Origin of the sequence: Entomobacter blattae (assembly GCF_014672835.1) — a bacterium.
Lineage (GTDB): Bacteria > Pseudomonadota > Alphaproteobacteria > Acetobacterales > Acetobacteraceae > Entomobacter > Entomobacter blattae.
Genome location: NZ_CP060244.1, coordinates 673,358 through 731,028, shown reverse-complemented (window position 1 = coordinate 731,028; position 57,671 = coordinate 673,358). Strand labels below are relative to the sequence as shown.

At 46.9% G+C, this 57,671-nt stretch carries 53 protein-coding genes and 1 pseudogene (1 of these 54 cut by a window edge); 26 read left to right on the top strand and 28 right to left on the bottom strand.

Going from position 1 to position 57,671, the window contains the following annotated elements:
• Positions 1 to 207: 207 nt before the first annotated feature.
• Complete coding sequence (locus JGUZn3_RS03330) at positions 208 to 966, top strand: DsbA family protein (protein WP_203414312.1); 759 nt, start codon at positions 208 to 210, stop codon at positions 964 to 966.
• Positions 967 to 2,557: 1,591 nt separating this feature from the next.
• Here JGUZn3_RS03330 and hemA read toward each other — a convergent pair.
• Complete coding sequence (gene hemA / locus JGUZn3_RS03325) at positions 2,558 to 3,823, bottom strand: 5-aminolevulinate synthase (RefSeq protein WP_203414311.1); 1,266 nt, start codon at positions 3,821 to 3,823, stop codon at positions 2,558 to 2,560.
• 507 nt (positions 3,824 to 4,330) lie between these two features.
• Entirely contained in the window at positions 4,331 to 4,837 is a 507-nt protein-coding gene (locus JGUZn3_RS03320) for a hypothetical protein (protein ID WP_203414310.1), read from the bottom strand.
• A gap of 565 nt (positions 4,838 to 5,402) precedes the next feature.
• On the opposite strand from JGUZn3_RS03320, the gene gap reads away from it, so the two are divergent.
• Complete coding sequence (gene gap, locus JGUZn3_RS03315; RefSeq protein ID WP_203414309.1) at positions 5,403 to 6,428, top strand: type I glyceraldehyde-3-phosphate dehydrogenase; 1,026 nt, start codon at positions 5,403 to 5,405, stop codon at positions 6,426 to 6,428.
• On the top strand, positions 6,428 to 7,633 hold the full coding sequence (locus tag JGUZn3_RS03310; protein WP_203414308.1) for a phosphoglycerate kinase: 1,206 nt from the start codon (positions 6,428 to 6,430) through the stop codon (positions 7,631 to 7,633). The genes gap and JGUZn3_RS03310 overlap by 1 nt, the downstream gene beginning before the upstream one ends.
• An 856-nt stretch (positions 7,634 to 8,489) precedes the next feature.
• On the opposite strand, the gene JGUZn3_RS03305 is transcribed toward JGUZn3_RS03310, so the two are convergent.
• The 6 genes and pseudogenes from JGUZn3_RS03305 to dapF all read right to left on the bottom strand — a co-directional run bounded on the left by JGUZn3_RS03305 (position 8,490) and on the right by dapF (position 12,746).
• Complete coding sequence (locus JGUZn3_RS03305; RefSeq protein WP_203414307.1) at positions 8,490 to 8,786, bottom strand: hypothetical protein; 297 nt, start codon at positions 8,784 to 8,786, stop codon at positions 8,490 to 8,492.
• 66 nt (positions 8,787 to 8,852) lie between these two features.
• Positions 8,853 to 9,037 (bottom strand): annotated as a pseudogene (locus JGUZn3_RS12260) (DUF933 domain-containing protein); the annotation flags it as partial.
• A 187-nt stretch (positions 9,038 to 9,224) separates the two neighbouring features.
• Positions 9,225 to 9,515 (bottom strand): efflux RND transporter permease subunit, encoded by a 291-nt coding sequence (locus tag JGUZn3_RS03295; RefSeq protein WP_238996882.1) that lies wholly within the window; start codon positions 9,513 to 9,515, stop codon positions 9,225 to 9,227.
• Positions 9,516 to 9,628: 113 nt separating this feature from the next.
• Positions 9,629 to 10,618 carry a signal recognition particle-docking protein FtsY gene (gene ftsY / locus JGUZn3_RS03290; protein WP_203414306.1) on the bottom strand — a complete coding sequence of 330 codons (990 nt, stop codon included), beginning with the start codon at positions 10,616 to 10,618 and terminating at the stop codon, positions 9,629 to 9,631.
• Between the two features lie 8 nt (positions 10,619 to 10,626).
• Positions 10,627 to 11,925, bottom strand: coding sequence for a tRNA (N(6)-L-threonylcarbamoyladenosine(37)-C(2))-methylthiotransferase MtaB (gene mtaB, locus JGUZn3_RS03285; protein WP_203414305.1), 1,299 nt, complete (start codon positions 11,923 to 11,925; stop codon positions 10,627 to 10,629).
• Positions 11,922 to 12,746, bottom strand: coding sequence for a diaminopimelate epimerase (gene dapF, locus JGUZn3_RS03280; protein ID WP_408871752.1), 825 nt, complete (start codon positions 12,744 to 12,746; stop codon positions 11,922 to 11,924). Before dapF ends, mtaB begins: the two co-directional genes overlap by 4 nt.
• A gap of 785 nt (positions 12,747 to 13,531) precedes the next feature.
• Here dapF and JGUZn3_RS03275 point away from each other — a divergent pair.
• Both JGUZn3_RS03275 and JGUZn3_RS03270 read left to right on the top strand, forming a co-directional pair.
• Positions 13,532 to 14,164: a class I SAM-dependent methyltransferase gene (locus JGUZn3_RS03275; protein WP_203414304.1), complete on the top strand. Its 633-nt coding sequence runs from the start codon at positions 13,532 to 13,534 to the stop codon at positions 14,162 to 14,164.
• A gap of 355 nt (positions 14,165 to 14,519) precedes the next feature.
• Positions 14,520 to 16,361 carry a DEAD/DEAH box helicase gene (locus tag JGUZn3_RS03270; protein WP_203414303.1) on the top strand — a complete coding sequence of 614 codons (1,842 nt, stop codon included), beginning with the start codon at positions 14,520 to 14,522 and terminating at the stop codon, positions 16,359 to 16,361.
• Positions 16,362 to 16,912: 551 nt separating this feature from the next.
• Here the strand turns inward: JGUZn3_RS03270 and JGUZn3_RS03265 are convergent.
• From JGUZn3_RS03265 to JGUZn3_RS03255, 3 genes are all read right to left on the bottom strand, one after another.
• Positions 16,913 to 17,059, bottom strand: coding sequence for a hypothetical protein (locus JGUZn3_RS03265; protein WP_203414302.1), 147 nt, complete (start codon positions 17,057 to 17,059; stop codon positions 16,913 to 16,915).
• A 372-nt stretch (positions 17,060 to 17,431) separates the two neighbouring features.
• A complete protein-coding gene (locus tag JGUZn3_RS03260; RefSeq protein WP_203414301.1) occupies positions 17,432 to 17,923 on the bottom strand; it encodes a hypothetical protein in 492 nt (163 codons plus the stop codon).
• Between the two features lie 153 nt (positions 17,924 to 18,076).
• Positions 18,077 to 19,144: a threonine-phosphate decarboxylase gene (locus JGUZn3_RS03255; protein ID WP_203414300.1), complete on the bottom strand. Its 1,068-nt coding sequence runs from the start codon at positions 19,142 to 19,144 to the stop codon at positions 18,077 to 18,079.
• A 3-nt stretch (positions 19,145 to 19,147) separates the two neighbouring features.
• Between JGUZn3_RS03255 and cbiB the strand changes: the two genes are divergently transcribed.
• The 3 genes from cbiB (at position 19,148) to JGUZn3_RS03240 (ending at position 22,492) form a co-directional block, all read left to right on the top strand.
• The gene (cbiB, locus tag JGUZn3_RS03250; protein ID WP_203414299.1) at positions 19,148 to 20,152 is read left to right on the top strand and encodes an adenosylcobinamide-phosphate synthase CbiB; all 1,005 of its coding nucleotides are present in this window, start codon (positions 19,148 to 19,150) and stop codon (positions 20,150 to 20,152) included.
• Between the two features lie 55 nt (positions 20,153 to 20,207).
• A complete protein-coding gene (gene bluB, locus JGUZn3_RS03245; protein ID WP_203414298.1) occupies positions 20,208 to 20,846 on the top strand; it encodes a 5,6-dimethylbenzimidazole synthase in 639 nt (212 codons plus the stop codon).
• Between the two features lie 146 nt (positions 20,847 to 20,992).
• Positions 20,993 to 22,492 carry a DUF6056 family protein gene (locus JGUZn3_RS03240; RefSeq protein WP_203414297.1) on the top strand — a complete coding sequence of 500 codons (1,500 nt, stop codon included), beginning with the start codon at positions 20,993 to 20,995 and terminating at the stop codon, positions 22,490 to 22,492.
• Positions 22,493 to 22,722: 230 nt separating this feature from the next.
• Here the strand turns inward: JGUZn3_RS03240 and JGUZn3_RS03235 are convergent, their stop codons facing one another.
• From JGUZn3_RS03235 to JGUZn3_RS03225, 3 genes are all read right to left on the bottom strand, one after another.
• The gene (locus tag JGUZn3_RS03235) at positions 22,723 to 25,122 is read right to left on the bottom strand and encodes a TonB-dependent receptor (RefSeq protein WP_203414296.1); all 2,400 of its coding nucleotides are present in this window, start codon (positions 25,120 to 25,122) and stop codon (positions 22,723 to 22,725) included.
• A 333-nt stretch (positions 25,123 to 25,455) separates the two neighbouring features.
• Positions 25,456 to 26,187, bottom strand: coding sequence for an ABC transporter ATP-binding protein (locus JGUZn3_RS03230; RefSeq protein WP_238996881.1), 732 nt, complete (start codon positions 26,185 to 26,187; stop codon positions 25,456 to 25,458).
• Position 26,188: 1 nt separating this feature from the next.
• Positions 26,189 to 27,199, bottom strand: a complete 1,011-nt coding sequence (locus tag JGUZn3_RS03225) for a FecCD family ABC transporter permease (RefSeq protein WP_203414295.1) — start codon at positions 27,197 to 27,199, stop codon at positions 26,189 to 26,191.
• 332 nt (positions 27,200 to 27,531) lie between these two features.
• On the opposite strand from JGUZn3_RS03225, the gene JGUZn3_RS03220 reads away from it, so the two are divergent.
• Positions 27,532 to 27,693 (top strand): hypothetical protein, encoded by a 162-nt coding sequence (locus tag JGUZn3_RS03220; protein WP_203414294.1) that lies wholly within the window; start codon positions 27,532 to 27,534, stop codon positions 27,691 to 27,693.
• Between the two features lie 58 nt (positions 27,694 to 27,751).
• Here JGUZn3_RS03220 and JGUZn3_RS03215 read toward each other — a convergent pair whose 3' ends face one another.
• The 4 genes from JGUZn3_RS03215 to cobU all read right to left on the bottom strand — a co-directional run bounded on the left by JGUZn3_RS03215 (position 27,752) and on the right by cobU (position 31,621).
• Positions 27,752 to 28,852 carry an ABC transporter substrate-binding protein gene (locus tag JGUZn3_RS03215; protein WP_203414293.1) on the bottom strand — a complete coding sequence of 367 codons (1,101 nt, stop codon included), beginning with the start codon at positions 28,850 to 28,852 and terminating at the stop codon, positions 27,752 to 27,754.
• Between the two features lie 104 nt (positions 28,853 to 28,956).
• Positions 28,957 to 30,447 carry a cobyric acid synthase gene (locus JGUZn3_RS03210; protein WP_203414777.1) on the bottom strand — a complete coding sequence of 497 codons (1,491 nt, stop codon included), beginning with the start codon at positions 30,445 to 30,447 and terminating at the stop codon, positions 28,957 to 28,959.
• A 14-nt stretch (positions 30,448 to 30,461) separates the two neighbouring features.
• Positions 30,462 to 31,055 carry a cob(I)yrinic acid a,c-diamide adenosyltransferase gene (cobO, locus tag JGUZn3_RS03205; protein ID WP_238996880.1) on the bottom strand — a complete coding sequence of 198 codons (594 nt, stop codon included), beginning with the start codon at positions 31,053 to 31,055 and terminating at the stop codon, positions 30,462 to 30,464.
• Between the two features lie 62 nt (positions 31,056 to 31,117).
• Entirely contained in the window at positions 31,118 to 31,621 is a 504-nt protein-coding gene (gene cobU / locus JGUZn3_RS03200; RefSeq protein ID WP_203414291.1) for a bifunctional adenosylcobinamide kinase/adenosylcobinamide-phosphate guanylyltransferase, read from the bottom strand.
• Between the two features lie 205 nt (positions 31,622 to 31,826).
• Here cobU and JGUZn3_RS03195 point away from each other — a divergent pair, with 205 nt between their 5' ends.
• The 7 genes from JGUZn3_RS03195 to cobJ all read left to right on the top strand — a co-directional run bounded on the left by JGUZn3_RS03195 (position 31,827) and on the right by cobJ (position 40,507).
• Complete coding sequence (locus JGUZn3_RS03195) at positions 31,827 to 32,240, top strand: DUF1636 domain-containing protein (protein WP_203414290.1); 414 nt, start codon at positions 31,827 to 31,829, stop codon at positions 32,238 to 32,240.
• A 67-nt stretch (positions 32,241 to 32,307) separates the two neighbouring features.
• Positions 32,308 to 33,339: a cobalamin biosynthesis protein CobW gene (gene cobW / locus JGUZn3_RS03190; RefSeq protein WP_203414289.1), complete on the top strand. Its 1,032-nt coding sequence runs from the start codon at positions 32,308 to 32,310 to the stop codon at positions 33,337 to 33,339.
• A gap of 63 nt (positions 33,340 to 33,402) precedes the next feature.
• Positions 33,403 to 36,828 carry a cobaltochelatase subunit CobN gene (gene cobN, locus JGUZn3_RS03185; RefSeq protein ID WP_203414288.1) on the top strand — a complete coding sequence of 1,142 codons (3,426 nt, stop codon included), beginning with the start codon at positions 33,403 to 33,405 and terminating at the stop codon, positions 36,826 to 36,828.
• A 96-nt stretch (positions 36,829 to 36,924) separates the two neighbouring features.
• On the top strand, positions 36,925 to 38,130 hold the full coding sequence (locus tag JGUZn3_RS03180; protein ID WP_203414287.1) for a hypothetical protein: 1,206 nt from the start codon (positions 36,925 to 36,927) through the stop codon (positions 38,128 to 38,130).
• 37 nt (positions 38,131 to 38,167) lie between these two features.
• Positions 38,168 to 38,797, top strand: a complete 630-nt coding sequence (locus JGUZn3_RS03175) for a precorrin-8X methylmutase (protein ID WP_203414286.1) — start codon at positions 38,168 to 38,170, stop codon at positions 38,795 to 38,797.
• On the top strand, positions 38,794 to 39,540 hold the full coding sequence (locus tag JGUZn3_RS03170) for a precorrin-2 C(20)-methyltransferase (RefSeq protein WP_203414285.1): 747 nt from the start codon (positions 38,794 to 38,796) through the stop codon (positions 39,538 to 39,540). Before JGUZn3_RS03175 ends, JGUZn3_RS03170 begins: the two co-directional genes overlap by 4 nt.
• A gap of 196 nt (positions 39,541 to 39,736) precedes the next feature.
• Complete coding sequence (gene cobJ / locus JGUZn3_RS03165; RefSeq protein WP_203414284.1) at positions 39,737 to 40,507, top strand: precorrin-3B C(17)-methyltransferase; 771 nt, start codon at positions 39,737 to 39,739, stop codon at positions 40,505 to 40,507.
• Here the strand turns inward: cobJ and JGUZn3_RS03160 are convergent.
• On the bottom strand, positions 40,494 to 41,297 hold the full coding sequence (locus JGUZn3_RS03160; RefSeq protein ID WP_203414283.1) for a cobalt-precorrin-6A reductase: 804 nt from the start codon (positions 41,295 to 41,297) through the stop codon (positions 40,494 to 40,496). The two genes, cobJ and JGUZn3_RS03160, sit on opposite strands and share 14 nt — an antisense overlap.
• Positions 41,298 to 41,351: 54 nt before the next feature.
• Here JGUZn3_RS03160 and cbiE point away from each other — a divergent pair, with 54 nt between their 5' ends.
• Genes cbiE through cobM form a run of 3 tightly spaced genes read left to right on the top strand, consistent with a single transcriptional unit; the run spans position 41,352 to position 43,801 of the window.
• Positions 41,352 to 42,569, top strand: coding sequence for a precorrin-6y C5,15-methyltransferase (decarboxylating) subunit CbiE (cbiE, locus tag JGUZn3_RS03155; RefSeq protein ID WP_203414282.1), 1,218 nt, complete (start codon positions 41,352 to 41,354; stop codon positions 42,567 to 42,569).
• An 18-nt stretch (positions 42,570 to 42,587) separates the two neighbouring features.
• The gene (locus JGUZn3_RS03150; RefSeq protein WP_203414281.1) at positions 42,588 to 43,049 is read left to right on the top strand and encodes a cobalamin biosynthesis protein; all 462 of its coding nucleotides are present in this window, start codon (positions 42,588 to 42,590) and stop codon (positions 43,047 to 43,049) included.
• Entirely contained in the window at positions 43,046 to 43,801 is a 756-nt protein-coding gene (gene cobM / locus JGUZn3_RS03145; protein ID WP_203414280.1) for a precorrin-4 C(11)-methyltransferase, read from the top strand. Before JGUZn3_RS03150 ends, cobM begins: the two co-directional genes overlap by 4 nt.
• A 17-nt stretch (positions 43,802 to 43,818) precedes the next feature.
• Here the strand turns inward: cobM and JGUZn3_RS03140 are convergent, their stop codons facing one another.
• On the bottom strand, positions 43,819 to 44,916 hold the full coding sequence (locus JGUZn3_RS03140) for a cobalt-precorrin-5B (C(1))-methyltransferase (protein WP_203414279.1): 1,098 nt from the start codon (positions 44,914 to 44,916) through the stop codon (positions 43,819 to 43,821).
• A 52-nt stretch (positions 44,917 to 44,968) separates the two neighbouring features.
• Between JGUZn3_RS03140 and JGUZn3_RS03135 the strand changes: the two genes are divergently transcribed.
• The 3 genes from JGUZn3_RS03135 to JGUZn3_RS03125 are packed head-to-tail and all read left to right on the top strand — an operon-like array spanning position 44,969 to position 48,339.
• A complete protein-coding gene (locus tag JGUZn3_RS03135; RefSeq protein ID WP_238996879.1) occupies positions 44,969 to 46,297 on the top strand; it encodes a cobyrinate a,c-diamide synthase in 1,329 nt (442 codons plus the stop codon).
• 49 nt (positions 46,298 to 46,346) lie between these two features.
• The gene (locus tag JGUZn3_RS03130) at positions 46,347 to 47,516 is read left to right on the top strand and encodes a nicotinate-nucleotide--dimethylbenzimidazole phosphoribosyltransferase (protein ID WP_203414278.1); all 1,170 of its coding nucleotides are present in this window, start codon (positions 46,347 to 46,349) and stop codon (positions 47,514 to 47,516) included.
• 10 nt (positions 47,517 to 47,526) lie between these two features.
• On the top strand, positions 47,527 to 48,339 hold the full coding sequence (locus tag JGUZn3_RS03125; protein ID WP_203414277.1) for an adenosylcobinamide-GDP ribazoletransferase: 813 nt from the start codon (positions 47,527 to 47,529) through the stop codon (positions 48,337 to 48,339).
• Positions 48,340 to 48,823: 484 nt separating this feature from the next.
• On the opposite strand, the gene JGUZn3_RS03120 is transcribed toward JGUZn3_RS03125, so the two are convergent.
• Positions 48,824 to 49,402, bottom strand: a complete 579-nt coding sequence (locus tag JGUZn3_RS03120) for a histidine phosphatase family protein (protein WP_203414276.1) — start codon at positions 49,400 to 49,402, stop codon at positions 48,824 to 48,826.
• 104 nt (positions 49,403 to 49,506) lie between these two features.
• On the opposite strand from JGUZn3_RS03120, the gene JGUZn3_RS03115 reads away from it, so the two are divergent.
• Together JGUZn3_RS03115 and JGUZn3_RS03110 are read left to right on the top strand one after the other, a co-directional pair.
• Positions 49,507 to 50,268, top strand: a complete 762-nt coding sequence (locus JGUZn3_RS03115) for an AbiTii domain-containing protein (protein ID WP_203414275.1) — start codon at positions 49,507 to 49,509, stop codon at positions 50,266 to 50,268.
• 99 nt (positions 50,269 to 50,367) lie between these two features.
• Positions 50,368 to 51,333, top strand: a complete 966-nt coding sequence (locus JGUZn3_RS03110) for an aldose 1-epimerase family protein (protein WP_203414274.1) — start codon at positions 50,368 to 50,370, stop codon at positions 51,331 to 51,333.
• Between the two features lie 232 nt (positions 51,334 to 51,565).
• Here the strand turns inward: JGUZn3_RS03110 and JGUZn3_RS03105 are convergent, their stop codons facing one another.
• The 3 genes from JGUZn3_RS03105 to speD form a co-directional block, all read right to left on the bottom strand.
• A complete protein-coding gene (locus tag JGUZn3_RS03105; protein ID WP_238996878.1) occupies positions 51,566 to 51,943 on the bottom strand; it encodes a helix-turn-helix domain-containing protein in 378 nt (125 codons plus the stop codon).
• 151 nt (positions 51,944 to 52,094) lie between these two features.
• On the bottom strand, positions 52,095 to 52,955 hold the full coding sequence (gene speE, locus JGUZn3_RS03100; RefSeq protein WP_203414774.1) for a polyamine aminopropyltransferase: 861 nt from the start codon (positions 52,953 to 52,955) through the stop codon (positions 52,095 to 52,097).
• 102 nt (positions 52,956 to 53,057) lie between these two features.
• Positions 53,058 to 53,528 carry an adenosylmethionine decarboxylase gene (speD, locus tag JGUZn3_RS03095; protein WP_203414773.1) on the bottom strand — a complete coding sequence of 157 codons (471 nt, stop codon included), beginning with the start codon at positions 53,526 to 53,528 and terminating at the stop codon, positions 53,058 to 53,060.
• 506 nt (positions 53,529 to 54,034) lie between these two features.
• Here speD and dksA point away from each other — a divergent pair.
• Positions 54,035 to 54,400 carry an RNA polymerase-binding protein DksA gene (gene dksA, locus JGUZn3_RS03090; protein ID WP_203414772.1) on the top strand — a complete coding sequence of 122 codons (366 nt, stop codon included), beginning with the start codon at positions 54,035 to 54,037 and terminating at the stop codon, positions 54,398 to 54,400.
• A gap of 52 nt (positions 54,401 to 54,452) precedes the next feature.
• Here dksA and panC read toward each other — a convergent pair whose 3' ends face one another.
• Together panC and JGUZn3_RS03080 are read right to left on the bottom strand one after the other, a co-directional pair.
• A complete protein-coding gene (panC, locus tag JGUZn3_RS03085; RefSeq protein ID WP_203414273.1) occupies positions 54,453 to 55,310 on the bottom strand; it encodes a pantoate--beta-alanine ligase in 858 nt (285 codons plus the stop codon).
• A gap of 138 nt (positions 55,311 to 55,448) precedes the next feature.
• On the bottom strand, positions 55,449 to 55,610 hold the full coding sequence (locus JGUZn3_RS03080; protein WP_203414272.1) for a hypothetical protein: 162 nt from the start codon (positions 55,608 to 55,610) through the stop codon (positions 55,449 to 55,451).
• An 83-nt stretch (positions 55,611 to 55,693) separates the two neighbouring features.
• Between JGUZn3_RS03080 and JGUZn3_RS03075 the strand changes: the two genes are divergently transcribed.
• Positions 55,694 to 56,611, top strand: coding sequence for a DUF2272 domain-containing protein (locus JGUZn3_RS03075; protein ID WP_203414271.1), 918 nt, complete (start codon positions 55,694 to 55,696; stop codon positions 56,609 to 56,611).
• A 110-nt stretch (positions 56,612 to 56,721) separates the two neighbouring features.
• Here the strand turns inward: JGUZn3_RS03075 and JGUZn3_RS03070 are convergent, their stop codons facing one another.
• Both JGUZn3_RS03070 and JGUZn3_RS03065 read right to left on the bottom strand, forming a co-directional pair.
• The gene (locus JGUZn3_RS03070) at positions 56,722 to 57,114 is read right to left on the bottom strand and encodes a rhodanese-like domain-containing protein (protein WP_203414270.1); all 393 of its coding nucleotides are present in this window, start codon (positions 57,112 to 57,114) and stop codon (positions 56,722 to 56,724) included.
• A 164-nt stretch (positions 57,115 to 57,278) separates the two neighbouring features.
• Positions 57,279 to 57,671, bottom strand: partial view of an OFA family MFS transporter gene (locus JGUZn3_RS03065; RefSeq protein ID WP_203414269.1) — the end only. Its footprint extends 954 nt past the window's final position; the window shows 393 of its 1,347 coding nt (coding positions 955–1,347); its start codon lies beyond the right edge, outside the window — the gene reads right to left on this strand; its stop codon occupies positions 57,279 to 57,281.

Here is a 57,671-nt window from a genome sequence, read left to right as displayed (position 1 = left end):
CGAATAGAGCATTTTTATAAAATAGCCCGCTAATATAAAAAATACTATTTTTTCAAAACTCTCTGTTTTTTTTAAATTACTGCTTTTATTATACATTTAAAACACACATCATTTAATATACCATAGTTTATAATTAAATAATTTGCAGTCTCTGCAAAAACCACAACGGCGTTCAAAGCTTTGTTATGTCATATTGGAATCAACACCGTGCTAAATAAAAACTCTCCTCAAACTTCTCTTCTTGCTGCCGCTTTGGGAATAGCCATAACTGGATTCCCCTTTTTAGGGCACGCCCAAGACAGCTTTACCCCTGCCCAGAGGAAAGAAATTATCTCTATCGTTAAGGAAGCCCTGAAAAATGATCCTTCCATTCTTTCCGAGGCGTTGAGTTCCTTACAAAAACGAGTAGAAAATGAGGAAAAAGCCTCTACAACCCTTGCCCTACAAACCCACCAGGCCGACCTTGCTGGCCTACCAACAGATGGAATTATGGGAAATATTAACGGAAAAACGGTTGTGGTAGAGTTTTACGACCCACGATGCCCTTATTGCCGGCGCATCTTACCTGATCTCGCCCAATTCATTAAAGAGGATAACGATGTTAAACTTATTACAAAAGTTATTCCCATATTGGGGCCGGCAAGCACTCTTGAAGCGCGCGCCATTGTAGGAGCAGCCAAACAGAATGCTTCGGTCAAACTTCAACAAGCCCTCATGAAAGATAATGCACCTTCTAATCTGGACCGTATCAAACGGCTTGCCCAGCAGCAAGGGCTAGATGTTCACCAGTTGCTCACAGACATGGAAGCTCCTGAAACCACCCAAGCTATTAGCAACAATCTCCAACTGGCCCGTGATCTTAACCTTCATGGCACACCGGCTTTTATTTTCGGAAAGACGATTGTTCCGGGAGCCATCAGCCTGGCTGATCTGAAAAAATACTCTAGTGAAGCCAAAGCCAATTAATTCATATTTCTGCCTGCACAAGCAAGGAGTTGATCTCTTCCATACAGCGTGAATAAAAAACTCACATGGAAGAGAAATACAGACTTCAAACCCACTTTACGAGCCCGCCTTTCCCCTTGAAAGCGGACAATAAACCTGCAGACACTTTTTACAACATATACCTCTTCTTGCTGAAAAAAAGCGGCTTTTTGAAAAAAAATCCCCTTAAGAGATTAAATTCCATTCTTTGTTTCTATCTGCTCCTTTCCCTTCAGTCGTTCACCACCAGCGACATAAAGAAGTGGAAAGAAAGAGCACTCTATTAAAAACCCTTCTTTTTTCTTACGGCTTATTTCTTACGACTTAAAGCTCCTTATCGCCTTATAAAAATTGAATAATGCATGAAGCCTTATCCCAAAGTTTTGATGCCTCTTCCAAGGGGGTAAAGTTATTTACGCTTCAATAAAAAGAGCCTTATGAACCTAGACTTCCGGCAATCGCCTTTCGCCTCATACTCATACTCATACTCATACTCATACTCATACTCATACTCATAGAATATGGTGCAAACTCCTTTTCTATTGTCATCAAGAGCAAACAGTAAAATCACCCCCTTTCGAGAGGATTCCACTCCGAAAAGGAGCCTCCATGCAAGAATAACAAATATTCCCTAGTTTAATAACCTGAACGGGAGATAATAAAACAGAGGCACGCTTAGAAGTCTTCTTGACGAAAAGAAGCGCCCTTCACCCAAAGGGCCCCAGCAAGTAGCGTATCCGCATAAGGGGGGGACAGTTTTCTCAAAAAATGAAGAGCTAAGAGACATTACTCTGCATCTCATGGAGAAATAATCCCAATAAAAATTAGATTTTTATTTTATTGTCATGATAGTGCAAAAAAGATAAATAAGTGCCTATTTTGGAATGGATCCCATTCAGAATTACTGACTTTGGTCATATTATGAACCCCGCCTCGAGGATACATAACAATATCCTTTCTTTTTTCTCCCTTTTTTCTCCATTGGAAAATAGGGAAAAACAGTCTTGGATTTTTAAGTCTCTCAGTGTGTCTAAGCTCTTCATGTGTTTAAGCTTTTTATCCCAACTGGGCAGGCTTAAGTTATGTATCCAACGTGTTCCCCATGATGGCTGACCTTTTTTTTGCGTAGCTTCCCTTTAAGAACCAACCCTGCTGAGAAGAATACTCTTGTTACAGCCCCCTTCTGCCCTTACTCGATTTTGCCCAACGAACTGGCCGCTTCAATACAGACGCTATAACGCACGGCACAAGCGGGGCTTTATTCTTAGGGAAGAGCCAGTGGAAAAATAGCGATGGTGAATTCCCACTTTGGGCTTTGGGCTTTGAGCTTTGAACTTTGAACTTTGAACTTTGAACTTTGAACTTTGAACTTTGAACTTTGAACTTTGAACTTTGAATAACCTCAGGAAACGCTAGGAAAAACGCAAGACCCTTATTATAGCAACCTCGGATGGCGCATCGGTTAATGATGCCACAGTTACCGTAAATCCCCCAAGATGACCACGAACCACAACGGCTAAAACTGTTATTTCGAACGGATCACACTTAAGATAACAGCTGCCTCGAACCACCCTTAGACGTTTTCTATAACCTTCTCAGAGTTTGACTGAATTTTTACGTCTGAAAAAAGAGTTTTCAAAGCCTTAACCATATCATCCATCATTTCATCGGTATGAAAAGGATTAGGTGTTAAGCGCAAGCGCTCTGACCCGCGAGGAACTGTAGGGTAATTGATAGGCGTAGCGTAAAGCCCAAATTCACTAAGTAATCTTCGGCTAATTTCTTTACAGCGTTCTGCATCCCCTATCATAATCGGCACAATATGGCTTTCCGTTTTCATATAGGGAACACCGGCCTGCTCAAGCTTTTCACGGAAGGTTTCAACGCGTTCAAAAAGCTTCTCCCGCCGCCAGTGGTCCTTTTTAACCATGCGAACACTCTGTAAAGCCGCAGCAACAATAGCAGGTGGCAAAGAAGTGGTAAAAATAAATCCCGAAGCAGCAGAGCGCAAATAGTCAATAATCTCACGGCTTGCAGTCACATACCCACCATGGGCCCCAAACCCTTTTGCCAGGGTTCCTTCGATAATATCGACCTCATCGGCGACCCCTTCTCGTTCTGAAACCCCTCCGCCATGTTGGCCATAGAGCCCCACGGCATGCACTTCATCCAGATAGGTTAACGCCCCATATTTGCGGGCAAGGGCACAGATTGCCTTGATATCAGAAATATCCCCATCCATTGAATAAACGCTTTCAAAGGCGATCAATTTTGGAGCTTCTGGCGAGGCAGCTGCAAGTTTAGCCTCCAGGTCGTTAAGGTCATTATGCTCAAAAACAACACAATTGGCTTTTTTTGCCCCTTTAAGGCCAGCAATCATGGAGGCATGGTTTTGCCGGTCAGAAAACGAAATCCACCCTGGCATACTGTTCAATATCGTCATCAGACTCGCCTGATTAGAGACATAGCCCGAAACAAAGAGCAATCCTGCTTCTTTATGATGCAGGCTAGCCAGTTCGGCTTCCAACTGACCATGCAGGGGGTTAGTGCCTGCAATATTTCGGGTTCCACCCGCACCGGCACCATACTGCTTTAGCGCCTGGGTTGCGGCCTCTATCACAGCTGGCTCTATCCCCATTCCCAAATAATCGTTGGCAGACCAAACCACAATCTCCTCAGGAGAAGGCTGAAGGCCCTCTTTCGAAAGTTGATAAATTGGGTATTGGCTGGCATTCCGAGCTAAGGGGGTGAACTGCCTATAACGCCCCTGGCTGCGGATCTCCTCCAGAGTTTTATTGCAAAATGAATAAAAAGGGTGTTTCTCCCTGGTAACGGTCACGAGACCTTACTCCTTCTCTGGCGGTTAAGATAAATAGTTATCGCAGGCGTGATGGCCATTTTTTAACTTTTTCTAATCTAGTAAAAAATATACATTAATTAAAGCTTTATTTCCTTATAGATTTTTTCTACCTCTCTAGTAACTAAAAATTCTTATTTCTAACTTGTATAAAGGTCATACCTATTGACAGGAGAAGAAAATGTTTACAGAGGAAGAAAATGCCGGATCAAAAGCCCCAGCCCTCCTGTATCTCCCCCTCCTTTCTCTACAATGAGATCCTATACCAAATAAATATGAACAAAATGGGTATGGCTTTTCCTACGAAGGGCTTTATACGTCTTGATCTTCCAAGCTTTTAAGGTCCTTAGGCTCTCTTCCCTCAGAATCAAACCTGATCGCTCATGGCCTCTTTTTTCTGACAGTTTACAGTACTGTAAGCTTTACTACTCGTAAATATTATTCCTATAAAGTAAGGGCCTAAAGAAGCTCCAAGAAGGCTCAAGAAAGCTAGTGTACAAAAACCTGGACCATATCCTTCTCTTTGCTTAAGGCACCATCAGAATGTGCTTGAAGCTCAATCTGTGAAGAAGGAACCCCTGCACCGACTAAAACATCTGCAACATTATGGGCCTGGTTCTTGGCCATATCCTCTAGATGTTTTTGTTGCTCCTCTCCTGAAAGCTGGGCAGAGACGGATAAAATAACGACGAACAAAACATTGGGTTTACGGGCTAGCGCCTGTTGGGCCCCTTTTTCAAGCGGCTTCTGCCACTGATCTTGCGGGGTAGAGGAGGTAAACTCCACCAGAGGCGGCACAGCCGTAGAGGATGATTGGGGGACAACTGGCAAAGGTGGGGGTGAAGGTCTGCGGCTGGCTTGATCATTAAAGGTACGCTGATCGATCAGATCGCATCCTGTCAATAGCCCTCCCCCTAGCAGGCCTATCATAATGAGACCCCAATGTTTTAGGGCAAAGCCAGAATGTATGGCCGAAAAAAAATTACCTTTTCTCATCTTCTCACCCTATCATAATGGGTTTGTACAATAACCCACCAGCTCTCCGCCCCTCAAAAGGGCACACTTCAACCCTTCTGCCATGATCCTTAGAACCATACCAGATGGCAGCCGGAAACAGAAGCCTAAAGCATACTCTACCAAAAAATATTGCCAAAACCCCACCCCCCACTAAGCCACCCTTAAAACCCACAGGGCTCATTTATAAACCTAACGACTACCCTGCTCAAATCATGAGGCTAACATCATAAGACTGATTAAGCATGGGGTTAAACATAGGGTTAAGCGTGGGTTTTTTCTTTCTACGCCTCTTGTAATGAAGGATTTCAACCTATCTATAAAAGAGAAAAACTCAAGGATGACAAGGACAATGGCTCTTCCTTCTTGGAGGGCAGACAGACCCTTTCAGAAGATAAAAATTGTCCGCCTTATCCGTTTTACAAACGGGCTCATATACTATAAATATTAACAATACCAATATTAAGAAAGGCTATTTTACCCATAGCCCTTCGTACAAGATATATTGTATCTTTTTTCATTATTTTAGAATTAGGAGTATACCATCGTGGCCGTAAAAATAGCTATTAACGGTTTTGGGCGTATTGGCCGTCTGGTGCTTCGCAGCATTATAGAATCCAACAGGACAGATGTCGTTCCTGTTACTATTAACGACCTGTCCGATATTAAAGAATCGGCTTACCTTCTTAAATACGATACTATGCATGGTCGCTTTCCAGGGGAAGTAACAATTCAGGGAGATTCCATTCTTATTAAAGCGAATGGTCGTACCTATGACCCCATTAAGGTGACAACTGAACAAGACCCCACAAAACTGCCTTACAAGGGCATTGACGTTGCTATGGAATGTACAGGGCACTTTAAAAAACGGGAAAAAGCTGCTCTGCTTCTTGAAGCAGGCGCGCGTAAGGTTCTCATTTCTGCCCCTGCGTCAGACTCCGATGCCACCATTGTCTATGGGGTGAACCATCAAACCATTACCAAAGACATGACCATTGTCTCCAATGCCTCTTGTACCACCAACTGCCTGGCTCCCATTGCCATGGTGTTGGAAGAAAATTATGGTATTGAAGCCGGCTATATGCTCACAGCGCACTCTTATACGGGCGATCAGCGCACAGTAGATACCGTGCATAAAGATGCTCGCCGTGGTCGCGCTGCTGCCCAAAACATTATTCCCACCTCCACTGGAGCAGCACGTGCTGTGGGGCTGGTTTTACCCCAGCTTAAAGGCAAGCTTGACGGAGCAGCCGTTCGCGTGCCCACTGCTAACGTTTCCTTTGTTTCTTTTGACTGTATCTTAAAAAAAGTGCCTGGTTCCGTTGAAGAAATTAACGAATATTTCAAAAAAGCCACTTCTTCTGGCCCGCTAAAAGGGGTTATGGCTTATAATGAAGATGACACCGTCAGTTCTGACTTTAATCATTACGAATTTTACTCCTCTGTTTTTGATGCCACTCAGACCAGCCTTGTGAATGGTGGCAAAATTGTCCGTGTTGCCGGATGGTACGATAACGAATGGGGCTTTTCTACCCGTATGTCTGACACTGCCAAAGTTATGGGTGAGTTCTAATGGCAGCATCACATTTTAAAACCCTTGATGACCTTCAAGCTAAGGGTAAGAAAGTCCTGCTACGAGCAGACTTGAATGTTCCTGTGCGTGATGGAAAAATTACTGACCAAACCAGGCTTGAACGCCTGGTTCCCACGCTGGAAGAGCTGAGCAAAAAAGGCGCACAGGTTATTGTGATCAGCCATTTTGCACGCCCCAAAGGCCAAAAGGTGCCTGAAATGTCTCTGAAACCTGTTTCAGAGGCCCTAGGTAAGCTTATTTCCGGAAAAGCCAAGGTTTCTTTCGCTGAGGACTGTATAGGCCCTATCGCTGAGCAGGCGGTAAAGGCCATGCATGATGGCGATATTCTGGTTCTGGAAAATACCCGCTTTTATGCAGGGGAAGAAAAGAATGACCCAGAACTGGCCAAAAAAATGGCCGCTTTGGCCGATATTTACGTTAACGATGCCTTTTCAGCAGCCCACCGTGCCCATGCGAGTACTGAAGGGGTAACCCATTTCCTGCCAGCTTATGCAGGTCGGCTTATGGAAGCAGAGCTAAACGCCCTTTCTCTGGCCCTTGAAAAGCCAGAAAAACCCGTGGGTGCCATTGTTGGCGGCTCTAAAATCTCAACCAAACTGGATCTTCTCGGAAATCTTGTCAGTAAGGTGGATGTTTTGGTTATTGGCGGGGCCATGGCCAACACGTTTCTTGCCGCCAAAGGGGTCAGTGTTGGCAAATCCCTTCAGGAAGCCGATATGCATGATACGGCCAAGGCTATTATGAAAGAAGCCGATGCCAAAAAATGCGAGATCGTTCTCCCTGTTGATGTCGTGGTGGCCACTGAATTCAAAGAAAATGTCCCCACGCAAACAGTTTCTGTGGAAGCTATTCCTGCAAATGCCATGGCTTTGGATGTCGGGCCAAAAACTGTACAGCTTCTGGAACAAAAAATTGCTACCCTTAAAACTCTGGTATGGAATGGTCCACTAGGAGCGTTTGAGGTCAAACCCTTTGATGGAGGCACCAACGCTGTTGCACACACTGTTGCAAGCCTTACACAAGCTCATAAACTTAAAAGTGTTGCCGGTGGGGGTGATACAGTCTCTGCTCTGCGCCATGCCGGTGTGATTGATAAAATGTCTTATGTCTCTACTGCCGGTGGGGCTTTCCTCGAATGGCTGGAAGGCAAAGAGCTTCCTGGGATTAAAGCGCTTACCCAATAGCAAGAATACTCACTGAACTTTATTTCATCACTATTGAGAGACTGTGTCTCGCCGGTCTCTATACCCTTTTTATTTGATACCAAATAAAAAGGGATTTTTGTTTTTTAAACCCTGTATTTTTTGTTTTTAAATATCTTTCTGCAAGTTCTAAGCTCTCAAGCTCCAAACTCTGCGGACTGATCCTATATCAATGGCTGAAAACCCTATCTTCTAAGGCTACGAGTTGTACGATAATCCCTCGAACACTGTTTGGCTTGATAGATTACTTTTCTACCGAGCTCTTTACTCTATTTTCACAAATTGGCAAAAATAATATCCAGCTGCCCAAAGTGGGAAAGAGCATGACCATTATCTTCAATACCCCTTGTACACTAACTACCTCGCTTCCTATGCTTAGCAGTTTACCGTTTCGCTCCTCATCAAAGAAAGCACTAAAGAAAGAAGAAAAGCTTGGTGTAACGGGTTAAAATGTTTTAAAATTTTCACTCTCACCCCTTGGAATCGCTTTGAGATCAGATTAATAAACTGACCTTCAGCTAACTGGCCTTCAGCTCAGTGAACAAAAACCTCTTTCGTATCCGAACGACTGCCTGGTACCCCTTTAAAGTCTTTCGTCTTACCCTTGAGCACCAAGGGTTAATATTTAACACCTTAACGTTAAACAAGGCCTCAACATCACCTTTAATTTACGGTTTAGTCGCATAGGGCGCCACACGATAGACAACCTGATTTTCGCCATACCACACTTTATAGTTGTAAAGGCCGAAAAGAGTCTCTTAATCCACTAAAGAGCCTATGGTTTTTATGGGGACAATCCATCAACACTCTAGTATGCCTATGCCTCTTCTCACTCCTGTCAGTTATTGTTATTAAAGAAAAAACTTTTGTGTAAGGTTTCCAGCATAAAGCCGTCACCCCCAATACTGATAATAACTTCTGATTCTTCTGATGAGAAGTTGCCATAAAGAGCCGTAAATTTCTTTACTATATTGTTGGGTAAGAGGGGGATGAGCGGCAACAAACGCAAGACGCGTTGAGGGTGTTTTTGGTTTTCTTGAGAGAGGTTGCGGTGCAGATGATCGCGTAGGATCCATAGACGAGGCGCTTCCTGTACGGAAAAAACAGTCTTATTCTTATTGAAAGAGATAAACACGACCAGCTTATAAAGCATCCACTAGGGGAGAACAGAGAAACTCTTGAGTAATGTTCTTATTTCAGCATAGACGATCGTTTCACAGGCGATAAAGCCCCGCTCGAAATCATTATGAAGAATAGAGCCCACTTGGGGGGCCTTTGTCCCTTTCGTCATTGTCCATGCCCGTGTTTCCTGGGGCCATAGGTAAAATAAGTCACCAGATTGAGCAGCTTGTATCCCGCTGAAATGACCCAATCCAACCCACTTTCCTGATAGATTATAGACACAAAAAGGAGACCAGGAAAACCATGCAAACACTGATAACCCACCCAGCAGGCCTCTTCATTCGCAAGCCATGACGCAAACCCTGAGCCGACCTATTGTCTGCACAAGCCCCATACCCTTTTACAAGGCCATGGGCCTGCATTCTAGCGTTTAATACCTGCTTGACCATCATCATTCCGTAGCCTGTCCTGCTGTTGTCTTTGGAGCTTCTTGTCGTATAGGACGGGGTTTCACACCAAAGGCCCGCAACACCACAATAAAAAACACAGGTACAAAAAGCAGGGCCAAAACAGTTGCACTGACAACCCCACCGGTAAGGCTAGTACCCATATCCACATGGCTGGCAGCCCCAGGCCCAGTGGCAATAGCTAAGGGCAGAACACCAAACACAAAGGCCAGTGATATCATTAAAATAGGGCGGATACGCTCATGAGCAGCAAGCCAAGCTGACTCAATGCGCAACCTTAGCCGCTCGCTCAGCCAACTCTCTCCTACTTCATGACGGTATAACAAAACGGTATAACAAAACAGGATTTTATGAGCCTGTTCCCGTATAGTGCTTTATTTCCGCCTGTTTAGGGCTTGACTTCTGAAGGGCTGGGTATCTCTTCTTGATCGGTTTCTACCAAACTTGCCGTTAAACCCTGAACGCTCCCCACAAGCCCCATAGCATAGTCCTGAGGAGAAAAGGGACGAAGGTCTTCAGCCTGTTCGCCCACACCCACAGCATGCACAGGCAGTTTGAACATCTCTGCCAAAGCCACCACAATACCCCCACGGGCAGAGCCATCAAGTTTCGTAACCACCAACCCCGTAACTTCGACAAGCTCCTTAAAAACCCGCACCTGTTCTATAGCATTTTGCCCCGTTGTGGCATCCAGAACCAAAATAACAGAATGAGGGGCAGTCTCATCAAACTTACGCATAACACGAATAATCTTGGCCAGCTCCTCCATCAGCGCCCCTTTATTATGAAGCCGCCCTGCCGTATCAATCAACAAGAGGTCTGCGCCCTGATGGGTTGCCTTTTGTAATCCCTCATATGCCAAGCCAGCAGCATCGGCATTGGGTTTACCGGCAATAACAGGAGCCCCAACCCGCTCGCCCCAAATCTGGAGCTGCTCAACAGCAGCTGCACGAAAAGTATCGCCTGCAACCATCATGACCTTTAACCCTTTCTCGCCATAATAGCGGGCAAATTTGCCAATAGTTGTGGTTTTCCCTGTTCCATTCACCCCAACCACCAAAACAACATGAGGTTTTTTTTCAGGATTAGGTGTAAATGGCACGGCTACAGGTTCCAGAACTTGGGCAATCTCCGTAGCTAATGTCTGACGAATATCCTCATCAGAGACTTCCTTACCAAAACGAGTATGGCGGAAAGACTCAATAATCCTTTCTGCAAAACTCGGGCCAAGATCTGCAGTAATGAGCACTTCTTCCAGCTCTTCTAAAGCCTGGTCATCAAGTTTTCGTTTTGTAAAAACAGCCCCCAGATCCATACCAAGCTTTTGGGTAGACCGAGAAAGCCCTTGCTTAAGACGAGAAAAAAAACCTAACGCCATACCATTGCCTATATTCTATGTTCTACAATTCTGTCATCCGCAGTTGCCGCATACACGGCCTGCTGGTCTGCCCCTGTTGCCCATGCCGTTACCACCTGCCCAATTTTTTCTGGAAAACCCTGCTGAAGACGTACATGGGCAAACTCCTCAGAATGGCCGCTATTCGGTGTTTCCAGCAAAATATTGATCTGTTTGCCCACCAGAGTTTCATAATAATGCTGCCTGGTTTTTTCCCCAATCTGACGTAATTGAGCAGCGCGCGCCTTGCGCAGCTTTTTGGGAAGTTGTGGCATACGCGCAGCTGGTGTTCCTTCACGTTCACTATAGGGAAAAACATGCAAGAAAGGAAAAGCCATTTCTTCTACAAATTGCAAGGTCTGTTCAAACATGGCTTCAGTCTCTGTGGGAAAACCCGCTATAAGATCTGCTCCCAGACCAATAGTGGGCTGGATGGATCGCGCACGCTCAACCACCTGGCGGACATCTTGGGTTAAATGCCGCCTTCGCATTCTTTTAAGGATCATGTCACACCCTGCCTGAAGGGAAAGATGCAGATAAGGCATAAAGCGGGGTTCTTCTTTAAAGAGGTGCCACATATCCTCATCCATTCCCACTGGGTCAACCGAAGAGAGTCGTAACCTGGAAAGATTGGGAGCTAAAGCCAAAATCCTTTTGCATAACTGCCCAAGGCTAGGTTTGCCGGGTAAATCCTCTCCCCAGGAGGCAATATCCACCCCTGTGAGCACAATCTCCTGATAACCAGAGCGCATAAGGCTTTCGACTTGTTTATAAATCCCTCCCACAGGCACAGAACGAGACTGACCCCGCCCGTAAGGAATAATACAAAAGGTACATCGGTGGTTACACCCTTGCTGGACCTGCACAAAAGCCCGGGAACGCTCGGAGAAGTCTGTCACCAAATGAGCGGCTGTTTTTCGAGCTGCCATGATATCGGAAACATACACTTCAGCCGTAACCTGTTTTTCTCCTTCTGATGAGCCGAAAGGGGCCCAAAATTGCCTTTGCAACTTTTCTTCGTTGCCCAGAACCCTTGTGACACCAGGAAGATTCGCCCAATGGGTTGGGTTAAGCTGGGCTGCACAACCGGTAACAATAATAGGCGCTGAAGGGTTTTCGCGGTGGGCTTTCCGAATGGCCTGGCTGGCTTGGCGCTCCGCTTCGGAGGTGACAGCACAGGTATTCACAACTATCACATCCTGCCCTTCGGCGTGCTGGCGCATGACTTCGCTTTCATAAGTGTTCAGCCTGCAACCAAAGGTCAGGATTCGAGGAGAAGGCTTTTTCATCCTTCCTCCCCGTTTAGCTCGATGACCCCTTCATACGCCAAGACCGCGGGCCCTCTCATAAGCATATCCCCTTGTGCATTTTGGGTAATGTGTAAAACGCCTCCATCGACTTCCACCTCACAGGTTTTTCCCGAGACTCCCCGTCGGATGGCGTTAGCCACTGCGGCACAAGCCCCAGAGCCACATGCCAAAGTCAACCCCGTGCCTCGCTCCCATACCCGCAACCGCATGAAGGAAGGCGAGTGCATTTCAGCAAACCCTACATTTGCCCCTTGGGGATAGAGCGGATGACGAGTAAAGGCTGCACCCAACTCGGCCACATTGACAGCTGAAAGCTGGGGAACAAAAAAGGTCATATGGGGATTCCCCATGGAAACCCCAGCAGGATCTCCCGTTAGAGGAAGATGGTTGGTATCGCATTCCTTCGCTAAGGGAATATCCTCCCACCTAAAGTGCGGAAGGCCCATATTCACCTCTATGAAATCTTTGCCCTCATAAGAAGCGGGCAGCAAGCCAGCAAGGGTCTGTAAAATATAGCGGCTGCGGCCTGTTTGTTCGTGCAATAAATAGACCACACAGCGCGAAGCATTTCCACAAGCCCCAGCCTGTGTGCCGTCAGTATTAAAAAAGCGCACCATTACATCGGCACCAGAGTGAGAAGGAGAGTCCAACATAACAAGCTGATCAAACCCAATAGAGCGGTTCCGATCCGCTAGGGCTGCCATTTGGGAAGGGCTTAAGGAAACAGGGTGTGTTCTACGGTCAATCACGACAAAATCATTCCCTGCCCCATGCATTTTGTAAAACGGAATTTTTGTCATTATCCCCCCCCTCTGAATCCTACCTGGCATATCGCCATTCTCATTGCCTTATCACTCACTCATAACCATTTTTCAGCTCTGCCCATTTCTTGTCTTCTCGTTTCTTGGAGCCGACCATACTTACTCAACTTACGCAACTTGCTTGAAGGCTCGTTATAGCATGTTTACTCAAAAAGAGTCTCCCAATTTTACCCAGATATCCACCCCCTCCTCGCGTTCTTTCATCCTGAAGGACTCCCCATAATTTTGGGCGTGCTCATCACACAAGACACAAGACACAAGACACAAGACACAAGACACAAGACACAAGACACAAGACACAAGACACAAGACACAAGACACAAGACACAAGACAAGTTATTTGCAAGATAAGTTGTTTGAAAGTAAAAATTATCTTCAGCGGTAATGCGTGCATCCTATGTTTGCGACTGTCTGAATAGGATAGGCCTAGAGGTGGAAAGTTTGAAAACAGGGCCGATGCGTTGGCCCCCTTCATAATGTCTCGTATTGTGCGGGCCGTTCGCCGTCCCAATGCCAATCGTCTGCAGGTTTGTATAGTGTCCCTATTCTTCTCCTTCGCGCGCTTTTCTGTTCTTTTTCTCAATCTGGCTCTGCGTTTGCACGTAAGCATACCATAGAGGAGAAAACTCCAAAATCAACAGGCTTGTACCCCTTCCTGCTTTACCCTTGCCAGAGGCGTTTCCCTTCATTAAGGTTTAAAATAGATATGTTCCCCAAAATATCCAGGCTCTCCTCACGAATCCCTCTTGTTTTCTGAAATCGTTATGGCTTCTTTAAAGAATCTTCACCCCAAAGCCTTCCTCCAAGCTAACAGCACACCCGATAAAGAATTTTATGCCTCAATCTCTCATGACTCCTTCTTGGATCAGGGCGCCGATAAAGCCGTTAAAACCTTGTATTCCACCATTTTGGAGCCTCATACCACTCTCCTTGATCTTATGGCAGGTGAAGAGAGTCATCTTCCTACAGAACTCCCTTTTAGCAAGGTTTTTGGCATCGGAATCAATGCTAACACCCTTAATAAAAACCCCCAACTGGATAAAACCCTTCTCATCGACCTCAACACCTCCCCAACCCTGCCTTTTGCTGATGAAAGCTTTGAAGCGGTATGCTGTTGTGATGGAATAGCCTACTGTACCAACTCTTCAGCCCTTTTGAAGGAAGTCTGGCGGGTTCTTAAACCTTCTTGCCCTGTTATTCTCAGTTTTGGAGAAAGATTCCTCCCCGCCAAGGCTGTCGCCCTATGGCAGGCCCTTTCCATGGAGGATCGCCAACGTATGCTCACCCTTTTGCTCAAACAAGCAGGCTTTACCCATACTGATGAAGGCAGCGTACATCCCCCAGAAGATATCCCTTTCTGGCAGCAATCCATTTATGCCAATATTGGTTATAAATAGAGTTTTATTCTGCCTTTAAGCTTTCCCTTCCAAAAAGAAGAGCTCGCCCCTTATAAAATCCATTTCTCATAAGGGGGGAATTTATGATAATAATCTATTTTAAGGGGAGTTTTTTCCTGATATAAGAAATAACTTTTCCTTAAGGAAATAATATGGCATTTGCCTCTTTAACGAGTACGCAGAAGCAGAAAAAAGCCTTTAGATTATTCATCCACCGTGAGTATTATGCTCCTTTAAAACCTGATGCACCCTTTGCCATTTTCTGCAAAAGCCCTATAAGCCTGTGCGTAACAGGACAACCTTAACCCTCTCCCTGTTTTTTACTTTTTTACTTTAATGTCTGGATCTGGCCTTCATGTTTTTCCCCAACCTTTCCCCCACTCTTGAACGTGCGCTCTCTGAACAGGGTTATACAACGCCTACCCCCGTTCAACTTTCTGTTCTAGAAGCAGCTAGTGGTGAACGCGATCTTCTAGTTTCTGCCCAGACAGGCTCAGGAAAAACCGTTGCCTATGGCCTTTCCATGGCACAGCTCCTGCTTGTGGATGACAAGCTTCCCCAAGCAGGTCCACCCATGGGGCTGATCATTGCCCCCACACGCGAGCTCGCCATGCAAGTCACACGCGAGCTTGCTTGGTTATATAAATTTACAAATGCCCGCATTGCCTCTTGCATTGGGGGCATGGATGCCCGTAAAGAAGCCCGACAGCTTCAGCAGGGCTGCCATATCGTAGTCGGAACACCAGGGCGTTTGTGCGACCACCTCAGAAGAGGACGACTTGACCTTTCTAGCCTTAAGGTTGTGGTTCTGGATGAAGCCGATGAAATGCTCGATCTCGGCTTTCGTGATGAATTAGAAGAGCTTCTTTCTGCTATTCCCGAACAACACACCACTTTCATGTTCTCGGCCACCCTGGGCAAAGACATTATCTCCTTGGCCAAACGTTACCAAAATAATGCCCTGCGCATTGATGTCGGCAAAAATGCCTCTCAACATACCGATATTGACTATCAGGCCATGATGGTTGCCCCTAACGAGGTGGGGCTGGCAGTGGTAAATATCTTACGATATTTTGATAGCCAGACCACCATGGTCTTTTGTGCCACCCGTGATTTGGTACGCCATATGCACTCTGCCTTGCTTGAACGGGGGTTTTCCTCTGTTGCCCTTTCAGGTGATTTGGGCCAAGCAGAACGTACACGCGCTATTGAAAGCCTACGACTGCACCAGGCACGTGTGTGTGTGGCCACCGATGTGGCCGCCCGTGGGTTAGACTTGCCTGCCCTTGGCCTGGTGATCCATGCCAGCCTCCCTACAAATTCCGCCACATTATTACATCGTTCTGGGCGAACCGGTCGTGCAGGCCGTAAAGGGGTTTGCGCTATTCTTGTACCAGCAAACCAACAAAGAAAGGCAGAAAGACTCCTTGCTGGCGCCAAGCTTTCTGCCCAATGGGGCCCCGTTCCTTCCATTCAGAATATCCAGAAAAAAGACGCTGAGCGCCTGGTTCAACTCGTTCAAGAACCGGCCCCAGAGTTAAGTGATACCGATACCGCTTTTGATCCTGCTTTGGTTCAGCAACTGCTTTCGCGCTACTCACCCGAAGAGCTGGCACGCACTATTGTCTCTCTCTACCAGGCTCAGCTTCCGGTGCCTGAGGATATCCGCCCAATTTCTGCCGCCAGTAATAGCTTTAAACCCGTAACGGAAAGAAAAGCTTCCAACAGCCGCCAACGAACCTCCTATCGTGATCATGACAAGCAAGATACTGATCATGCACCGACAGAAAGAGACTGGTTCAGCATTCCAGTCGGGCGCAAGAACCATGCTGATCCCAAATGGCTTATTCCTCTTTTATGCAAGTTGGGCGGTATAAAAAAGAAAGATATTGGAACTATCCATATTCAGGAATCCTCCACCAGCTTTGAAATCTCCCAAAATTTTTCAGAGCGTTTTAACAATGCCGTCACTTTTGTGGATGGAAATGATGTAACCATTTCTGCCATCAACGCCCCTAATATTAAAAAGGGTAGGGAAAGATCCTTTAAAGAAAAATCCTTCTCAGAGAAAAAACCATTCTCTGGGAAAGGTTTTTCAGGAAAACCCTCTTCTGGTAAGCCTTTTGCCGGCAAAAAGGGAAAAACACCCCAAAAGACGGAAAAAAAATCATCTCGTAAAAAACACAGTACACCCTAAAACGCCTTTGCACCGTGTTTTTTATCTTTCTTGCTTTTTAGCTTGCCCGTAAGGACCTCCCCATTGTCAGGACTCTCCCATTAAAAAAGGATATGGGAGCCATCCATATTCGGAAGTCCACCATCAGCTTTGAAAGCTCCCAAAGTTTTTCAGAGCACTTTAACAATATCGTCACTTTTGTGGGCATGGGTTACCACTTTTGTGGATGGAAATGATGTAACCATTTGACCCTCAACGCCCCTAATATTAAAAAAGGTAGAAAGAGATCCTTTAAAGCGTTGGGAGCAAAAATCAGCGCGTAATAACCCCTATGCTTCTTCAAGATCGGGCAGATCGTATCACCTTGTGCAAGACCGTGTAATATACTGGCTCTGACAAGGAGCACAGCCAACAAATCATATTACTCGTTTTTGGGGAAATTGGTTTGGCGCCAGTCAATGCCCGCCTATAGGGAGTAACTAAAAACTCCCAAAAAGAAGGCTCAGGTGCAGCTGATCGCTCTTAAAGAGATGAAGATGTCCAATAAGGCAGGTTGAAAGTTGTGTAGCCCTTCAGGCCTCTTCTGCTTCTGAAGAGTGAAGAAGTAAAGGTAGAAGCTGTGTAGAGGAAGTGCTGGTACCAGCACACCGCCCCTTTCTTATCCCAGGTGCTCGCCATAGGTCACGCTCGTAATATCCTTCCTGCACCAGCCTCGCCATGTGACAACTCCTAAAATCGGATTACCGATTTTCCCTCCATAATGGCATTTTTCATCCGCATGGTAGTAGGGTATAGGGTATAGGGTATAGGGTATAGGGTATAGGGTATAGGGTATAGGGTATAGGGTATAGGGTATAGGGTATAGGGTATAGGGTATAGGGTATAGGGTATAGGGTATAGGGTATAGGGTATAGGGTATAGGGTATAGGGTATAGGGTATAGGGTATAGGGTATAGGGTATAGGGTAAAAGATTATTTAACCCCTTCTCAAGATGCAAAAAAACCCTTACCAGAAAAGTAAAACCTTGATGGTAAGGGGCCTAAATTGTTTTTATAAAACAGAGAAGTTGTATGTAACTATGTTAGATATATTACTCATTTCCGAATAAACTGTCTACCCTTTTATGGGCCCGTTGGCGCATATCTTCCATACCATTCTGGTTCGAGGATTTCATTTCTTCTTGTTTCTTCTTCCAGCTCTCTTGTTGGTCTCTCCAAGATTTCTTTTCCTCATCCATCTTAGTGCGGGAATCATCCCCAAATTTTTTGTATTTTTTCTGGCTATCTTCTTTCCATTTTTTCATCCGGTCATCAGTATTTTTTTGCTGGTTTTCCAGACGTTTTCTACCGTCCTCCATTCTTTTTTCCTGATCTTTTTTCCAGCTCTCAGCTTTCTTCTGGCGGTTATTGATTTTTTGATTCAGGCAATTTTCCTGCCGGGCCAAACCGCCAAAAACCCCATCATCCTTCGAGGCTGATTGCGCACAAGAATCTTCAGCAGCATGGGCATTAGAGAAAGAAAATGCCCCACAGGCTAACGCTACAGCAAATGTTGTAGCAAAGATATGATTACGGTATTTCATGGCTTACGCCCTCCTTTGAATATCATAGTTGATATCCTACCGTAAAAAGCATGTCAAAAATGGGAAGTTTTTAAGAACAAATGTGAATTACTCTCTACTTACGGTTTTCATCCCAAGAATGCTCGTGATCATGAGAAGATTTGGTAGTGAAATTTAGAAGTGAAATAAAGACAAGGCATTGTCCAAACGCTCCAAAACCGCCCCATTTTCTGGAATGCCTATACGTAGCCAGTTTTCGTTATAAGAAAAACACCGTGTCAATAAACCGTAATGACCTAAATGCTGCCAGAGCTTATGGGCAAAAACCGTATTAACCAAGTAAAAGAGATGTGTATGGCCTTGGCAGACCAACCCCGCCTGAGAAAAAATTTCCTGTAGAGCATAGCCTTGTTGCTCGAGCTTTTTTTGACAATTGGTAAGCCATTGCCTATCCTCCAAGGCCTGGCAGGCCACCGTAAGGGCCAGCGCGCTTACCGGCCACGGCCCCATAAGCTGGCGCATCTTTTGCACAATCACTTCTGATGAAAGCAAAAACCCCAAACGCACACCAGCCAAGCCATAGCTTTTTCCGAATGAACGCAAGACCACCAAGCCTTCTTCCCCGACAAGACCAGCAATAGATTCACCTTCCATATCGGCATAGGCTTCATCTATGATCAACCACCCCCCATTCTGGCGAGCGGTGCGCAATAAAGCTGCAAGCTGGTTTTTGGGAAACTTTCGTCCATCTGGATTGTTAGGATTACAGAGAATACCGATCAGTGGAGACCCTTGAGGATATTGCGTATAATAATGAGCCATCTGCTCTAAAGAGTGACAGGATATCACTTCTCGAGCATAGGAATGCCACACATGCCGATATTCCTGATAGGTGGGCTCTAAGAGCATTACCCGGCCAACAGGCAATATAACCGGTAAAAGGGAGATAAGTAATTGGGTGCCCGAGGCAAGGCATACATGGTCAGAAGTGGCTACACCATAGGCCTGTGCTGCAATAGAGCGAAGTTTTTCTTCTTCTTCCGGCTCAGGCAAACGTGTCAAATCTACCCCTTGCCAGTCTATAGGATAAGAAAAGGGGTTAATACCTGTGGAAAGATCAATAAATGGTTCTGGAGCCTGGGGGAAAATCTGGCGGGCCTTGGTTAGACAGCCTCCATGCTGTAATATTTTTGGCTTATCTATAAGGTTAGCGCCCTTTTCTTCCGTAAAGAAGTTACCCATAATATGTCAGCCTTTACCTTTACCCTTTCATTGAATATTTTAATTAGCCTGTTTTCGGTTCTGGTTGAAGCCTTTATCGGCTACCCTAACGGGCTGTATAAAAAAATAAAGCATCCTGTCGTTTGGATCGGAGCGCTCATAAGTTTTTGTGACAAAACATTCAACAAACCCGGATTCTCCCCACAACAGCAATTGCTTTTTGGTGGCCTAAGTGTATTTTTTTGTTCCTTGTTAAGCATAATCCTTGGTTTTGGACTACAAGCTACGATCTTTCACTGGCTCCATACCCCGCTAGCCATTCTGGTCTGTGGGCTTCTTGCCAGCACACTTTTAGCTTCCCGGTCTTTATACCACCATTTCCAAGCTGTGCAGGAGGCCCTAGAGAACTCTTCTCTCACAGAGGCCCGCAAGGCCGTAAGCCAAATTGTAGGCCGAGAAACAGCGGCACTTGACCAGGCTGCCATTATCCGCGCGGCAATAGAAAGCCTGGCAGAAAATTTTTCAGATGGGGTTTGTGCTCCCTTGCTCTGGGGTTTTCTGGGAGGCCTTCCAGGAATGTGTTTTTACAAAACCATTAACACTGCCGATAGTATGATTGGGCACCTCACCCCAACTTATCGTTATTTTGGGTGGGCCGCTGCCAAAATTGATGACCTGATTAACTGGCCAGCTGCACGGCTTAGTGCAATATGGTTTATTCTTGCAGCTTTTACCCTCCACCCTTCTGCAGGAGCCTCAGCTTTTGCTACGGCAAAAAACTTTTCTCGCCGGCACCGCTCCCCCAATGCCGGCTGGCCCGAGGCTGCCATGGCAGGCGCTATAAAATTAAGGCTTTCAGGACCAAGAATTTATCATGGAAAACTGGTTAATGAGTCGTGGTTAGGGGATTTTCTGCGCCCTGCTACCGTTCAAGATATGGTCCTAGCTTTAACGGTTTTTAAACGGGCCTGCCTGTTGCAGATTATAATCCTTTACGGGATCAGCCTATTTCTGTTAGCACTTATTTAGGAAGACTATTTTCGTACTTTCCTATTCTTCAAACTCTTATCCATGCTGTATTATCATGACTGTCCCTGTTTTTACCCAGGAATTCCAAAAAAATCTTGAAGAGTTACTCTATTGGCGCCGGGATGTAAGGCATTTTCTTACAACACCTTTGGATCCCGCCCTGTTGGATTATCTTCTAGCCCTGGCCAATACCGCCCCTTCTGTAGGGCTTAGCCAACCCTGGCGTTTTATGAAGGTGGAAAGCAAAGAGCGACGCCTGAATATACGAGCAGAGTTCGAGCGCTGCAATGCCGAGGCATTAAGTTTACAAACCCAAGATGATGCCCCCAATTACGCCCAGCTCAAACTGGCAGGCCTGGATGACGCCCCGCACCATCTTGCTGTTTTTTCCGAAAAAAATCCCTCTCAAGGGCGGGGCTTAGGGCGGCATACCATGCCTGAAACAGCTGCCTATTCTACGGTTATGGCCATCTACACCTTTTGGCTGGCTGCCCGTGCCCATGGTGTGGGGGTAGGCTGGGTTTCCATTCTTGATCCACACATCGTAAGCCAAATACTTGATAGCAAGCCAGAATGGCAATTTATTGCCTATCTTTGCGTGGGTAAGCCTAAAATAGAACAAGATATCCCAGAACTTGAAGAAAAGGGGTGGGAGTACCGGCGCGAGGAATGGAAAAATTGGATAGAGCGTTAAAGAATTTTTATAAAACGCTCCATTTTTACCCCCCGCTACGCTATAAAATCTCTCTTTGGTGAAATGTGAGGTCAGGTTTTATTGATCTTTAGGCCCTCTTAGCCCCTCCCCCTTCTTCGTAACCTCATCAAACAAGGTTCACTTCTATGAGCCGTTTTTCTCCCTTCTCTCTGTTTTCCAGGTCTCCTTCTTTGCATAGGCCTTTCATCCTCGGAGAGGGGGCTGCTCTTACCCTTTGCTTTTTTTTTACACTCTGGGCAAACATGATGACCCCTTTATGGGGAGATGATTACTGCTTTACTGCCCCCTTAAACCTGACTGATTATGCCAGCACCACCTGGCAACGATACTGGACATGGACGGGAAGGCTTCCTCCAACATTCCTGACCTTTCTTTTTTTAGGTCTTGGGCAAGCCTCCTCCCTTATAGGGTTTCATATTCTCAATGCTGCCCTTTTTACCGGCCTGCTTCTCATCATAAGCCGGTTCTGTTTTCTGGCATCTCATACCCAGCCGAGCAAAAGATTTATTGACGGGTTCAGCACTACCCTGTTGATTATGATGGCCCTTTGGTGGCTAAGCCGCTCCATAGGGGAAGTCGTTTTATGGAAAACAGGAGCGATCAATTACTTATGGGCTGTCAGTGGAGAATTCGGGCTTCTCTTTTTTGTTATTTCCTTCTGCTTAAGACCCTCAACTCAGGCTTTTTCTCTCAAACGTACCGCCATTTCTCATAGAGGGAAACTTTTTATAGTAAAAAGTCTCCTTACATTTGCCCTTTTTTTAGCCGCCTTCATCGTGGCCATGTTTCTTGAGCCTTTATCCCTCCTGTTTTCATTCTTCTATAGCGTGCTTTTTCTTAAAAAAAACAACCGTAAAGCCCCTTACTTTCTCAGCATTTTTTTGGGACACTGGGCAGGAAGCCTGGTATTATTGACAGCCCCAGGAAATTTTGCACGCAAAGCAAGCCTCCCTCCCAGCCCCATATGGGACAGAATTGATGGCCTTTTAGGTTTTACCGGAAGCCTTTTTGATCCTTACTGGCTCGGCGTCATTGCCCTCGCCATCCTGGTTTTTCTCTACAGGCATACCCAAAAAAGGCTAACATGGGGAGAAATTCTTACTACCCATAAGGGATGGATTTTTGGGGCCTGCGCTATCGTCTACTTACTGCTCCTGCTAGCCCTTCCCCGCTCTGCCCTGGCTTCTAGGGTTTCCTTTCCAGCAAGCCTCTTTCTAATCTGCTATCTGCTCAGCGTGCTTTACGGGTTATTACAGCAACCTGATCAAAACCAACAGGTTACCTTCCCCCTCCCCCTGAGCATTGTCATCTGTCTTTTATGGGGAGGGCATCTCTATCAAAGCCAAAAAGATATAAACGAGACGGCCAGATTCCACAAAAACCTTATCCTTTCCCTTCATCTCGCCCAAGCCAACATGCAGGCCCACACGCAGACCAACAATGATGTAACCCTGCCAGATCAAACTATTGGTCCCCGACACAAGCGCCTGCTTTTTAGAAAAGATAAGGTTTTTATGGGCCTCTCCCCCGACCCCGAACATTGGATAAACCGATGCTTTGCCAAGGTTTATACCCTTCACTCCATAAAAGTTTCCTCCCCTAAGCAATCATCCCCACTGCCCTAAGCAACGAAGAGAGTCCTGTTCGAGAATAACTCCCACCCATTAGATCGGCCCCTACCTGCTGCCTTTGTTGAAACCTTAAGGTTGAGACGGTAATATCCGATAAGGCGTTTGCTAAAAGTGTCCTACCCGTATGCGAAACATAAATTTGGGGAACATCTGTCCCTCGGAACTAACCCGTATTGACAATCTCTTTGTTGAAACTTTCTGTTGAAACTTTCTAGGGGTACCCCTTAAAATTCTGCACTTAATGAGCCAAAAAGGGTACGGGGTAACCCCACTACTGCACTATTGGTCGCTGTGGTATCTCCATTAACACTGTTAGGATAGACAGAAGCATAATAGTGCCTATTGGCAACATTATTCACCGTAAAACGGGCAACAAAGGGTACTTTCTCTACAGCAAAAGCATAACGGGCCCCTAAATCCAGCGTAAAATAGCCCGCAGCATACGTGGTATTGTACACATTAGCAGCCCTACGGTCGGTATAATGCATACCAACATTCACCCCAAGCCCTTCAAGGGGGGTGTGTTTTTCAAAATGATAATCCAGCAACATGGCCGCCTGAACAGGGGGTACGCCCACCACCTCCTTATGCGAAGTCAAGGGGCTTTGTGTTTTTCCCAACTGCGGATCTAACCAAGTTACACCTCCAAGAACAGAAAGCTGGTTAGTAATTTTACCAGAAGCCTGAAACTCCACCCCATAGTTACGCTGTACACCATATACGCCATAAATTCTGGTGTCTGGGTCTGTAAAAGGGGCATCCCGCGTAGCCCGAAAGGCTGCAACATTTAAATTCAGGCGGTCTTCAAACACCATTTTATACCCTATCTCATATTCCTCACTTTTTAGAGGAGGGGTAAAATCACTCGCATTTACCGCACCAGCTGGTGCTACAGAACCAGGCTGAATACTCCGTGCCCAGGTAAAATAAAATGTTTTATCTTTCTCGGGTTTAAAAATAAGGCTGGTTGTTGGGCTAAAAGCACCTGCCCGACCATAAGAAGCTGTTTTTTGGTCGGTTTTATTAAAATTTGTACTGGACAGCCAACTCCAGCTAAAAGTCCCCTGGACAGCCCAATGTTCGTTAAAATGCAAAATATCACCAGCAATTAACGATTGCTGTTGCTGCACAGCAGACTGATAGTTGCCTGAAAAATATGGCTGCTGACCAGGAAAACGTATGGGATTATCAAGCGTAGCCTGGCCCAAAATAAAACTTTGACCTACGGTTGGGTTATAATTGCCCATAATATAGCCGTTCGTTCCCAAGACCAGATCATGCTTGATAAAATCAGTCTTCACATGACCATTAATATAAGCCAAGTTACTGCCCAAACGAAAATTTTTAGCCGTTGCGGCGGCTGAAATTCCTTGCCGATAAAGCCCCTCGTTATTAAGAAGGGTATTGGTATTAGAAAAAACCTGCCTATAGGCATTCTGGTAAAGGCCACCTAATGTCAGGTTCCAGTCCTCATTAATCTTGTGCTTGATCTTGGCCAGTGCCATATTGGTTTCTGTATTAAAGCCTGCGTAATCCTGCCCAAACCCTGGTTTAGTGATATCGGGTGCTGAGGGTAAATCTATCGTTCCGCTATAACTCAGGGCTGCAGCAAACCCGCGTTGAGCATAGTTATATTGGCCCGCATCAATTTCAATCACCGTATCGGGAGAAAGGCGGATATCAAAATCTCCCATAACCAGGGTACGACGCAACCAGCTATGGCGAACATAGCCGGTTCCATTCCCAGCATTCAGCAGGTTAAGTCGGTAGCCAAACCAGTTATTCTCCCCTGCACGACCTGAAGCATCGACCGTTTCCATAAAAGTGGAAATCGAATCAACAGCAAACGTTGCCCGATTGATCATTTTATCCGTGGGGCGCTTAAGGTTATATAAAAACATGCCTGCCGGATTTTGCGGCCCATATAACGCCCCCGATAACCCGTTTAATACATCAATACTCTCAATACTTTCTGCAGCATAAGGCGTGGTTGTGATCATATTCAGCCCATCAATACGGCTATTGGCTGAAACATCGGACTCAAAACCACGGCTTTGCGGACGGCTGGTATTAATATCTCCCCGGGCTTCTAGCTGAACAGAAGGGAGATACTTAAACAAATCATTAACATTCCGGGCCTGTTGGTTCACCAGAACATCATGCGAAATAGACATGATGGAATAAGGAGTATCCACCACCTTTACCGTTCCCAAGGGGCCCAAGGTCACTTCCGGTTTGGCATATTGGGCTGCCAAGCCAGCTGCTGGGCGTTGTGCCTCTATGGTGACCTGCTCTGATGCCCCGCCTTGTTTATTACTGACAGGCAGAGAAGAGGAAGCGTTGACTGGTCTGGACTGACCAGATGGCTTTTGGGCTAGGCTTTTGGGCCTGAAAGAGTTTTTGGAAGGGGTAGTAGCCGCCGCCTTAGAATTGAGAGTTTTGGGAGTTTGTGGCGAGAGCGGTCGCGTAGAACCTACAATGGGTGAGCTCTTCGCACCTGCTTGTACTGTTTGGCTTCCGGGCTGGGCCCAAGCGCTGACCCAAGCAGCAGAAAGAGGAAAAACCGAAAAAGACGTTACCGTAAAACTGCCTAATATCAGCGATTTTATTTCACTTTTTCCCATAGGAGATGCCCTTTTATCTCTCTTATTTTTATGACCAAGCCACGGAATTGAATTTCAAAGAACAGTTACAATTAAACCCATAAAGTAAGAATAAACTCAAAAAGAATGGGAGTCTTTCTAGAATGTTTTTTCTAAAAAGGGCAGCCTGTTTCTCCTCTAAAATTCTGACTGCTCATTCACAAGAGGACATTGTTTTAACAGAAACCACCGAAACCCTTATTATTTATACTTATTTTTAAATTTTATGGAGTTGATTTCTGGGAAGAGTTCAAAAACTTTTCTTAAAGTGTTGCGAAAATGTTATGCTTTTTCTTTCAGAGGAATCCTAAAGACCTATCGCTGATAAAGCTTTTCTATAAGCCTGTCTGATAAAGCCGTAGAGACCGGCCCATCACACAGAATGGTTTTATTTTGTAACAAGATCGCCCGTTGGAAAACCTGACGAGCGCGAAGGGGGTCATGAGTTGTTGCGAAAATACAATATCCTTCCGCAGTTAACTGCCTTAACAAAATATATAACCTTTGCTGCTGGCCATAATCCAGTCCCGTTTCAGGCTCATCTAGCACCAGCAGGGGCGCTTTTTGCAATAAGGCACGAGCCAGAAGAACACTTTGCCGTTGGCCGCCAGAAAGAGTTGTATATCTCCGGTAGGTTAAATCCCCAATCGAGAGCTTTTCCAGGACAAGCTGGGCTTCTTCAACAAGGGCAGACGAAGCCGAATACCAAAAGGATTCTCGGGGTAAATTCCCCATAAGCACCACATCTATAACCCTATAAGGAAACATGGCGTAGTGCCCTTGGGGTACATAAGCAATCAATTGGGCTAACGCCCGACGAGAATAGTGTTTTAAATGTTGGCCGGCAAGAAAGATCTCTCCTGAAAGGGGGCGTATAAATCCTAAAATAAGGCGCATCAAGGTGGTTTTACCCGCCCCATTAGCTCCCAATAACCCCACCATCTCTCCCTTTTGAAGAGAGAAGGAAACCTCTCTCAGCACGGAAATGTGCTCCAGATCACACGATACGGCCTGAACCTGCATAAGGGCTGCGTGTTGTTCCTCCATTTTATCCCCTATCCCACTTCACCGATGTAAAACGTATAATCACTAAAAACACCATTACCCCTATCAGGTCAGTCATAATGCCAATGGGAATTTCCTGGCTGGAGAAATCTCGCGCGACCGTATCGCAGACCAGCAAAAAAATTCCACCCACTAACGCACTCATAGGAATAACATGGCGATTCACAGGCCCTACCATAAAACGGGCAATATGCGGAACAATCAAACCCACCCACCCAATAATACCCACAAGTGAAACGGTCATGGCAGCAAGTATGGTCGCTAAAATGATGACAGCCATTCTCGTCATCACCACAGGAACCCCGAGGGAGGCGGCCTCTTCATCGCCCATTGCCAGGGCATCAAGATATTTTCCTGAAAATGAGAGAACGGCAATACTGCCAATGACGGGCACAAATAGCCACTGAACTTGGGCCATATCCAGCCGCGCAAGAGTCCCTAAAAGCCAGAAGACAATGTCTGGCAACTGGCCTTGAGGATCAGCGATAAATTTTAAGAGGGAGAGAAGGGCTGTAAAAAACGCTGAGCTGACAAGCCCCCCAAAAATAAGCATCATAATAGAATATGGGTTAAAAATACGGGCAATGGTTATTCCCATCCCTGCAGCTGCAATTCCGCCGATAAAGGCTGAAGCCCCTATCATTGCGCCATCACCCCTGAAGATAATGGCTAAAGCAGCCCCAAACCCAGCCCCGCTCAAAACCCCAAGCATTCCTGGAGAAACCAGCGGATTACGAAAAACCGCCTGGTAAGCCCCCCCTGAAACCCCAAGGGCAGCCCCTATCAACACGGCCCCCAATACCCTGGGGAGACGCACAGAATGAACCAAACTGTAAACAAGACCGGCCTTTGCAGAAAAATTCTGAACGGGAGAGTGCCACAAGGCCCCCATTAACTCTGATACAGTGACCGGATAGCGCCCCACCAACAAGCATAAGAACATCGCTATAATCAGCACACAGCTGACCGCTATAAAAAGACGAGTATGAAACATAACTCTTTTCTCTATCCATCCTAAACACAAAGCCGCTTACAAGCTTGTTATGCTTTAGCGATACACCACAAAAAGGATTTTACCCATTCCTATTTTACACGTCCCAATTTTACGAGGTTCTTTTTGATAAATTTTTGATCAATTTCTCTCTGTTTTCTGCTGTTTAATGGCTATTTAATTTCCCGCTTTCGCTTCTCTATGGAACATTTCTAACCAGAAAATCTTTGCTAAAAAATTTTTGCCAGAAAATTTTTAGGAGAATAGCCAGGCCCAAAGGCCCCATTTCCCTATAAACTTCATTCAGCCTGCAGGGCTTTGGTAGAAGGCCCACTATGACTCTGCTTTTCCACCCCTCCCTCGTTTCCTTCGCACCTCAGCACAATGGGTTTTCCCTCTCCTATTTTTTACCCTTCATTAAGGATCCTCGTATGGCCCCTTTAATTGCCCTTGTCGCAGCTTTTGCTGATTTAGAGGGTACTGCATTTTCCCAATAATATTTTCCCAATAATGACCGTTTTAAAGGCGTGCCTTATAGCCCCTTGAAAGATGGCCCTATCGGGATACCGGAGGAGGTTGTGCCTTCAGGATAAGCTCTATTTGGGTATCCGTAAAATCTACATCAAAAAATGTGCGATAAAACCCTGCCATGATCTTCTTAAAATCCTGTCCTTCAAACAACTCAGGGTAAAATGTGCGCGCTGCCCAAACAACCTGTAGGGGAAATTCCAGGCTATAACGATCCCAATTAAAAAGACCAGCGGGGTTATTATAAACTCGATTAAACCGTACAGCCCTTAACCAATGCCAGGGCAATTGCAGGTTTTTCGTATCGATCTTCCCGGCATGGTTTTCCAAAATAATCACATCAGGATCCCAATAGGCGATCTGCTCAAGGGTAACAGGTTTCATATTGCCTGAGATATCTGCCGCATTTACCCCACCTGCCAGTTTGATCCAGGTATCAATCAAGGTGTGGCGTCCATCGATTGTTAAGGGAGACAGGCTATGAATATGCAGGATTTTCAACCGTTTGCGGTCAGGTCGTTTTTCAAGCCGCTGCGTTACAGAGGCCAAGGTAAAATCCAGCCAATCCAAATAGTGCTGGGCTACATTATAAGCATGGGGAGTACCAATAACATCGGCCGTAAGTTTAACAGACTCTTTGAGCTCTTTCACTTTGGTAAAGCCTGTTTCTACCACATTCAGCCCCACCTTACGCAAAACAGAAGAAATAAACCGACTACTGGAAGAAACAAAAACAAGCTGAGTTTGCGCCAAGAGCAATTCCTCTACATTCGGCAACCCCCCACGCACCTGGTAGGCCTTATAAAGGGCCGGGGCCACATAAAACATCCATGGTACAGAAGAGGGTTTGTTCACCGTTGCCACAATGTGATCTGCACCATCCAGCATGATCAGGGTTTCATTATGGGCAAACCATAAATCTGCATAGCGGGTTATCACCCCTGGTGGCAGAATAATAGAATGCCCTGTTTGATCCTGGATCTCTCGCTTTTCTCCCAACGGCTGGCCCTGGGCAGGAGAGGTGTGCTCTGGCTTAGATGTTTCATGCCTGGTTTGCGATGATGTGTTGGAGCTTTCGGGCAGACTTGCTGCCCTGGCAGGACCATGACTTAAGGCTATTATCCCCATAAAAAAAAGCACCTTATGCCTGCTTAACACCCGTTACTCCTTTCACCATACCCTTTCCCCTTTCATCTATAGCCGCTCCTTTATCCCTTAATCAGTGGTATCCCTTAATCACTGGCTTGGGCCAAAGCCCATATCTGCCCCAAATCCACATGACGTTCCAAATGAGTTGCCCAACCGTTTAGCACATCCTCTATTTTATCGTGATAATGAAAAACGTTATCCCCATGAAAATTGCCTTCGGCCCAAAGATGTAACAAGGCATGCCGAATTGTGGTATCTGCAAACAAACCATGAAGATAACACCCCCCTACGCGCCCACAGGCTGACCAGGCGCCATCAGGCTTTTGCCCGCTCACAAGAGCAAATGGCCTTTGAGTGTCGCTGCCCTGTGTGTGCCCCATATGCATCTCATAAGCTTGGAAAACTGAGGGAGCCAAGGGCCGTTGTGCAGTAGCTGAAACAACCCTAAGCTGCTTATGGAAAGAAAACTCTGTGTTAACATCGAGCAGGCCCAGGCCTTCTACCGTTGCTGAGCCTGCCTCTACACCATAAGGGTCTGCAATGACTTTTCCCAATATCTGGTAACCGCCACAAATCCCAAACACTTTCCCCCCTTGCTGATAGTGGGCATCAATGGCTTTATCCCAACCATATTGACGTAAAACGGAGAGGTCATGCTGAGTGGTTTTTGAACCGGGAAGAAGAATAACATCGGCTTTGGGAAAAGGCATTTCCTTTTGCAGAAAAGTTACCTGCACGCCAGATTCGTAAATCAGAGGGTCATAATCATCAACATTGGAAATCCCTGGCAAAACCGGTATAACAATCTTGAGCAGGTCCCGATCTGTCGCGTGATTGGCCACGGAATAGTCTTGTGCACGGGCCATAAAATCCAAGCTGTCTTCTGCAGGTAAAAACTGTAATGCCTCATAATAAGGCACAAGCCCTAAGGCTGGCCAACCGGTATAATGCGCAATGCTTTTTATCCCTTCGTCAAATAAAGTTACATCCCCCCGCATACGATTGACAATAAAACCTTTAATCCGGCTACGATCTGCCACTGGTAACACTGTGTGGGTTCCAACCAGGCTGGCAATAACGCCCCCTCGATCGATATCACCCACCAACACAACACCAAGCCCTGCCTGCTGGGCAAACCCCATATTGGCAATATCGTACTGACGCAAGTTAATTTCAGAAGCCGAACCAGCCCCTTCAACCAGCACAAGATCAGCCTCAGCGGAAAGAAGGCTGAAACTTTCCATGACTGACTCCATCAACTGCCCCTTTAAGGCCTGATATTCTCGCGCCTGCGCTGTTTTCCAAACTTTGCCTTGAACAATAATTTGCGAGCCGGTTGCACTTTGCGGCTTTAATAAAACAGGGTTCATATGCACACTAGGCTCTACCCCACAAGCCTGGGCTTGTAAGGCCTGAGCCCGCCCAATTTCCCCTCCTTCAAGCGTTACCGCTGCATTATTGGACATGTTTTGGGGTTTAAAAGGCCTAACCCGCACTCCTTGGCGCCAAAAGGCACGCGCAAGACCTGCCAGTAAAACAGACTTACCAACATTCGAGCCAGTGCCTTGAAACATAAGAGCAGGGGTTTTCAATACTCAATTCCCTCCTGAGCCATAACACCATTTTGCGCATGATGGCGGATATTATCCATCTCTGTCACGGTATCGGCTTCTGCTACCAGCTCTACAGGGGCATTACGCCCTGTTACAACAACGCTAAGGCCAGCAGGCCTTGCCATGATCGCCCTTACGACAGCATGAACATCCAGATAATGATAGCGAAGGGCAATATTTAACTCATCAAGAATGAGTAAAGACAGGCTCTCATCCTGTAAAAGACGAAGAGCCGTGTTCCAGGCATTCTGGCATGACACAATATCACGCTCTTTATCCTGTGTCTCCCATGTAAATCCCTCCCCCAGCGTATGCCACTCCACCAGGTCCCCCCAATGGGAAAAGGCTTTGCGTTCTCCTGTTTGCCATGCCCCTTTAATAAACTGCACCACCCCAACCTTACGACCATGCCCAATCATCCGCAGGGCCAGGCCAAAGGCAGCGCTGGATTTTCCTTTTCCCTTGCCAGTATTGATCATGAAAAGCCCGCGTTTTTCTTGCCGTGCCAGAACCTTTTTCTCATATAGTTCCTTGCGCTTTTGCATTTTTTTCTGGTGCGTATTGTCCATTCCCTGTCTTCCTTCCCCCATTAAGCCACCCCGGGTTTTTACTCTCTCAGCTTTTCTTAAGTTTATTTAAGCACTAAGGGCAGACCTGCCGCTATTAGCACAACATGATCGGCTATTTGGGCAAGCTCTTGATTAAGTAGGCCTGCTTCATCACGAAAGCGCCGTGCCAAGGCATTTTCTGGCACAATACCCAGCCCCACCTCGTTAGAGACCACCACCACATGCTGTCTTTTCCCAGCCCTTTCGAGAGCGTGCAGAACGTGGCGTTTTTCAGCAGCTACATCATAACCCTGCAACATCATATTGGTAAGCCACATTGTCATACAATCAACAACCAGGGGCCCCAGAAGATTTTCCTGCAAGGTTGCAGCCAAATGGAAAGGCACCTCCAAGTGGCGCCATTGCTCACCCCTTTCCTGTTGGTGCAGGGCGATACGGTGCTGCATTTCCGCGTCCAGAGGCTGTGCTGTAGCCAGATAGTACCAAGGAGGTGGCTCTTGTTGAACACATTTCAGAGCATACCGGGTTTTACCTGAACGGGCACCGCCTAAAACCAGATGTAACACAGTTTCCTCTCCTTAATAGGGACGTTATGGATGAAGGGGCTATAAGAGAACACCCCTCTCCCCTTTTCCTTTCTTGAGACTCTATCTTTACCTGTCCCAAGATTCTTCTCTGAAAATTTTCTTGAAGAATCTCCTTTCCAAAGCTGGTATATACACAATATTATCAGCTTTAAAGCCCAACCACATCATCAGAAAAACCCCACCAATGCCTTCCACCCCTTCTCGTATACTCCCCCTACTCAGCATTTGCTCTACATGCCGTATCTCCCCAACACCTGTTACCCTTACGCCCACGGAAGGCGAAAAACTTTACACTGCCCTCCAAGACCACCTCAAAACCCTAAAGCCCTCCTGCCATCTCCAGGCTGTAAAATGTCTTGGGGTTTGTAACACAGGCTGCAGTGCCAGCATAAGCATGCGGGGTAAGTGGTCCTATCTGTTGGGGCGGCTCAAGGTAAGCCTTGCAGAAGACCTGCTGACATATGCAGACCTGTATGCCCATTCAAAAACGGGGCTGGTGCTCCCCTCAAAACGCCCGGCAAGCTTAAAAGATATGGTGTTGGGGCGTATCCCCCCTTACCCTCCTGAGGAAAAAACCCCAGACTATTTTACGTCATAACTCTTTTACGCCATAAAATATCACCCTATCGCTTTGTCTCCCATTTTTTAACAAAAGGCCCTTCACCATGACCCTCTCCCGTATTCCTGCTACGATTGTTACCGGTTTCCTGGGTGCTGGCAAAACCACTCTTCTCCGCCATGTGCTTGAACATAGTGAAGGCCGACATATTGCCGTTATTGTTAATGAATTTGGCTCTTTGGGTATTGATGGCGAAACCCTTAAATCCTGCAACATTGCAGGGTGTACAGAAGATGATATTGTTGAGCTGGCCAATGGGTGCCTCTGTTGCACCGTAGCTGATGATTTTTTACCAGCCATGCAAGCCCTTATCAACCGCCCGAATCCCCCCCATCATATTGTTATTGAAACCTCTGGCCTGGCTTTGCCCAAGCCCTTGATCAAGGCCTTTAACTGGCCCGACGTTAAAAACCGCCTGACAGTTGATGGGGTCATCACTGTTGTGGATGCTCCAGCCGTTGTCGCAGGCCGATTTGCCGATAACCCAGAAGCCGTGGCTCAACAACAAGCAGCAGATCCCTCCCTTGATCATGACAACCCTTTGGCTGAAGTGTTCGAAGATCAGATCCTTGCTGCCGATCTTGTGATTTTGAACAAAACCAGCAAGCTTTCTGAAAAGAACGTTCAAGCCCTGAAGGAGCAGATTCAAACCCAAACCCCCCGAAGTGTAAAAATTGTTACAACGGCAGATGGCACATTACCCACTTCCGTACTTTTAGGGCTCAATGCTGCAGCAGAAGATGACCTATTAGCGCGCCCCTCTCACCATGATGCTGAGGATGGTGCCCATGAACATGATGATTTTGAAAGCCATATCCTCCATATTCCTTCCATTACCACCCCAGAGGAATTGATTAACCAGCTCAAAGCCCTTTCGGCTCGTCATGATATTTTACGTATCAAAGGTTTTCTGGCTGTGAAAGACAAACCCTTACGGTTGGCCTTGCAAGGTGTTGGCGAACGTTTTGATTATCACTATGATACTCCCTGGGAGCCCACCATTCCACAAAACGGCCAGCTGATTATTATTGGGCAAAAAGGGCTGGATATCGATACAATCCGCAAGGCTTTGAGCTGATGCTCCAATGGCTTACTTTTCTTACTCAATGGCCTACTCCTCTTAAATGGATAGGGTTTTTCCATGCATCTTCTTAGGCGAGAACGCGTAAGCCTTGATGAACAGGCCCAGGCGGAAGATCTAGAACATTCCCCTACCGATATTGTATTTCTCTCTTTTTCCGATAGTGACCTGATTGCCTTTAATGGGGCAATAAAACGTTCTACGACCCAAACCCCTTCTGCCCGCTGTGTACCGCTGGCCCGTTTGCGCCACCCCCTTTCCATTGATCTGTATGTAGAAAAAACCCTTACTCATGCCCGTTGTATCATTATTCGTCTGTTAGGAGGGGTCGAATACTGGCGCTATGGGCTTGAGGAATGTCGAGCTATATGCCAGAAAGCAGATATCCCCCTTATTATTATTTCCGGTGAAGGAGGAGAGGAGGCCGAGGCAGCGCTCAGCTTGCTGGAATATAATACAGCCCCCCCTTATCTCAGCAACGCCTTTGCCGCTTATTTCCATCAAGGGGGGGCAACCAATATGGATTTAGCCTTCACTCTTGCGCAATCAGTAGCCCATATAGGGTCAGTCGCAGCTTTATCCCCAACTGCTTTATCCCAAGATACTCCTTACATCTCTGATCATCGCAAGATCTCTCAAATTCTAACAACAGCAAACCTCTTTCCTGCTTGTGGCTTTTACCCCCTTTCCCTTTCCCCTCCTGATCCGCTCTCCTTTCAGGGCTGCCACTCAATAGCTTGTGTGATTTTCTATCGTTCCCATCTGCTGTCTGGCGACCATAAGGCCATAGATTGCCTGCTTGAAACCTTGAAAGAAGAAGGGTTTGGCGTTTTGGCCTGTTTTGTTTCTAGCCTCAAAGATCTGACAGTTCGCCATTTTATTGCCGAACATCTGGCCAAGCTCAAGCCTGACATTATCCTTAACGCCACCTTTTTTGCCAGCCGCGATGATCACTTTGCAAACTCCCCCCTCGAAGCAGCCAATTGCCCTGTTATCCAGCTCTTCCAACCTTTAAACACCGAAGAATTGTGGCAAAAAAGCTATCGAGGCCTCTCCCAAACCGATATGGCCATGCAACTTGTGCTGCCCGAACTGGATGGAAGGCTTGCCGGCACAGCTATTTCTTTTAAAACCGAGCATAACGGGCTTGCCTTCAATGCCCCTTACCTTCCTGGTATAAGGCAAACTGTAGAGCAGGCAAAAAAATGGTGCCTCCTCCGAAAAACGCCCCCTCACAAACGAAAAATCGGCATTATCCTTTCTGACTATCCCGGTATTGAAGGCCAGAAAGGCCATGCTGTGGGGTTAGATAGCTTTGCAAGCCTCTCCTCCTTACTGGCGACTTTACAAGGGGCAGGTTATACACTTTCCGCCCCCCTGCCAGAAACAGAGACCCTTATCCAAGCTCTATGTCATGAACCGGCCCAAGCCTTTCTCTCCATAGAAGAATATAACCCGCTGTTTAAAACCCTTCCCCTTCTCTTACAAGACACCGTGCTCCAACACTGGGGCCCACCGGAAGCCGAAGCCATAAACGGGTCTTTTCATTTACGCTTTATTCAGACTGGTCACATCACCTGCCTTATTCAGCCTGACCGCAACCCCGCCCATACCGATCGAAAAGCCCTTTACCATGACCCCGATACCCCTCCTTGCCATACCTATCTGGCCTGTTATTTATGGTTGTTATCCCAGCAAGGCGTGCAAGGGCTTGTTCAATTGGGCACCCATGGAACCCTGGAATGGCTACCCGGTAAGGCCGCAGCCCTTTCCAGCCACTGCTTCCCTCAAAGCCTTCTTAAGGGGTTACCTATTATCTACCCTTTCATTGTTAACAACCCTGGGGAAGCCGCCTGTGCAAAACGCCGGTTAAATGCTGTGATCATTGGCCATCTTACCCCTCCCATTCAAAGTGCTGGTCACCATGACGAGGCGGCTATTCTGGAAAGCATGATTGATGATTACGCCGAAGCTGATGGCCTAGACCATCGCCGTATGGACATGTTACGGGCAGATATTCTCAATAAGGCTGAAACCATGGGCCTTCTGCGTGAAAGTGGAATCGATCGAAGCCTTCTGGAAGACGATGTGGCCCTAAGTCGGCTGGATGCCTATTTGTGCGATATTAAAGACCTGCAAATTCGCCTTGGTTTACATGTGTTTGGCCAGCCCCCTACCCAGCAGGCAGCCTTGCTTACCGCCATTTCCCAAAACAGCCCCCTGGAAAAAAATGTTATTGAACATCGACTAGAAGCCTCTCCTGCAGCAGAAACCACAGCGTTGCTGGCAGCCCTGAATGGGGAGTTCATTCAACCGGGCCCCGCTGGGGCACCCACCCGTGGCCGGGCTGATGTCCTCCCTACCGGGCGCAACCTTTATACTGTTGATCCTCGTGGCCTCCCATCCCAAGCAGCCTACACACTCGCTGAGGCTACAGCTCAAACCCTTCTGCAACGCTACATGCAGGAGAAAGGCGATTATCTGAGAAAGACAGTCATCGATATATGGGCAAGCCCTACATTGCGTACAGGCGGCGAAGACCTGGCACTGGCTTTTATTTTTATGGGAATAAAACCCCTATGGGACCAGCACTCACGCCGGATAAACCGGTTTGATATTATACCCCTAGCCTATCTAAACCGCCCTCGGGTTGATGTGACCTTACGGGTTTCCGGCCTGTTTAGAGACACATTTGAGGCTCAACTCGCCCTCTTTGAGCAAGCCGTAACAGCCCTTTGTCAGCATGATGATGGCTCTGACTGGAACCCCTACTTTCAGACCGCAGGCCAGTCAGCCCCTTTTGCACGTATTTTTAGTACTGCTCCCAGCCAGTACGGCTCTGGGATTGATCCCACCCTTACAGAAGAAACCACACAACACACTCAAGGACAGGCGTGGCTAGCCCATTCAGCCTATGCTTACAGTAAAAACCAGGCTCCCCAACCCGATATTCAAGGCCTTTCCCAAAGGCTAAAGCAAGCTGATATGCTTCTTCACAGCCAGGATCATGCTGAAAGCGACCTATTGGATCATACAGACTATGCCACACACGAAGGCGGTATGATGGCAGCAGCCCATACCGTGGGAAACGCGGATATCCCATTCTATCTGGCAGATACTTCCCACCCGCATTCTCCACGAATCCGCCTGTTGGCTGAAGAGATCCGCCGGATTGTTCGCGGGCGAGCAGCCAACCCCGTATGGATTAACGCCATGATGGACCATAGCTATAGAGGGGCTTCAGAAATCAGCCGCCCGCTTACGGTATTACTCCAATTTGCAACTCTTCTCCCCGACCGATTTGATGAACAATTTACCCTGGTTTTCAAGGCCACTCTCGGCAATGACAACGTAAAGGAATTTCTAAAAACCCATAACCCAAAAGCTGCTACCACCATGCAGAACGCCTTCCTTCTGGCGATTAAAAAGGGGCTATGGCACCCACACCAAAACAGTATCCTCGCTTATTTTTCTGATCAGGAATGATCAAAATCGTATCCCTGCCTATACCTTTCAGGTTATGATTGATCGATCAGTTCAGGAATTTGATTTTTCTTTTCTTAGCCTTCTGGTTTTATTTCCATGTCTCATTCCCCTCACACACGCGGTTGGTGTCCAAGCCTATATAACCCCATGGATAGTGCTGATGGGTTGATTATTCGTATTAAACCCTTCGCAGGGGGGCTGACCGCAGAGCAACTCCGCTTTATTGCTGAAACCTGTATAAACCTTACCCACAATATTGTAGAAATTACCCAACGGGGGAACCTACAAATAAGGGGATTCCCCGCCCACACCCTGCCAGAATTCCAAAACAAAGCCCAAAAGCTTAACCTGTGCCACCCAAACCCTTTGGCAGAAAAATACCGCAATATTCTTTCTTCCCCCCTAGCAGGCCTAGATCCCGCAGCCCACCCTTTAACGTTTCAGATTATTCAAGACCTTGAAACCCAGATTTCTGAAAAATCTGCTCTTTTCTCTCCGCTTTCTGGCAAGTTTAGCTTCCTTGTTGATGGGGACGGGCATTTTCCTCTCACCGGCCATCAGGCTGATATTTCTCTGCTCTGTCTCAATCGGCAATGGCACATCAAACTTGGAACAAGCCCCATAGTAGCCAGCGTTCATCCCCATCAAGCCGCTTTCTATGGTATTCAACTTGCCCAGCTTGCTGCTGGCTTAGCCCCCCGACTTCTCCATAGGGCTCATCCTGAACATCTCTTTTCTTGTGCGGGACTAACCACCTTAACCTCTCTGAGTGCCCTGACTTCCCCACCATCCCCCCGCCTTCCCATAGGGCTGCTGGACGGGTTGAGGATACCTGCCTTTGGCCTTGGCTTACCCTTTGGAGTGCTCACTGCAGAGTTGCTGGAAAAACTTGCCACCCACATGCCTAAGGCCAGCCGCTGTTATTTTACACCCTGGCGAAGTGTTATCCTTGCCCCTTATCTTCCTAATTCCTTCTGGCAGCAGGATTTTTTAACTTCTCCTCATGACCCCTTGCTGAATATTATTGCATGCCCTGGCCAACAAGGATGCTACCATGGGAGTACTGCCCCCCGAGAGGATGGCAAACAGCTTGCTATTTTTGCTAAAAAATACCAGCCTCTCCATATTTCTGGCTGTCGAAAGGGCTGTGCCTACCCTTTTTCTGCGCCTTTAACACTGGTCGCAGAAAAAGGGCGATATGATATAATTCGGAATGGACGGACAACCGATAGCCCTTTATATAAAAATCTCCCCCTTGAAGACGTTATCGCTCTTCTTTCCTCAACCTTTTTCTCATCTTGACGCTATTTTACTTTTAAACCCATTGTGAGCACCCCCTTTGACTAATTTTGATTATCTGCGGAACGGCGAAGATATTTACAGGCTTTCCTTTGAGACAATCCAAAAGGAGGCCAATCTTTCTGGTTTTTCACCCGCTGAGGCCTGGGTTGCTACCCGTATGATCCATGCTTGCGGACGAGTTGACATTGCCCCTCTTATACAATTTAGCCCTGATTTGGTCGCTACGGCCCAAAGGGCCCTTTCGCTGGGGCAGCCCATTCTCTGTGATTCTGAAATGCTGGCTCATGGCTTAACAAAAAACCGTTTTAGTCATAACAACCCCGTCATCTGCACCCTTCACGACCCCCAAACGCCCCTCCTGGCCCAACAGTTAGGAACAACCCGCTCTGCTGCAGCACTGGAACTATGGAAACCCCATATGGCCGGAAGTCTTATAGCCATCGGCAATGCCCCCACCGCCCTTTTCCATCTTTTGGAAATGCTAGACAATATCCCTGATAAACCCGCAGCCATTATTGGCATTCCCGTAGGATTTGTCGGTGCAGAAGACTCCAAGACAGCCCTGGCCCAACAGGCGCCAGTTCCATTCCTTACCCTTCATGGCCGCCAAGGTGGGAGCGCAATCACTGCTGCGGCTTTGAATGCCCTGGCGAGTTCCCACTTATGAAAAACAACGCCCTCCATATTGTAGGGGTAGGCCCAGGTGCCCCAGATTTACTCACTTTAAGGGCTGCCCGCTTAATTGGCCAAGCTCAAGCCATAGCCTATTTTACCAAGCGAGGAAAAAAGGGCCATGCCCGCACAATTGCTGAAAGCTTTATTTCTCCCCACACCAAAGAATTACGGCTGGAATACCCTCTCACCACAGAAATACCATTTACAGACCCACATTATAAACAAACTCTAGCGACTTTTTATGATCACTCAGCCCAGCAGCTTGCCCAATGCCTTTCTGCTGGTGAAAGATTGGTTCTCCTCTCCGAAGGAGATCCTTTTCTTTACGGGTCCTGTCTTTATGTTTTTGACCGCCTGCTTCCACGCCACGCCATAGAGGTTACACCGGGAGTAAGTGCTATGTCTGCAAGCTGGTCATCAGCTTTAATTCCCATTACACATGGGGATGATGTCTTAAGTGTTTTACCAGGCACGTTGCCCTTGTCGGAGCTTTGCTACCAGCTAGGCCAGTGTGATGCTGCTGTTATTATGAAAATTGGCCAAAATCTTGAAAAAATCTGCACAGCCCTTCAACAAACCCAAACCCTTAGCCGCGCCCACTATATTGAATACGCAACCCAAAGCCAGCAACGAATCCTGCCACTTGCTAAGGAAATTCCCAAGACTGCGCCCTATTTTAGCTTAATCTTTATCCCCGGTCGCCAAAAAGAACGCCGAGAAAACTTGAACCCGTAGCCAGATTTTGCTTGAAGGATTTTCTCTTTATTATGGGGCCAATATTATTGGGCTAGAACAGAGACTTCCCTAGAAGTTAGGAAGATCTGCAAGAAATTTACCTCTTATGGAATGCACGTTATGGAGTGCAAGAAAAGGCCTCAAACTTTTCCTTGTAATATTTTATAGACATTTTTAACCCCTTAGGAGTCTTTATTTGGTCCCCTCTTCTCTTTTAAAACGTCTTTTTATCCTTAGTCTGGGCCCTGGCCAGAACGCACTTATAACTCCGCAAGTCCACCAGGCCCTTTCCGAGGTGAGCGATCTATTTGGCTATGGCCCCTATATTAAGCGCCTTAGCCTTCCGGCTTCTGTTACCCTTCACCCCTCAGATAACCGCGAAGAACTTCACCGTGCCCGCCAGGCCCTCGACATGGCGGCCAGTGGGAAAAGCGTTGGGGTTGTTTCCTCTGGGGATGCAGGGATTTTTGCCATGGCCAGTACCGTATTTGAAGCTCTTGAAAAAGGCCCAAAAGATTGGCAAGAAGTGACGATAGAGGTCATGCCAGGTATTTCGGCCATGCTGGCCGTAGCTGCCCGTGTAGGGGCCCCTTTAGGTCATGATTTTTGTGCCATATCCCTTTCTGACAACCTTAAACCATGGCCCATTATTGAAAAAAGGCTTATAGCTGCAGCACAGGCTGGTTTTGTCCTCTCGCTTTATAATCCCATTTCAAAAGCACGCCCCTGGCAACTGGGCCAGGCTTTTGAAACCTTGCGGCATACCCTGCCCGGTACGGTGCCTATCATTATTGCCACCGCTGTCTATCGTCAGGAAGAGCATATCCGTATAACATCCCTCTCAGAAGTACGAGCCGAATGGGCTGATATGCGCAGCCTAGTGATAGTGGGCAGTCCTTATACAAAAACTATTCCGTCTCATAACGCCATTCCCTGGGTTTATACGCCTCGCTTCATTCCTTCTTAAGGCAAACCCTCTCTGCCAACCCTGGTATTTGTAAGGAGAGCTGTTGTAAAAGGGTGGTTATGGAAGAAAAAGTGTAGGCTTCTATCCCTTTTGGCGCAGGGGGACGCTCAAGCAAGATCACCTGCGCATTGCAAAACCTAGCTGCTTCAAGTTTTGCGACAACCTCTTCTCCACCAGAATTTTTACTTACCAGCACATCAATTCCATAATGACGAAACAGGGCTTTTTCGGCCTCGAGTGTAAAGGGGCCACGAGCAGTAATAACCTGGCAATGGGGTGGAAGCTGTTCGGAACTTGGCCGATCAACCGAGCGAATCACATAGGAGAGTTCTGGTGCATACCGAGCAAAAACCCCTACCTCCTTACGGCCAATCGTTAAAAAAACGGTTTTTTGCCTAATCTCAGGTAAATTTTTTATCTCTTCTATCGCCTCTTCATAGGACGATACCGAAAGCCACGTTCTCCCTGCCTGTTTTTCCCATGGCGGCCGGGAAAGCCTTCTATAAGGTGTTCCAAGTTTTTTGCAAACCTGCCAAGCGTGTTCTGTCATTGTCGTTGCAAAGGGATGTGTGGCATCTATAACAAAAGTAATGGCATTATCGACCAACCATTGAGTTAAGCCTTCACATCCCCCAAACCCACCAATACGGGTTGAAATAGAGCGATCGATTATAGGGTTCTGCGTCCGACCAGCAAGAGAAAGCGTGCAGTGCACAGCGGGGCAAGCAGAAAGGAAAGTTGCCAGCTTTCTGCCTTCGGCGGTTCCGCCCAAAATCAAGATATGGTGCATTCTTTGCCCTTTCGACTTTCCACTTCATGAAGGATTACAGTATAAACAAACCTTATGACAAACACACCCTTTCTCAGTTTAATTGGCATTGGTGAAGAAGGTCTTTCAGGTCTTTCAGCCCAAGCGTATCATCACCTTACCCAAGCACAGCATGTGTTTGGAGGAAGGCGCCACTTAGCCTTGGCAGACTCTGCGATAACAGGACAAAGGCATGAGTGGATTTATCCGATAAGAAACAACCTGGACAAGATCATCCACTGCAAGCCTGAAACGGTTGCCGTTCTCGCCTCTGGAGATCCTTTCTGTTACGGTATTGGCAGCACCATAGCCCATAACCTGCCCGCTGAAGACATACAATGTTTCCCCGTACTCTCATCTTTTTCTTTAGCCTGCGCGACCTTAAAATGGAGCCAGCCAGATTGCCAGCTTGTAAGCCTATGTGGAAGACCCCTAGCCACCTTACGCCCTTTTTTACAAGAATATACCCGCCTTGTTATTCTCTCAGCGAATGCCCAGACCCCCCATGAGGTGGCTGATTATATGAGCAACCTTGGCTTTTCCTCTGCCCGTATGCATGTGCTTGAAGCCCTTGGCGGCCCGCAGGAACGCATGCGCACCATAACTCTTCCTGCACCTTTACCGACAGATCTTTACCCCCTGCATCTTATTGCCCTTGAAACAGGGCCGTGCCTGACACCAGAGCTGATCCTTGCCCGCAGCCCTGGGCGGGCCGATAGCTTGTTTGAACATGATGGGCAAATCACAAGGGCCCCGCTAAGAGCCCTGACCCTCGCTGCCCTCCAACCCCGCAGAGAGGAAGTGCTTTGGGATATTGGCGCTGGTTCTGGGGCGATAGGAATCGAGTGGATGCTGACCCACCCCAGCTGTAAGGCCATTGGTATTGAGCAAAACCCCGAGCGGGCAGAGCGAGCTATGCGCAATGCCCAAACCTTGGGGGTGCCAGCGTATCAGGTTATTCAGGGTCAGGCCCTGGAAGTTTTACAAACCCTTTCTACTGCTCCCCATGCCATTTTTATTGGGGGTGGGTGTAGTTCTTCCTTGCTGGATTACGCATGGCATGCCTTACCTGCTGGAGGAAGATTAGTGGTTAATGCCGTAACCGCTGAAACTGAAGCCCTGCTTTTTGATCGCTATCAACAATGGGGGGGCAGCCTTAGCCGTTTCCAAGCGGAGTATCTTACCCCACTTGGCCGTAAAAGAGGATTTAAACCCGATAGAACCATAACCCAATATTGTATTACCCACCCTTAATCCTTCGGCTCTATCACCATGGCAGATCCCCCCTACACCGTTGCTGGCTTTGGTTGCCGCCCCTATAGCCCACTGACAGACCTTACCGCAGCCTTTCGCCAGCTTTCCCATGTAAGCCCCTTCCCGATTACGGCTGTGGCAGCCCCGTATTTTCGCCAGGAATTAGCCCTTTTCTCAGAACTTTCCCATATGGTCTCTTTGCCACTTTATTGGATTTCTCTCCACACCCTAAAAAAGGCTCAACCTTATTGTCAGAGCTATTCCCAGCAGGCTCTCAACCGTTTTGGGATAGCCGCTATTGCCGAAGGGTGTGCTATAGCCAGATGCCTCGCTTACGTGACCGAGCATCAAGGGGCTTTCGTTTCTTCTTCTGTCTCAGCTATTTGTACGATGCCAAAGCTTGTTTTCCCTAAAATGAGCTTTAATACTGTTACCATCGCCTTAGCATCAATTAACCCACCTAAATGGAGGCCCACATGACCGTACATTTCATTGGAGCAGGCCCCGGCGCTGAAGACCTGTTGACCGTACGCGCCATAAACCTGCTTAAAACATCCCCCCTCTGCCTCTATGCTGGCTCTATCATTCCCAAAGGGATTTTAGCCTACTGCCCCCCTCATGGAGAATGTATTGATACTGCGGCTTTAAGCCTTACAGATCTTGAACATCATTTCCTTCGGGCCCATCAGGAAGGAAAAGATATTGCCCGGCTTCATTCAGGCGATCTCTCCCTTTACAGTGCTATGGCCGAACAAATCAGCGTGTTAAACAAACATACCATCCCTTATACCATAACCCCAGGTGTGCCGGCCTTTTCTGCTACAGCAGCTGCTCTGGGCTGCGAACTTACACTACCTTACAAGGCCCAAAGCCTGATCATTACTCGCCTGGAAGGACGAGCTTCTTCCATGCCAGAAAGTGAAACACTGGAAAATTTTGCTCAAACAAAGAGTGTTTTGGCCATTCACCTGGCCATTCACCGTATTCAGGAGATTTGCGAGAGACTTATTCCCTTTTATGGGGAAAATTGCCCCGCTGCTGTGGGGGCTCATGTTTCCTGGCCGCAAGAAAAGCTGCTATTCTCTACCCTGGCCCTTTTACCCCAGGCTGTACAGAAGGCCAATATTGAACGAACAGCTCTAATTCTCGTAGGTAAAAACCTGCATGCTGAACCTGTGCAAACTTCCTCCCTCTATCGGGAAGATTATCATCGCCGGTTCAAGAGCGCATAATTATTCTACCTCCTTAATTATTCTATCGCCTTCAGGCCTGTGCGGGCTACACACTGGCTATTTCTGTTAAATAGGGCGACTTCCAGCCTCACAGACGTAGGGCCAAGATAGTCTGCAGCCACATTCCATGCCCGTTCTGCCACGATCTCCCCCAGGGTGAGGTTGGTGATTGCCCCTTCTTCCATGGTTTTTTCAAAAGCCTCTGCGACAGTATTGGCCTGGCTTATAGCCTGCACCTGTGCTTGCCCATAACCAGCCTGAAAAGCCCATTCAGCCAGCACCGTTAAATCTACCCGCCCACGCTTAGAGTGTAAATCCAAAAATCCTTGGGCCAGTTTGGTTATTTTGGCGATCCCCCCCGCAATGGTCAAGGCCGGAACGGGATGTTGGCGCACATATTTCAATACGCCCCCTACAAAATCTCCCATATCAATCAGGGCTTCCTCAGGCAGGGCATAAAGCTTTTTTATCCCCTCTTCAGACATATTCCCCGTTGAGGCCGCCAAATGGGGAATCTGCATCGCTCGGGCAACATCCACCCCTCGATGAATGGATTCAATCCAAGCTGCACAGGAAAAAGGGATAACAATCCCCGTTGTGCCCAAAATGGAAAGCCCCCCCACAATACCCAAACGACCGTTAAGGGTTTTTTGGGCTATTTTCTCACCACCAGGGATAGAAATTTTCACCTCCACATCTGGTCTAAGAACCACTTCCTGCAAGGCCTGGATCATCATCCTTCTTGGAACAGGATTTATAGCAGGCTCCCCAACGGGTAACGCCAGGCCCGGCCGCGTGACTGTTCCCACCCCCTCCCCTGCTGAAAAACATATGCCCGCCCCTTTTTCGCGCAGGGTTAAAGTTGCGCAGATAAGAGCCCCATGCGTTACATCGGGATCATCGCCAGCATCTTTGATGACCCCCGCCGTTGCCGAGCTCCCCACCCAGCCATATTGGGCCAGAGCAAAACGTACCCGCTTGCCCGAAGGAAGGGTTATTTCAATCGGATCTGGAAAATTATTCGTCAATAAGGCAATATAAGCCGACTTAGCAGCCGCTGTTGCACAGGCCCCTGTTGTCCACCCTCGCCTTAGTTCTTGTTGTTGATTTTGCACGTGCCTTACCCAATGCCTTCACTTTCCCCTATCATAAACCGGATTTGTCCTTATGCCCACATCTGCTCTTATGATTGCCGCACCACGCTCAGGCAGTGGAAAAACCCTAATCACCTTATCCCTTCTCTCGGCCCTAAGAAAAAGGAAAATACCCATACGGGCAGCGAAATCGGGGCCAGACTATATTGATCCGACCTTTCATGCCAAAGCCACCAGCCAAACAGCCTTTAACCTCGATAGCTGGGCCATGCCCCCTGCCATGATAACCCATCTTCTGGCCAGTTCCTGTCAAAACAGCCAATATCTTATCATAGAATCCTCCATGGGTCTGTTCGATGGCATTACCGCAACTCCTGGCCGAGAGGGCAAGGGCGCTGATCTGGCAGCTGCATTGGGGCTTCCTATTCTTCTTGTACTAGATGTTTCAGGACAAGCGCAAAGTGCTGCAGCAATCGCTTATGGTTTCTGCCATTTTGACCCTGCCCTTCATATAGCAGGCATTATCCTCAACCAGGTTGCCTCTCCCCGCCATGAAAAAAGTGTTCGAAGTGCTATAGAGCCCCTGAATATCCCCATTGTTGGGTGTTTTTACCGCACCTCTACCCTGAAACTCCCTGAAAGGCACCTAGGGCTTGTCCAAGCTGAAGAACACCCCCACCTTGATCAGTTCTTTCAGACCGCTGCCGATCTGGCAGAACATTATCTGGATATTGAGACCATTCTCTCTTTAGCCAGACCACTGAACTACAAAGAGAAAGACCCCCCTCCACCCCCCAACAGTTTTCTTCCCCCCCCTGGTCAGCGTATTGCCCTAGCCCGTGATGCCGCTTTTAGTTTTCTCTACCCCCATATTTTGGAAAGCTGGAGAGAGCAAGGAGCAGAATTATCGTTTTTTTCTCCCCTGGCTGATGAAGCTATCCCCACAGAGTGTGATGCTTGCTGGCTTCCGGGAGGGTATCCCGAGCTGCATGCCGAACCCATTGCCCAGGCTCAACGGTTCATAACCAGTCTACAGGTTTTTGCCCAAAGCAACCCGATCCATGGGGAATGTGGAGGCTATATGGTTTTAGGCCAGACCTTAACCGATGCCCAAGGACATACCCATCCTATGGCGGGATTACTAGACCACCATAGCAGTGACCATAATCGCAAAATGCATCTCGGCTATCGGCAGGCCATCACTCTGGCTCCCACCTGGGCCGGGAAAGAAAAAACCATTCTGCGTGGTCATGAATTCCACTATGCACAATGCATCTCCCGTGGGCAGGACAGCCCCTTTGCCACACTCTACGATGGAGCTGGCCTTCCCCTTGGTCCGGAAGGGGGCCAACGTGGCCGGGTTACGGGATGTTTTTTTCACACCATTGCCTGCACCCCATAACCCTTTTTAACCATCCTTTTCATAACCAATTACAAACTGTTTTATTCTTATGGCGCCTTTTCAACCCACCCCTCCCACATTCACATCCCTAGCCCAACTCCAGGATCTTTGCCTTGCCTTATCCACCCCTATCGAAACAGGCCAGGACAGGCTTGCCGCACAAATACGCCTGCGGCTGGATGCCCTAACCAAACCCCCAGGAAGCTTGGGCCGGCTTGAAGAGCTTGTTGTTTGGCTTGGCCTTTGCCAACGCCGCGCCATGCCTACCCTTCAAAATTGTCATACCCTGATCTTCGCCGGGAACCACGGAGTAACGGCCCAAAATGTTTCGCCCTACCCCCAACAGGTTACGGCTGAAATGGTGAAAAATTTCCATAATGGAGGGGCTGCCATTAATCAGCTTACCCAACAGGTTGGGAACCGCTTGCAAGTGATCACGCTTAACGCCTTGCACCCCACTCGGGACTTCAGCCAGGAACCAGCCATGTCAGAACAACAGTTCCTGGACTGTGTAGCCACCGGATACAAGAGCGTTCCTCCTGAAGCGGACCTCCTGTGCTTGGGAGAAATGGGCATTGGCAACACCACAGCTGCGGCTGCCCTCAGCTGTGCTCTTTTTGAAAAACCATCCCCTTCTGCCACAGGAATGGCGAGCGCCCAAGGCAGCCCCTCTGCCGTAGATTGGGCTGCAAAAGATCGGACTGCAGAAGGCTGGACTACAGAAGAGTGGGCTAAAAAAAATTGGGCGACAGAAGATTGGGTCGGGGCAGGAACTGGCCTATCCCTTTCTCAGCAAAGGCACAAGGCCAAGGTTATTGAAACGGCCCTTACAAACCCTGCAAATGATTTTTCTACCCCGTTCGATGCTGCTCGTATTTTTGGGGGATTTGAACTGGCAGCCCTGTTGGGGGCCACCCTTGCTGCGCGCAACCTGCATATTCCCCTTATAATAGATGGCTTTGTCTGCACGGCGGCCTTGGCCCCCCTATGGTGTATGGCCCCCTCCTTGCTGGATCATTGCCAACTTGGCCATCTTTCTGCTGAAAAAGCCCATGCCAAACTGGCAGCCCAGCTTAACCTTACCCCCTTGCTTCACCTGGGCATGCGATTAGGAGAAGGAAGTGGGGCTGTTCTTTCTGTTAACCTTATCCGGGCAGCACTTTCCTGCTATAGGGGAATGAAAACCTTTGATGAGGCCCACATCGCATCATCATCCTAAGGAAAGCTCCATGTTCAAGAAATTTAGAGCCAATCTGGCAACGGCATTCCAACTTCTGACACGCCTGCCAACCAGCTGGCTCGCTGCCAAGCCCGCCTATCCCTCTAACAATGCGGGAGGAGCAGCCCTATGGCCGTTAGTAGGGGGTATTTTGGGCATAATGCCATGGGCAACCATCACCGTTTCTGGATGGATGGGATTTTCCTCCTCTTTATGCGTTATAATCGGGCTGGTCACCATGGTCTTTCTCTCCGGTGGCCTGCATGAAGATGGCCTTGCTGATACAATGGATGGTTTTGGGGGAGGAAAAAACAAAGAAGAAACCCTACGCATTATGCATGATAGCCGCATAGGAAGTTACGGCTGCATAGCCCTTATTCTTGTCTTCCTGGCCCGTTACGTCAGCTTAGGTCAACTCATGGTTAACCATACCCTTCTTCCTGCCCTAATTATGGCGGGAGCGTTATCAAGGCTTAGTATGCTCTGGCTTTTTTATACCCTTCCCCTTGCCCAGGACAAAGGCGTGGCTTACGGAATTGGTAAACCCCATAGTCGTGCCCTTAAAAGGGGTGTATTTTTTACTGCTCTTATGGGTATTTCAGTCCTGTCTTTCTCTCACTTTATTATTGCCAGCCTTATAGGCGGCCTTTTTACACAATATATGAAAAACCTGGCAGTTCGAAAGGTGGGGGGAATTTCTGGGGATATTCTGGGATGTGCCTGTATATTGGTTGAAACAGGGCTGCTTGTCCTCTTCAGCAAAATCATTTCTCCTTCCTCTTCTCTGCTAACTACCCCTATAACCCCTTTCTTTTGGACATAATTGCTAAAGCTACACTTCTTATTTACAATACGTCTTATTAAACAGTGCATCGTCAGCAAGGATCACCCGATTACTCTGGATTTTACAGTTTTTGTATGGGCTGGCAGATTCCACCCCCCTGGTACTTTCCTGGTACTTTCGTAGTAAAACCCACCTAATTGTGCTATGCTAAAAGGTCTGTGGTGCAGTGTGACACGGTGTAAATTAGTCTGCCGTAGCATTGCGTTATGTGGGTTCTGACTGTGAGCTTGGCCCACCACTGCGTCACGGACCTAATCCCTCGTTTCTGGCTTATCAGAAACAGGCCATTCTCCCCACAAAATCTTGTCCCCATATTGCCGCCTGATCTGGCCCAGGAACTTTATCTGGCCAAAGTTTTATCTGACCCAGGGTTTTTGCTGTGATGGGGTAAAATGGTTCACGTAATGATTCACATCTGGCCCAAAAATACTTAAAGACCCCTCCTGCTTATGGAATATTGGGGTCATATGCGTACCGTATAGAGTCTCGCTTCCCCCATCGCCAGGGGATCTGCCAAACAATCGGGTTTACGAGCAGCCAGCAAGGCAGGAAGCATGCGTAATGGCCCCCCATGGGTTATAATAATACAATTTTGGGACTGCTCTTGAAGATGGGTGACAAATTTTTTGAGCCGGGTTAACAGCATGCTCGCACTTTCTCCCCCGGGGGGTGTAAACTCCCACGGCGAATTGACCCATTGTTGGAGCAATACTGAGGATATCTTATTCCATGCTTGCCCCTCCCATTCCCCAAAATTGAGCTCTCTGACATGATGATCCACCCATAAGGGAAGACCAAGCCGATTGGCCAATAAGCGGGCTGGAAGAAAACATCGCTGTAAGGGAGAGGTATAGACCTTTTTAAACCCTTTTGCCTGGCATAATGTTAACCATTTTGCAAGCGTATCTTCCATCGTCTTTTCCTGGGGACTCTGTAACGGTAAATCCGTTATGCCATAACAATATCCCTCCCTTTTCTGAACAGGGGGATGCCTGGCCAACAAAACAGAAAAAGACTCTACCGACATTTTCTTCCTCATCATTGCATTTTCTATTAAATAGGGAATAGTCTAAGAGAAAGTATGGTATATAATTCTTAAAAAATATCTTCTTTTTCTCTTCTCATTTTTATCAGAGACTGACCCCCATGAGCTTACCCATCCCCTTATTGATTAAGGCTGCTGCATCCTCTTCTACGCCTCTTGCGGAGTTATTGCGCAATGGGCTTGTTATTGCCCAACGATCCCACCAAGAGGCCATAGCAAAATGGTTGACTTGTGAGCTCAACGGCTACCCATCTCATAATCCCATTCCCTTTTACAGACACATAACTGTCTATGATGAGAAGCAGGAAAGTTACGGTATCAATTTGCTACAGCCGATTGGCGTGCTGGAAAGCATGGTCCATACGCCCTCTTCTTTCCTTGATGTGACAGAACCCCAAAGCGGTAAAACTTTAAAAGTTACCCCATTAGCCCTTCAGCCTGTTATGGAAATGCTCCGTAACCTTATAACTGAATGGGGCCTCGCTATGGAAAAAAACGGAATAACAGGAGATGAGGAGGGAAATTTTTCACAGGAAGACAAACAGAAAGTCCAAACCCTTCAGCTCCCATCGCTTCAACTCGATAACGCAGATAAACCCGCTTTTCCTATTCTTCCCACCGAGAAATATAACAAAAATGGGCTTCAATCCCTGGTGGAGATCTTGGAAAAAGAGACTACCAATCCACAACTTGATGCAAAAACTCAAGAAGAACTGCAAGCAGCCCTTATTACATTGAGAGCCCAATTAAGCCTAAATAAGCCACAATGGTCTATTATTTACGCTGTTCATTCTACTTTAAAAGAAATTGTTGATTCCGGACGACAAATGATTCCTTATCTTTCCGAACTCTTTCCCTTGTAATACTTATTGAAAACCCATATTTTAAAGACTTAGTTACGCCGGTCATATGAATTTTTATTGTAGTTTTTTCTGTTTTTTTTGGTATCGTTGAGAACAAATATGTCTAAAAATTTTAATATTTATAACGACTATCTTACCGTTTCTATCAATGAAAAAGGGGCAGAGCTCGTCTCCCTTAAGGATAAAAAAAATAAGGAATGGCTCTGGCAAGCTGGACCGGAATGGGCTCGCCACTCCCCTGTTTTATTCCCTATCGTGGGTAAACTTAAAAACAACACGGCCCGTATTGCTGAAAAAGATTATACCATTCCCCAACACGGCTTTGCCCGAGACCTGGATTTTTCCTGGGCGTGGCAGGGAAGGGATGGATGCTCTCTTGTTTTGACAGATTCTGAAGAGACCCGTAAAGATTTTCCATTCCCCTTCTTTTTAGAGTTAGCCTATATGTTGGATGGTGCAAAACTGACCGTTCATTATAAGGTAAAAAATACCGGTAAGGCCGCGCTCCCCGTCTCTCTTGGTGCCCATCCTGCCTTTAGGTGGCCCCTCGATGATAATAGCACAAAAACAGACCACACCCTTGTGTTTGAAAACGACGAAACCGCTCCCGTAAAAAAGCTGAAAAACGGCCTCCTCCAGGAGTCAGATGTTTCTAATCCTGTTAAAAACCGCACTCTTTCCCTTTCGGACTCCTTATTTACTGACGACGTCATTATTTTTGAGAATCCCGCCAGTTCCTCTGTCATATTTAAAAATACACAAGGAACCAAATTAACCGTATCATGGGAGGGATTTAAGCAGCTTGGTTTATGGATGAAGCCAGGGGCAAACTTCCTTTGCATTGAGCCATGGGCAGGTTATGCAAGCCCAGAACAATTCAGTGGCGATTTTAGTAAAAAACCTGGTTTGTTGTTACTCCCACCCGACGAGGAATTTAAAGCCAGCTGGTCGGTAGAATTGGATGTGCCTGCTGCACCTTCTACAACCTCTTCTCTCTCTTCAACGGCCTCATCTTCTTTTTCAACGCCTTCTGCACTGGGCTCATCTTCCTCTTCAAAATTATAGGGTTCACACCCCATACAAACTCCCCCGATAAGGCCACTACAGAGCGCTCTTGCCTTATCGAGGGAGTTTTATTTTCTGCCCGAAAGATTCGTACTGACAAAAACAAAAAGATTGAGAGTGGAAAAGAAAGTCTAAATAATAGTATTTTCTCTAAAGATCATGCTTTTCAGAACATACCTAAAGGGAGTTCAATGCTTTTTCTAAAGTCTTTCAGGATAAACCCCTTTAGAGGCTATTCTTTTTCCCGATGTTTGATTAACCGAGTGATTGACCGCTGAATAGAAAGGCGTTCCAACGTTGTTAACTGCCTATAAAGTTTCAGCAAATCAATTTCATCAATACTGATTTCCATTTGCGCAGACTGACTTGCCATGCCCGTAAGAAACACTTCCACCGGCACATTCAATAATTTTGCCAAATTGGGAAGATGTTCTCTCACGCTTCCCTCCCGATTGGTTTCCCAATGCGCAACAGCACTCCGTGAAACGCCCAATTTGTTGGCAATATCTTCCTGCGTAAAGCCTTCAAGCTTCCGTAATAGCCTAATTCTCTGACCAAGAGTTTCTTGTGTGCCAAGAAACTCTATCATCTCGTCTTTTTTTTTTACCATTCTACTCAATTCTATAATGTTACGATTGCAAGCCTAGGGAGGATGAAGCTCTACATAGACAAAGAGCATAACACGACAAAATCGCTGCCTTTCTTCATTTCTCTGTTACTCTCCTACATCTACAAATCTAGAAACCCCGTACAAAAAATCTTTAGGGGAGTTGTTCTGCAATATAGGGAGGTAAAACAAAGGCAGCCCGATGGAGAGCTGGGGTCCAGTACCGGGTTTTCCCCTCAAGCCCTGCTTGGTTTGCCCGTTCCTTAAGGGTTTGCAAGGAAACCTCTAACCCCGCAGGGTTTTTAGAGGCCACACCTAACGTCATAAATCCCCCTATATAAGTAGGAACCGCAGCACAATAAGCCGATACATAGGGAAAAAACTTTTTTCGCCTCTGGCTGGTTTCGCGTAATTCATCTGCCTGAAGAAAAGGAACACCACACTGATTAACGATAAGACCATACTCACTGAGAATCCGAGCACAATTTTCATAAAACTCATCGGTAAATAAAACTTCTCCCACCCCAATAGGATCAGTACTATCTACTATAATCACGTCATATACACCATTGCCCGCCTGTTTGACGTGGGCAACCCCATCACCAACAATGACATTCGCTCGTGGGTCTGACCAAGCCTGCCCAGCAATAGTGGGAAGATATTTCTTGGAAATTTCAATCACCTCACCATCAATTTCTACCATATCGGCCTTTTTAACAGTGCTATGCTGTAAAACCCGGCGCAGCACTCCGCCATCGCCGGCCCCTACGATGAGCACGTTTTCGGCTTTTCCATGGGCAATTAACGGCACATGAGAGAGCATTTCCTGATAAACAAACTCATCCTTTTCTGTAATCTGAACAACGCCATCCAAAAATAACACACGGCCAAATTCTTCACTCTCACAAACCATAATATCCTGAAAAGGGCTTTTGGTATGCACCAACTCTTTACGAATCCTAAATTGCTGACGCCAGCCTTCATAAAGCTCTTCGCTGACCCATTTTGCCGTCATAACCTGGTTTTCCTTTTCCCTTACCAAAGCAATAAGGCAGTTTTCCATCGCCAGAAAACTGCCTTACACATAAACTAGAAAAAACACCTCCCTTGGGGAGAATTATTTTTCAAGCGTTTCCTTCCCACGGCGCATTTCATCAATCACGACCCGCTCTGCCTGAAAAAGACGCTGCATAACTGGTATAGCCAAATGAGGGTCGCATACCCCGCACATAAAGATATCCACTGCTGCAAAGTTGCGTTCTGGCCATGTATGAATTGAGATATGACTCTCTGCCAGCACAATAACACCAGAGACCCCGCCATTAGGCGTAAAATGGTGAAAATGGCTGTGTAAAATGGTAGCCCCTGCCGTAATGGCAGCTTCCCGAAGGGTTTGATCAATCTTGTCGGGGTCATCAAGATTAATGGCCCCCCACAGATCTACTAAAAGATGGTTGCCTGCATATTTGACACCATCTTTTTCAACAAAATAGTCTTTCCGTTCTTCTTGCTGAAGAGAAGAAACAGCCGAAATCTGGTTATTTCTCGGGAAATCCGAGACTATCCCCAGCCGAGCAAGTGCGTTCATCAACGTACCCCCAAACCAGTAGACAGCCTGTTGGGCTTTATTGCCCCCTTGGGCTAAGATAAAAACGACGAAAAACGCAACCTTACAGCCACGTTTTTCAAACAAGGGCTCTTATATAGTTTATCTGATGTTTAAGCAAATATATTCAGCGGCCTTTTTAAAAAAAACAGCTTAAGCCTATAAAACAAGCTTTCTAGCTCTGTTTTTGTTGAGATCGAAAAAATATAAAATTTTTCTTTTTAAAGCTTTTTCTTAAACCTTTTTCCGCGAAATGGCCTCAATATGCTATAATATTTCAAGAAAGGAGGAAATCGTATCTGTATCGAAGCTGCATCTATTATTTAAAAATAGCGTAAAAATACGAACTCTCGTTGCTTATGACTTGCTATCAATATAATGAGCAGTATATGCCAATGGTGAAATGTTTTTTTCTACTATAGGAACAAGCCAAAGTGAACAAAACAAAGCTTCCAGTAGGGTACAAACCCTCTGAAAATGAAGAATTCATGAATCCTAACCAGCTTGAATACTTCAGGCAGAAGTTACTACACTGGAAAAAAGAACTGATTGGTGAAGCGAATGAAACCCTAGCAAGCCTTTCTGAAGGGGGCATTCTTGAGGCTGATCTCGCTGATAGGGCCACAGTTGAGACTGATAGAGCCCTGGAATTAAGAACACGGGACAGGGCCCGTAAATTGATTTCTAAAATCGATATGGCCCTTGAGAGAATAGAAGATGGTTCCTACGGCTATTGCGAGGAAACCGGCGAGCCCATCGGCATTAAAAGGCTCGAAGCACGCCCCATTGCTACTCTGTCTATTGAGGCCCAGGAGCGCCATGAAAAAATGGAAAAAATTTACCGTGATGAATAGGCCTTGCAAGGGAGACTGGCTTTATCCTTCTTTTATCATGATCCTCCTTTTATCAAGGGCCTATATTATCTAATAAGCGCACACTGCCTAGACGGGCTGCGGTAATCAGGCGTGTATGTTCAGACCACGCCTTTGCCACAAGCATCTCTTCCTTCTGCACAATTTCCAGATAATCCACAGAAAACCCCTTTTCGGTCAGGGTTTGCCTTGCTTCTTGTAAAACAGAATGAGGAGCCTTGTTCTGAAGTTTTTCTCGAACCTGTAACAGTGTTTTATAAAGAATAGGCGCTTGCGCTCTTTCTGTTGGGGTTAAAAACTGATTGCGTGAAGAGAGAGCCAGCCCATCTTCCTCCCTGACAATGGGAGCTCCTTCTATGATTATTCCTAAGGATAGGTCGGCTACCATACGTTTGATGACCTGCAGTTGCTGCCAATCTTTTTCCCCAAAAATAGCCCTGTCTGGAGTAATAAGGCCAAACAAGCGTGCAACCACAGTAGCCACCCCAGAAAAATGCCCAGGCCGGCGTGCACCCTCCCACAACAAAGCTGGTCCTTCAACCTCAATTCGAGTGGCAAAACCTTTAGGATACATAGCTTTTACATCGGGAATCCAGACAGCGTCACAGCCTGCTTCGCTCAGCAGGGCTATATCGTACTCTTCCTGGCGAGGATAACGCTTAAGATCTTCAGGTTGATCAAATTGGATCGGATTAACAAAAATAGAAACCATCACTTTTGCAGGCAGGGCTTCTGGCTGCTCTGGGCTTGGCTCTTTAGCCCTTTGTACCAAAGACAGATGTCCAGCATGCAAAGAGCCCATAGTGGGCACAAGCGTAAGCATTTCTGATTTTTTTAAACCGATATGATGGCGATAATCCTCAAGATCCGCCAGATTTCGCAAAACTTCCATTTTGAAACGCCTAACCTTTCTCGTTCCTGTTTTCCATTCCCATTATTAAGGGGCTAGCCGCTAGTTCCTCAGTAAAACGGCCCGTGCCCTCCTCTTTACCCTTTCGTACAACAGTAGTCTCTTCTTCCATTGAACTGGTTAAACCACACCTCCTGCTGGAGGAACCTGCATGGTGGGGCTCACGATCGAGAAAAGGCCATTTTTCTGTGCTTTTTGTGGTACGGGCCGGTTTTTTTTATCCCATCCCCACCCTTTACTCATCCACAACACTTTCCTGTCTCGTAAAAAAAGAATATGCACTTTTATGTGCCGTATTGTTCCTTAAGATCAACCACAACATCGCCTATACCATAACAAAAACAGTTTTGAGGAATTCTTTCACCATGTCTTACTGGCCTCTCTATAAACCTTTTCCATTTCTGGCGTTATCTGCCCTTCCTCTTCTTTGGTTAACGGCATGCGGAAGCGACCAGAGCCAGCAGCCCCTCCAACAACACTCCTCTTCTGCAGCAGGGCAAGCCCAATCCTATACAGAAGGCCATGTGCCTGATTTTGCTACACGGAATTTCGAGCCCTTTAACCGCCAGGACGCCATTGCCATTGCCATGCGGGAATGGCGGCTCTTTAACCAGCCCGTTGATGATGATGACCCCCGCACCCGGCCAGAGCCAACAAGCCCAGCTGTAAAGGCAGAACGTGCACCTGGGCTATGGCAACGGGTGGGTGAATATTGGTGGGCTGGTATTAACCCCTATGATAGCCAGGTAAGCTATACCGGCAAGCACGATTCTGATGGCCGTGTGTTTAATTTTACAAACGATACACGCTATGCTTGGTCGGCTGCTTTTATTTCTTATGTCATGCGGATTGCAGGAGCAAATGAGCGTTTTGCCTATTCTCCCAACCACTCCACCTATATTAATGCAGCCTTTACCGGGGCCGCTTCCGGTCTTACTGGGCGAAGCCCAAGGGAATATGCTCCCCAGCCAGGGGATCTGATCTGTGTTGGCCGGGGCGCAAGCCGTAATCTACAGTTTGAAAATCTTCCGACCTCTTATGACTTTCCCTCCCATTGTGGCCTAGTTGTTGCTATTAACCAAAATGGCCCTCCATTTGGCCATCAGCTCAGCATTATTGGCGGAAACGTCGATGATTCTGTAGCTCTGACCCATGTTCCTACAGATACTAATGGCCTTCTGGCTGATCCTACCACCGGAATGAGCTATGATTCCCGCTATCCATGGTTTGCTGTTTTACAAGTCCATTATGATGCTAATGAAGAACCTTATACTGACGAATAAAAAACCCTTCTAACCCCAGAGAAAACCTCAAGATAGAGTAGTATAGTTTTTCAGAAATTCTTTTAGGGGTGAGTTTTAAAGGGAGAACTTACTTGGCTTTCCACCAGATCTTAGAGCGGAAAAGACTGGATCTGGTGGATTAAACTCTCAAACCCATCATAAATATTTACAAGGCTGGTATAGCCTTTAAAAGCCATAAGTTCTGCTGCTTTTTGGCTTCTTATGCCTTTTTTACAAACAAAATACAGAGGTTGGGTTTTGTTGAGGCAATGTTTTTGAAACGTTTCAATAAAATCGGGATTAAAGGTGTTATCAGCCCAGATAAGAGAAAGGAGCAGCTGGCGGCTTTCTGCAATGGGTGCAATACCTGTAATTCTCCATTCCTGAGGGGTTCGAACATCGATAAGATAAGCTGTGGGAGTGTTTTTAAACTCATGCCACGCCTGGTGAGAAGAAAGCTGACGAATTTCCATGATTTTTTCTAAATCTGATACAATTTCCATCACTCTTATTGCAGCCAGTTTTTGGCAACGTCAAGCCCATCGTTGAGGTTCATTCGCACCGCGTGAAGGCACCAGGTTCCTGTTAAGGATGGCCAAATGCAAAACCACTCACCATAATATATTCGGCGGGAACCTCCCTTTTCTGTACGTCCCCCTACCGAATTCTAAATTTTGGACGATTGCATTTTTCCTGTAAAATTTAACTTTCCAGAGCTGGCCCATTTTTTCTTTCCCTCATCAGGCGGGCTCACTAAAAAGCTGGTGACAAATGCTACAACCGTTAAAACAAAAGCCAACAGCAAAGTGGGCGTAAAGTCTTTTAAAAGGGAGGTAATGATTAGACCGATAATTCCTCCAAACCCAAAACAGAGATAAATCCCCCCATAGTTTTTACTCACATTATTCATACCGAAATAATCCCCCACCAAGGCAGGATAGACAGAAACAGTGCCACCAAAATTAAAAACAACACAAGCAATGGCAAAGAAGAATACTCCTTTACTGAGTGGGAAAAATACCAGCAATGTCAGGCCCAGCAAGGCCAGACCCTGCCCAAA

Coding starts and splice junctions, on each gene's coding strand:
- ftsY (WP_203414306.1), bottom strand. CDS start 10,618: ATGGCGTTAGGTTTTTTTTCTCGTCTTAAGCAAGGGCTTTCTCGGTCT.
- JGUZn3_RS03115 (WP_203414275.1), top strand. CDS start 49,507: ATGAGCTTACCCATCCCCTTATTGATTAAGGCTGCTGCATCCTCTTCT.
- JGUZn3_RS03255 (WP_203414300.1), bottom strand. CDS start 19,144: ATGGGTAACTTCTTTACGGAAGAAAAGGGCGCTAACCTTATAGATAAG.
- JGUZn3_RS03220 (WP_203414294.1), top strand. CDS start 27,532: ATGACTCTGCTTTTCCACCCCTCCCTCGTTTCCTTCGCACCTCAGCAC.
- cobM (WP_203414280.1), top strand. CDS start 43,046: ATGACCGTACATTTCATTGGAGCAGGCCCCGGCGCTGAAGACCTGTTG.
- speE (WP_203414774.1), bottom strand. CDS start 52,955: ATGACGGCAAAATGGGTCAGCGAAGAGCTTTATGAAGGCTGGCGTCAG.
- mtaB (WP_203414305.1), bottom strand. CDS start 11,925: ATGAAAAAGCCTTCTCCTCGAATCCTGACCTTTGGTTGCAGGCTGAAC.
- JGUZn3_RS03135 (WP_238996879.1), top strand. CDS start 44,969: ATGCCCACATCTGCTCTTATGATTGCCGCACCACGCTCAGGCAGTGGA.
- JGUZn3_RS03270 (WP_203414303.1), top strand. CDS start 14,520: ATGTTTTTCCCCAACCTTTCCCCCACTCTTGAACGTGCGCTCTCTGAA.
- dksA (WP_203414772.1), top strand. CDS start 54,035: ATGAATCCTAACCAGCTTGAATACTTCAGGCAGAAGTTACTACACTGG.
- JGUZn3_RS03110 (WP_203414274.1), top strand. CDS start 50,368: ATGTCTAAAAATTTTAATATTTATAACGACTATCTTACCGTTTCTATC.
- JGUZn3_RS03195 (WP_203414290.1), top strand. CDS start 31,827: ATGCCTTCCACCCCTTCTCGTATACTCCCCCTACTCAGCATTTGCTCT.
- JGUZn3_RS03260 (WP_203414301.1), bottom strand. CDS start 17,923: ATGAAATACCGTAATCATATCTTTGCTACAACATTTGCTGTAGCGTTA.
- JGUZn3_RS03070 (WP_203414270.1), bottom strand. CDS start 57,114: ATGGAAATTGTATCAGATTTAGAAAAAATCATGGAAATTCGTCAGCTT.
- cobO (WP_238996880.1), bottom strand. CDS start 31,055: ATGGACAATACGCACCAGAAAAAAATGCAAAAGCGCAAGGAACTATAT.
- cobN (WP_203414288.1), top strand. CDS start 33,403: ATGCATCTTCTTAGGCGAGAACGCGTAAGCCTTGATGAACAGGCCCAG.
- JGUZn3_RS03180 (WP_203414287.1), top strand. CDS start 36,925: ATGTCTCATTCCCCTCACACACGCGGTTGGTGTCCAAGCCTATATAAC.
- JGUZn3_RS03240 (WP_203414297.1), top strand. CDS start 20,993: ATGAGCCGTTTTTCTCCCTTCTCTCTGTTTTCCAGGTCTCCTTCTTTG.
- cbiB (WP_203414299.1), top strand. CDS start 19,148: ATGTCAGCCTTTACCTTTACCCTTTCATTGAATATTTTAATTAGCCTG.
- panC (WP_203414273.1), bottom strand. CDS start 55,310: ATGGAAGTTTTGCGAAATCTGGCGGATCTTGAGGATTATCGCCATCAT.
- bluB (WP_203414298.1), top strand. CDS start 20,208: ATGACTGTCCCTGTTTTTACCCAGGAATTCCAAAAAAATCTTGAAGAG.
- JGUZn3_RS03215 (WP_203414293.1), bottom strand. CDS start 28,852: ATGGGGATAATAGCCTTAAGTCATGGTCCTGCCAGGGCAGCAAGTCTG.
- JGUZn3_RS03210 (WP_203414777.1), bottom strand. CDS start 30,447: ATGTTTCAAGGCACTGGCTCGAATGTTGGTAAGTCTGTTTTACTGGCA.
- JGUZn3_RS03075 (WP_203414271.1), top strand. CDS start 55,694: ATGTCTTACTGGCCTCTCTATAAACCTTTTCCATTTCTGGCGTTATCT.
- JGUZn3_RS03235 (WP_203414296.1), bottom strand. CDS start 25,122: ATGGGAAAAAGTGAAATAAAATCGCTGATATTAGGCAGTTTTACGGTA.
- cbiE (WP_203414282.1), top strand. CDS start 41,352: ATGACAAACACACCCTTTCTCAGTTTAATTGGCATTGGTGAAGAAGGT.
- JGUZn3_RS03170 (WP_203414285.1), top strand. CDS start 38,794: ATGAAAAACAACGCCCTCCATATTGTAGGGGTAGGCCCAGGTGCCCCA.
- JGUZn3_RS03320 (WP_203414310.1), bottom strand. CDS start 4,837: ATGAGAAAAGGTAATTTTTTTTCGGCCATACATTCTGGCTTTGCCCTA.
- JGUZn3_RS03130 (WP_203414278.1), top strand. CDS start 46,347: ATGGCGCCTTTTCAACCCACCCCTCCCACATTCACATCCCTAGCCCAA.
- cobW (WP_203414289.1), top strand. CDS start 32,308: ATGACCCTCTCCCGTATTCCTGCTACGATTGTTACCGGTTTCCTGGGT.
- JGUZn3_RS03160 (WP_203414283.1), bottom strand. CDS start 41,297: ATGCACCATATCTTGATTTTGGGCGGAACCGCCGAAGGCAGAAAGCTG.
- JGUZn3_RS03150 (WP_203414281.1), top strand. CDS start 42,588: ATGGCAGATCCCCCCTACACCGTTGCTGGCTTTGGTTGCCGCCCCTAT.
- JGUZn3_RS03275 (WP_203414304.1), top strand. CDS start 13,532: ATGGCTTCTTTAAAGAATCTTCACCCCAAAGCCTTCCTCCAAGCTAAC.
- JGUZn3_RS03120 (WP_203414276.1), bottom strand. CDS start 49,402: ATGATGAGGAAGAAAATGTCGGTAGAGTCTTTTTCTGTTTTGTTGGCC.
- speD (WP_203414773.1), bottom strand. CDS start 53,528: ATGAACGCACTTGCTCGGCTGGGGATAGTCTCGGATTTCCCGAGAAAT.
- JGUZn3_RS03230 (WP_238996881.1), bottom strand. CDS start 26,187: ATGGAGGAACAACACGCAGCCCTTATGCAGGTTCAGGCCGTATCGTGT.
- JGUZn3_RS03125 (WP_203414277.1), top strand. CDS start 47,527: ATGTTCAAGAAATTTAGAGCCAATCTGGCAACGGCATTCCAACTTCTG.
- JGUZn3_RS03310 (WP_203414308.1), top strand. CDS start 6,428: ATGGCAGCATCACATTTTAAAACCCTTGATGACCTTCAAGCTAAGGGT.
- JGUZn3_RS03265 (WP_203414302.1), bottom strand. CDS start 17,059: ATGGCGAGGCTGGTGCAGGAAGGATATTACGAGCGTGACCTATGGCGA.
- JGUZn3_RS03105 (WP_238996878.1), bottom strand. CDS start 51,943: ATGGTAAAAAAAAAAGACGAGATGATAGAGTTTCTTGGCACACAAGAA.
- JGUZn3_RS03225 (WP_203414295.1), bottom strand. CDS start 27,199: ATGTTTCATACTCGTCTTTTTATAGCGGTCAGCTGTGTGCTGATTATA.
- dapF (WP_408871752.1), bottom strand. CDS start 12,746: ATGACAAAAATTCCGTTTTACAAAATGCATGGGGCAGGGAATGATTTT.